The organism is Campylobacter sp. RM16188 (genome assembly GCF_012978795.1).
Lineage (GTDB): Bacteria > Campylobacterota > Campylobacteria > Campylobacterales > Campylobacteraceae > Campylobacter_A > Campylobacter_A canis.
In genome coordinates this window covers 57,672-115,342 of record NZ_LIWQ01000008.1, presented here as the reverse complement: position 1 = coordinate 115,342, position 57,671 = coordinate 57,672, and the positions used below count along the sequence as shown (strand labels likewise).

The following is a 57,671-nucleotide window of genomic DNA, read 5'->3' as shown; positions in this document are numbered from 1 at the left end:
GGATTTAAGCAGCTTGGCATAGTCGGCGACTGGGATGATCCTTATCTTACGATGAAATTTAAATTTGAGGCTGAAATTTACAAAACGCTTTGTAAAGTAGCTAAGCGCGGACTTTTGATAGAGCGAAGCAAACCTGTTTATTGGAGTTGGGCGGCGAAATCAGCCCTTGCGGAGGCTGAGGTAGAGTATGAAGACAAAGAGGACTATAGCATCTACGTAGCCTTTAAACTAGGCGAAGAGGCGCTTAAAAAACTCGGCGTAAAAGAAGCGCGAGCGGTTATCTGGACTACGACTCCTTGGACGCTTCCTGCAAACCAAGCCATCAGCTTAAACCCAAATGAAATTTACGTAATCACAAGCGAAAATTTGATATTTGCCAAAGAGATGATTGAAGAGCTTGTTAAAGAAGGGCTTACTAAAGGCGAGATCGTTAAGGAATTTAAAGCCACAGAGCTTGAAAAACTACATGCGATAAATCCTCTAAACGACCGCGAGTCTAAATTTATCCTCGGAGAGCACGTTACTATGGACGGAGGAACGGGTCTTGTGCATACGGCTCCCGGACACGGCGAAGATGACTATCACATAAGCTTAAAATACGGCATCGAGGTTATCATGCCGGTAGATGAGGGCGGACTTTACGACTCTACACTTAGAACTAAGAAGCTTTTCCGCGCGGACGTAGTGGATGAGCTTGTCGGTATACATATATTTAAGGCTAACGAAAGAATTTTAGAAATTTTGGGCAAAGATCTGCTAAAGGTTAGCAAATTTACCCACTCTTATCCGTTTTGCTGGAGAACTCATAAGCCTGTTATTTATCGCGCTACAAAGCAGTGGTTTATCGCTATGGACGAGCCAAAGATAGATGGAAAAACTCTAAGAGAGGTTGCTTTAAGCGAGATAGAAAAGGTGAAATTTTATCCTGTAAGTGGCGCAAGAAGGATAGGGCTCATGGTTGCCAATCGCCCTGACTGGTGTATCTCTCGCCAAAGGGATTGGGGTGTGCCAATCGCGTTTTTTAGGGATAAAGAGACGAAAGAACCGATATTTGACGATGAGGTTTTGGAATTTGTAGCCAAAATTTTTGAAGAAAAGGGAGCTGACGCTTGGTGGGATATGGAAATCAGAGAGCTTCTAGCCCCAAATTCCAAATATGACCCGCAAAAATTAGAAAAAGTAACCGACATCCTTGATGTTTGGTTTGATAGCGGCAGCACTTGGTCTGCGGTTTTAAAAAGCGGCGATTATGATGCAGGCGGTTATCAGGCGGATATGTATTTAGAGGGTAGCGACCAGCATAGAGGGTGGTTTCAAAGCTCGCTTCTTTTAAGCTGTGCAGCCGAAGGCAAAGCTCCTTATAGAAGTGTTTTAACTCACGGCTTTACCGTTGATGAAAACGGACAAAAGATGAGTAAGAGCAAGGGTAACGTCGTAGCGCCTCAAGATGTGATCAAAACTTACGGCGTTGAAATTTTACGCCTTTGGGTTGCTCTGAGCGATTATTCAAGCGATTTAAAAATCAGCGACAATATCCTAAAACAAGTTAGCGAGCAGTACCGCAAGATAAGAAATACGATAAGATTTTTGCTTGCAAACGTAAACGACTTGCAGGATTTGCAAACCTCAAATTTCAATATCCTTGATAAATGGATACTAAGCCGTGCCAGAAGAGCTTTTAGCGAAGCTGAAGCGGCATTTAGAAATTATGATTTCTCAAAGGGCTTTAGCCTGCTTATGAATTTTTTAAGTGCGGATTTGAGCGGAATTTATCTTGATATCAGCAAAGACAGGCTGTATTGCGACGGCAGTGACGATGATCGCAGAAGATCGGCTCAAAGCGTTATGGCTATCATCACAAGAGTTCTTTTGCCGCTCATTGCGCCGACACTTACGTATACGGTCGATGAGGTTATGGACTATGCACCTGAGATTATCAAGAATGGAGCCAAAGACGCATTTGATCTTGAGTATGCGCCGATTGAGTTTGAATTTGAAGTGGATGACGAGCTTTTGGTTCAAAGCAGAGAGAAATTCTTTGAGCTTATAGACGTGCTTAAAAAAGATAAAAAGATAAAATCAACCCTTGAGCTAGTGCTTCAAACCAGCTCGAATTCTATCTTAAGCGAAGATTTGGATGAGATAACGGATTGGTATATGGTAAGCGAGATAGAGAGTCTTGACGGCAAAGACAGTCTGGCTGAATTTGAAGTCGGGCATGATAAATTTAAGCTTGTAATGTCAAGCAAATTTAAGTGTCCGAGGTGTTGGAAATTTACCGCTAAACATGACGGCGAAACTTGCCCAAGATGTGAAAGGGTGCTAAAAAATGCTCTCTGAGCCGATCAGCTTTAGCATCATCGTAATCACCATCGCTACTATTTTATGCATAGTCGGCATCGGGATAGTTTTAGTAAATAAATTTAAGGAAAACAGATGATAACTTTAAAAGAGGCTTTAAAGCTCTCAAAAGAGGAGATAAGATCACTAAGAAGCGAGCTTGAAGCAAAGATTGCGTCCGAGAAAAAGCTTGGAGCTTATGTGGAGCAGCTTGCGAATTTACCGATATCAAAGCTTGGAGAAGGCATTCCTATAGCGATCAAGGACAATATCCAAGTAAAAGACTGGAGCATAACATCATGCTCTAAAATTTTAGAAGGCTACGTAGCGCCTTACAACGCAACCGTCATAGAAAAGCTTTTAGAAGGGAATTTAGCGCCTTTTGGCAGGACCAATATGGACGAATTCGCGATGGGAAACACTACTGAGAGCTCGATATACGGCAAAACCTTAAATCCGCTAAATCACGCTTGCGTTGCAGGCGGAAGTAGCGGCGGCTCTGCGGCTGCGGTAGGCGGCGGTATAGCCATAGCCGCACTTGGTAGCGATACCGGCGGTAGCGTGCGTCAGCCTGCGGCATTTTGTGGATGTGTCGGCTTCAAACCGACTTATGGACGCGTAAGCAGATACGGTCTTGGCGCTTATTCAAGTAGTTTAGATCAAATTGGTCCCATAACTCAAAACGTAGAAGACGCCGCAATACTTTATGATATCATCGCAGGGCATGACGAAAAAGACAGCACAAGCGCAAATATCGAATATAAAAAAGTAAGCCAAAATTTAAACGGCGAGCGAAAGCTAACTATTTGCGTTATAGAAAACTACGTAAATGAAGCAAGCGAAGAGACAAAAAGAGAGCTTTTAAGAGCGATTGATATCTTAAAAACGGCAGGACACAAGATAGTTTATAAAAATTTGGAAAACTCAAAATGCGATATAGCGACATATTATATCATCGGAACCGCCGAAGCGAGCGCAAATTTAAGCAGATTTGACGGTATAAGATACGGCAGACGCGCAGAGGCTAAAAATTTAAAAGAACTTTACATTAATTCTCGCTCCGAGGGCTTTGGCGATGAGGTAAAAAGACGAATTTTGCTAGGAACCTTTGTGCTTAGTAGCGGATATTACGACGCTTACTACATCAAGGCTCAAAAGGCGCGCGCATACACGAAAGCAAGATATGAAAAAATTTTAAGCGAATGCGATCTCATGTTAATGCCCGTATCGCCTACCGTGGCTCCAAAATTTGGAGAGCTTGCAGACCCGCTTAAAGCATACCTTGCAGACATTTATACCATTAGCGTAAATCTAGCAGGCCTTCCTGCGATATCAGTGCCTGTTGCAAAGACAAGTGACGGACTAAATGTCTCGGCTCAGCTTATAGGCAGGGCTTGGGACGAGCAGACACTACTTGACGGAGCGTATAGTTTAGAGAATTTGATAAAAGGATAAAAATGAAGATAGTTAAAAGAGCTTTAACCTTTGAAGATGTGCTTTTAGTCCCGCAATACTCTGAAATTTTGCCTAAAGAGGTGAGCGTAAAGACCGTTTTTAGCAAGAATATAAGCTTAAATATCCCGCTTATCTCAGCAGCTATGGATACGGTTACTGAACACAGGACGGCTATCATGATGGCACGTCTTGGAGGTATCGGCGTCATACATAAAAACATGGACATAGCCTCGCAAGTGCGCGAAGTAAGACGGGTGAAAAAGAGCGAAAGCGGTGTTATCATCGATCCTATATCCATACGTCCTGACGCAACGGTCGGCGAAGCTTGGGCACTGATGGCGGATCTTCATATCTCGGGCGTGCCAGTGGTTGATGAGGCAAATAAGCTTATAGGAATTTTAACCAACCGTGATCTTCGCTTTGAAACCGATCCGAAAGTGCTTGTAAAAGAGCGAATGACAAAGGCTCCTTTGATAACCGCTCCAAAGGGTTGCACGCTTGATGAAGCAGAGAAAATTTTTCACTCAAATCGCGTAGAAAAGCTTCCGATAATAGACGAAAACGGACATTTAGAAGGACTTATAACCATAAAAGACCTTAAAAAACGTAAAGAGTATCCAAACGCCAACAAAGACGGCTACGGCAGACTCAGAGTGGCAGCAGCTATCGGAGTAGGGCAGATAGACCGTGCAAGAGCGCTTGTGGAAGCGGGAGTTGATGCGATAGTTATGGATTCTGCTCACGGACACACGAAAGGTATCATCGATACACTGAAAGAGATAAAGGCAAATTTTAACGTAGATGTAGTCGTGGGAAATATCGCAAATCCTGCCGCCGTTAAGGACTTAGCGCAAGCAGGAGCTGACGGCATAAAAGTAGGTATCGGACCAGGATCGATTTGTACTACAAGGATCGTAGCAGGCGTGGGCGTGCCTCAAATTTCAGCCATTGACGACTGCGCAAACGAAGCTAAAAAATATGGCATTCCCGTTATCGCAGACGGCGGTATCAAGTATTCAGGCGATTTAGCCAAAGCGCTTGCCGCAGGTGCAAGCAGTATCATGGTGGGAAGCTTGCTTGCGGGTTGTGACGAGAGTCCGGGCGAGCTTATAACCTTCCAAGGACGCCAGTACAAAACCTACCGCGGCATGGGTTCAATAGGCGCGATGAGCAAGGGAAGCTCGGATAGATATTTTCAAGAAGGTACCGCTCAAGATAAACTTGTGCCCGAAGGTATCGAAGGTCGCGTTCCTTATGTGGGCAGCATCAAAGATGTAGTGCATCAGCTGCTTGGCGGATTAAGAAGCGCGATGGGATATTGCGGCTCAAAAGATATCTTAACGCTTCAAGAAAAGGCGGAATTTGTAGAAATTACGAGTGCGGGGCTTAAAGAAAGCCACGTTCATGACGTAGTTATCACGCATGAAGCGCCGAATTACAAAGTCAATTAGTGCTAAATTTAAAAACAGGCAAAGAGAAATTCGACGAGCCGCTCTACCTTGAGAGCGGTCGAATTCTCTCAAATTTTGAGCTTGTTTATGAAACCTACGGAAATTTAAATCAAAATAAAAGCAACGTCATTGTCATCTGCCACGCGCTTACGGGCTCGCACCATGCGGCGGGATTTTATGAAAACGAGCAAAAGCCCGGCTGGTGGGATAGCTTCATAGGCGAGGGTAAAGCGGTTGATACGAATAAATTTTTTGTCATCTGCGTAAATATCTTGGGCTCAAATTTCGGCTCGACAAATCCGCTTAGCATAGAAAAAAGCACAGGCAAGCAGTATCGTTTGCGATTTCCCGTTTTAACGATAAGCGATGTGGTAAAAGCTCAAATGAAGCTCTTTGAAAGGCTTGGCATCAAGCAGGCTCACGCAGTTATCGGCGGAAGTCTTGGCGGTATGCAAGCGCTTTGCTTTGCGATAGAATTTCCAAAATTTGCAAAAAACGTAATAATCATGGCAAGCACCTACCAGACCAAGCCTTGGGCGATCGCGTTTAATAAAATCGCAATTGAGGGAATTTTACGCGATAGGGAGTTTAAAGACGGCGAATACGATCCTGTTGATATCGCCGAGAGCGGACTTGTCGGCATGGCGCTTGGCAGGATGGCAGGTCACATAAGCTTTTTAAGCCCTGAGTCCATGGACGTGAAATTTGGCAGAAACTATGTAGAAACCGACGGACTTTACGAGCTTACGGGACGCTTTCAAGTGGATAGATATATGGAGTATAACGGGCATAATTTCCCGAAGCGCTTTGATCCGCTAAGCTATCTTTATATCGTTAAGATGATGAATATCTTTGACTGCACGAGGCACTATGATAGCCTTGGCGATGCGCTTTCACAAATTCGCGCGAGACTTACGCTTATATCATTTAGCGGCGATATATTATTTCCGCCAAGTTGCATGAAGGAGATGGCTGATGAGATTGCCAAGCTTGAAAAACCTTGCGAATGCGAGTATATACAGATAGATAGCAACTACGGACATGATGCGTTTTTGGTTGAAGTTGATAAATTTGAAAAATATGTAAAAAGGGTTTTGGATGCAAAATGATGAAAATTTAAAAGAAGATAGTTTTGAATCAAAGCTGATAAAGGCGAATGAAATTTTAGAGAAGTTAAACAAGGATGATTTAAGCTTAGAGCAGAGTGTAAAGCTTCACAAAGAGGGCAAGAGGCTGCTTGATGAGGCTGGGGAAATTTTACAAAATGCAAAACTTCAGATAAAAGAGATATCCAATGAGTAAAATTTGCGCCCTACAACTTCCCACTCAGCCTATCAGCGACTTAAGGCTTGATTATTATTTTAAGATGTGTGCAGATAGCGGCGCGAAGCTTGTCGTGCTCGGAGAATACGTGCTAAACAGCTTCTTTAAAGAGCTTGAAAGTATGCCAAAAAGCATCATAAAAGAACAAAGCGAGATCAAGCGCGAGACATTGGCGAAATTCGCAAAGAGATACGATATCACGATCATCGCTCCTATCGTATTAAGCAGAGGCAAAGAGCTTATAAAGGCGGTCGGTAAATTTAGCCCGAATCAGACTAAATTTTTTAAACAGCAAATTTTGATGCCGTATTCTCATTGGAACGAAGCGAAATTTTTTACAAATTCTCAAAACGACTCTGATGATAAATTTGAGTTTTTGACATTTACTCACGAGAAGATAAAATTTGGCGTGATGTTTGGTTATGAAGCTCACTTTGATGCGTGTTGGGCGTATATGATGAAAAAGCGAGTTGATGTGGTGCTTATGCCGTCAGCTTGCACGTTTTTTAGTCGGGCTAGATGGGAGGAGCTCTTAAAAACTCGCGCGTTTACGAATAATCTTTATATCCTGCGAGTTAATCGTGTCGGAAATCACAAATCAAACGACGAGCAGTGGAAATTCTACGGAGACAGCATGCTTATAAATCCGCTTGGCGATATCGAGGCGAGGCTTGGCAAAAACGAAGAGATGTTGCTTGTAGATGTAAGCAAAAAGGAAGTTACTAAAGCAAGAAGTATGTGGGAATTTGGATGCATTATAAATAAAAGGAAATTTATATGAACTATTTTCATAGACAAATTCAGCTTTGGGGCGAGGAGACGCAAGCGAATTTGGCAAGCAAAAGCATAGCTATCATCGGCTCGGGCGGACTTGGAAGTTCGCTTGGATATGCTCTTAGTTCAAGCGGGATAGGCGAAATTCACATTGTCGATTTTGACGAAGTGAGCGTGCATAATATCCACCGCCAAATTCTTTTTGATATGGGAGATGAGGGCAAATTTAAGGCTGAAATTTTTAAAAGTCGCCTTGAGCGAAGATATGACGGCGTAAAGATAACGGTTCATGCTTGTAAATTTGATGAATTTGCGACTAAAGGGCTTAAATTTGATCTTATCGTTGATGCTACCGATAATCTAAAAACAAGAGCTCAGATAAACGAATACGCAAAGAGCTTGGGCGTGCCTTGGCTTTACGGGTCTGTTGAGAGCTTTCACGGACAGGTTTGTCTGTTTGATAAAGCTTCGCTAACTTCTGCTTTTGCGGTTTCAGATATCAAACCCGCAGGCATCGCCGCTCCTATAGTTATGTTTATAGCTAGCTTTCAGGCAAATTTGGCTCTTAGATATCTTGCGGGTTTAAGCGTACAAAAAGACCTGCTTTATTATCTTGATATGAGTAGCGGCGAGCTAAATTTGCGTAAATTTAAGCTTCCAAAATAAGGCTTAAGACAAGAGGCTAAAATGCAAAGCGAATTTGAGTGTAAATTTAGCGTCGGTGACGAGCTTTTAAAGCGGTATGTGCGCGTTATCACAAGAGGTCAAATCAGGCAAATTTTCTTTGTTACCATATTTGCGATATGCTCTATGCTCTTACTTTTTTCGGTAAAAGATGAATTTGACAGGTTTGAAGTGGGAATTTTAAGCGCTGCGGTAACGATGATATTCCTTAGGATATTCATCATTTATCTAACGCCAAAGATGACGTTAAATGCGATAAAACAGGGTAGTGATGCGATTCATGATAAAAACAGATATGAAACGCGGCTTAAATTTAGCGATAAAATTTATATGAGTGAGGGCGACTTTGCTCTTGCGCTTAAATACTCTCAAATTTTTAAAATTTATAGGCTAAAAGATGGCTTTGCACTTATGTTTGGCTCTAAACAGGCGATTTTAATCGATGTCAGTAAATTTAGAGAGCATGAGATGAGCGAGATAGAAAGTTTTCTCTTTAGCAAATTTGATAAATCTATCTTTGAATGAAAGCCTTAAAAAAGAGCGATGAAACCAAATGCAACTAAAAGCCGTTTTTAAATATATAAGCGAAAAATTCGGAGTTAAAAACGAAAAAGTTTTTGAAAACTATCCTGAGCATGCTATTTTTCGCCATAAGAAAAATCAAAAATGGTTTTGCCTGCTCTTAAAAGTTGATTATAAAAAACTTAGTCTTAAAAAAGATGGCGAAACTTTCATCTTAAATTTAAAGTGCAGGCCTGATCTGGCAAGCCTATTAAGAGATGATGAGAGAATTTTCCCTGCTTATCATATGAACAAAAAGCACTGGATAAGCGTGAATTTAAGCAGCGATATCTTGGATGAGGCGGTCTTTGATCTGATTGATGAGAGTTATGAGCTAACCAAATCAAAAAACTAAACCAATATCTCTAAGCTCCTTTTGGATATAATCAAATTTAAAATTTAATTTAAGGTCAAATTTGAGAAAAGTTCATTTTATCGGTATCGGCGGTATCGGCATATCGGCTATCGCGAGGTTTTTAAACGAAAAGGGCTACATCATAAGCGGTAGCGACATCAAAGAGAGCGTTACGACAAAAGAGCTCGTAAAGCAAGGCATAAATGTCATAACGCCTCACTGCAAAGAGGCGATAACGGATCAGGATTTTGTTATTTATTCAGCTGCGATCAAAGAGGATAACATAGAGCTGATCGAAGCCAAAAGACGCGGCATAAAGTGTCTTTCGCGCAAAGAAGCCTTGCCCATAGTGCTTGAGGGCAAGCGTGTATTTGCGGTTGCGGGAGCGCATGGTAAGAGCACCACTTCGGCGATGCTTGCAAGCCTTGTCGAGGGCTCTGTCATCATAGGCGCCATCTCAAAGCAATTTAATTCAAACATGAAATACAACACTCATGAAAACGTCATCTTTGAAGCCGATGAGAGCGACTCAAGCTTCCTTAACTCAAACCCGTATTTGGCCATCGTAACCAATGCGGAGCCCGAGCATATGGAGCACTACGAATACGATATGCAGAAATTTCATGCAGCTTACAGGGGATTTTTGGAGCGAGCTAAAATTCGGGTGATAAACGCCGAAGATGAGTTTTTAAGCACGCTTAAGTTTGACGCTATCAGACTAAATCCAAGCGTTGATATTACCGATATGACCATGGTAGTAAGGGATTTTGTGCCGTACACTACCTTTAATCTTAAAAATTTGGGCAAATTTGAAGTGCTTGGCATGGGCGAGCATATCGCAATAGACGCCAGTCTTGCGATATTGGCTGCGATTAATGAGGTCTCTTTAAGCTCAATTCGTGAAAATTTGATGAATTTTAAAGGTATAAAAAAACGCTTTGATATACTTACGGCAACTAAGAAATTTGTGCTTATAGATGACTACGCTCATCATCCCACCGAGATAAAAGCGACTCTCAAATCGGTCTTTGAATACGCAAAGCTGCTTGGAATTTCAAAGATAACGGCGATATTTCAGCCTCACCGATATACTCGCTTGAGTGCAAATTTACAAGGGTTTAAAGAGTGCTTTAAAGGCATTGACGAGCTTGTGATACTGCCCGTTTATGCGGCGGGCGAAGAGCCTATAGAGATAGATATGAAAGAGGAATTTAAAGAGTATAATCCGATAATGACCACTCACGTTAGCAGAGAAGATGACAGTATTGTGTTTTTTGATGAATTCGGAGTTAAGAATTTGCTTGATGACGGACTTGTGATAGGATTTGGCGCAGGCGACATCACATATCAATTAAGGGGAAAATAATGAGGTTTATACTTGTTTTAGTAGTTATTTTAGTGGCTATTTTGCTCTTTAGTATAAGCGATGAGAAGATTAGCAAAAAGGCTAAAATTTTAATAACCTCTTTTATCGTGGTTGTAGGAGGTTTGGCTTATGTTTATGAGAGTACTTTTGAAGATAGTCAGGCTAAAACCCGCGAGCTTTTAAGCGCGTTTAATCAAGGTAAAATATTAAAATGCGGGGAGATAGAAGTAAGTAATAAAAAATTTAACTACGAATTTGGCACCGCGTCTTTTGTCGCAAAGCGCGAATTTAAAGAGCTTAGCAGCGTCATAATAGAGATAAAAAGTTGCGAGGCTAAGTAGGTGGATAGACTGCTTCATACTCTTGATCTAACCGAGTATATCGCTAAATTCGGCTCGTTTTTGGCTCGCGAAAAACCGCTTTTTATGCAAGGAGATAGCAGGCTTCACTATGAAAAAATTTTAGAGCTTTCAAATGTGGAATTTAAAGAGCCTGGCGAGGTTGCGAATTTAGACGACGCTCTCATTAGGCTAAACAAACAAGCCGTGCTTCATATCAGCGAAATTTATGAATTTGCTAAGATTATAAACTATTTTTCGTATCTTAAATCGCTTAAATTTGAAAGACGTCTTGGCGAGTGGCTAGATAAGATAGAAATTCCTTCGGCTATTTTAAAAATCGCAAATTCCTTTGATAAAGACGGCGAGCTAAAAGATGAGGTCGATGAGAGGCTTGCAGACATAAAATCGGCTTTTGCTATGAAAAAGTCTCAGATTGACGCTGATTTAAAGCGACTTATCTACTCAAAATCAATAATGCCTTATCTTGTGGATACTCAGGTTCATTATATCAATGCTCAAGAAGCTTTGCTGGTGCGCGGAGGGTTTAATCACGTGCTAAAAGGCACGGTTGTCGCAAGAAGTTCGGGCGGATACTTTTACGTAATGCCTGCAAACATAGAAAAGCTTAAAAAAGAGCAAAGCGAGCTTTTGGATAAAAAAGAGCTGATAGTATATGAGCACTGCAAGCTTATGAGTGGCGTTATGCACAAAAATTTGCTATTTTTGAAATTTATAAATTCGGCTTTTGATATCTTTGACGCTTATAGCGCGCGGGTGCTTATGGCTAAGAGTATGGATTATGAATTTGTGCTAAGCGATAGCTCGTCAAATATAGTTATTAAAAATTTCGCCCATCCTGCACTTAAAAATCCAAAAAGCGTGAGCGTGGATTTTCGTAAAAAAGTGCTTTTGATAACGGGTGTAAATGCGGGCGGCAAGTCAATGCTTTTAAAATCAATAATTTCCGCGGCGTTTTTAGCGAAGTATCTTTTGCCTATGAGGATAGATGCTGAAAATTCGCACATCGGAAGCTTTAAGGAGTTTGATACCATCATCGAAGATCCGCAAAATGTAAAAAACGACATCTCTACTTTTGCAGGGCGCATGCTTCACTTCTCAAGGCTTTTTAACAAGAAAAATTTGCTCATCGGAATTGATGAGATAGAGCTTGGAACGGACTTTGAAGAGGCTGCTAGTCTATATAGCGTGATGATTGAAAGGCTTATAGCGAGCGATATCAAGATGATCATCACTACTCACCATAAGCGTCTTGCTATGCTGCTTGCTAAAAATAGCGAGGTTGAGCTCATAGCAGCCCTTTATGACGAGGAGAATTCTCGTCCGAAATTTGAGTTTTTAAAAGGAACTATCGGCAAATCTTATGCTTTTGAAACTGCCGTAAGATACGGCATATCTCAAAATTTAGTTAGCGAAGCGAAGAAAATTTACGGTGAAGATAAAGAAAATCTAAACGAGATGATAAGCAAGACTTTAAATTTGGAAGTTGAGCTAAAAGAACGTCTTGAAAGCACGGTAAAGAAAGAGCAAAAGCTTGACTTGCTCATTGAGAGTTTAAAAGAGCAAAAAGAACAAAACGAAATAAGAGAGCAAGAGACTATAAATAGGCTTGAAAGAGAGTATTTTAAGGCTATAAACGAGGCTAAAAGAGCTATAAATTTAGACGATACCAGAGAAAAACAGCGTGCCTTAAATAGTGCCAATGAGGCTAAAAAAGCTATCATAAAGCCTGAAATTTCAACTCAAATAGAGCTAAAAATCGGCGATAACGTAAAATATAATAAGATAAAAGGCGTTGTGGTAGGACTTAGTAAAAATGACGCTACTATACAAACCGACGGCGTTAAGCTTAGAGTGCCTATCAAGATGCTTAAAAAAAGCGGCAATCCGCCTCCAAGCGCACCAAAGTCAGGCGTAAATTTAAAGGTTCAAAAACCAAAAACGGCTAGCGTTACTCTTGATCTGCACGGACTTAGAGCCGATGAGGCGATAGAAAGGCTTGATAAATTTATCTCCGATAGCTTGATAATGGGCTTTGATGAGGTTAGCGTCTTTCACGGGATAGGCACCGGTAAGCTTGCCTTTGCGGTCAGGAATTTTTTAAAGACTCATCCTAGCGTAAAGGAATTCTTTGATGCGCCGCCAAATCAAGGTGGATTTGGAGCTAAGATAATAAGACTTTAGACTCGCTTTATGTGATTTGTTTTGTTGTGCTGAGGATAGAACCAGCTTGTCAAATTTGCTTTTATGTATGAGTTAAAGTCTTTTTGAGTAAATTTTAATGAAGAGTGCTGTAGCGATGATGAGATTTTTGACTATCGGTTATTTTTTATGACTATCTGTAAAAACGGCAACAGCAAATATATTTGTGAAAAATATATGATCGGCATAGCTATATGAGTATCTTTTTGCAAGGGCTTTTGCTTGGATTTTCAGCAGCCATACCGCTTGGACCTATTAATATAATGATAATGACCGCCGCGCTCAGTTCGTTTTTAAGAGCGTTTGCTATCGGTCTTGGAGCGATGAGTGCGGACGTGCTTTATCTGCTTTTGCTTAGTTTTGGAGTGTTGGAGTATCTGCAAAACGAACTTATCTTAAAGGCGATCGGAATTTTTGGAATTTGCTATCTGCTTTTTATCTCTTGGCTTATCTTTAAAGGAGCAAATAACCAAATCAAGCTTGAAAAAACGCTAGATAAAGATAAAGTACAATTTGCTAAAAATTATTTTAAAGGATTGTTTGCAACTCTTAGCAACCCTTATACGATAGGATTTTGGCTAAGTGTGGCTACTCTTGCAAGTAGCTTTGCAGGATACGCATGGGTTATGGTTGCAGGATTAATTACTGCTATCGGGCTTTGGATAACTCTTATGCCTTTTGCTATTTTTAAGAGCTCCAAGCTAATTTCACCTAGAGTTATAAAGTATATGTCTTATAGTTGTGCAGTTATTTTAATAGGCTTTGCAATAACTCTTTTTTATAATATATTTTTTAATTTAAATATTTAATATTTTATTAATAGCTTTTTTAATCAAATTGTGATATTATAAAAGATTAATATAACTTGGTGTTAATAAAAGGTTAATAGGTCGGATGCAAAATATTGATTTTAAAAAATCTACAACGCAATTTATAATTTTGCCTGTAGTCATACTTATCATATGCTCTTTGATGCTTGTATCCTATATATTTTATACCAAATACAAAACCTCCGTAAGCAGTATGTCAAACATAACTATCGACGCTAAAGTAAAATCTCACATGAATGCCGTCGAGCTTTTGTATAATACTATTGCCGAACAAGATATAGCCACGTTTCAAAACTATGCAGAGCAGACAAAAGCTCTATCTTCTTGGGTTCTTAAAGAGATGGAAGATGAAAGAGAGCTTGTGGTTTTGGCAAGTTCTAGGTACCCTGAGCTTATAGGAGAGCCTTTGCCTGTTGAAATTTGCGGTATAGACAAAGTTAAATATCAAGAATTTATAAGCGAAGGTTACTATAAAGAGATAAAATTACTTCCCGATAATAAAGCTAAAATTTGCTATTTTAAGAAATACGATGATGTTATAATCGGATACAACATGATGGACAACATCAGAATTTCAGGTATTCACGACAGCTATTTTAGCGAATGGTTTTTTGCAAATATGAAAAACACCATCATAGTAACTACTTTTATGATGGTTATCGGGCTTTTTCAGTATTTTTTATTTTACAAGCGACTTAAAACAAATCAGATTGTATTAACTACCGTAAATGCCGAGCTGGTTTCTAAAAATAACGAGATAGAAAAGCGACTTTATTTTGACCCGCTTACAGGGCTTCCCAATCGAACGTCTTTACAAAAAGATATAGATGATATGAGAAAGCCAAAAATAGTCATTATGGACATCGATGATTTTAGAAAGATGAATAACTATTTCGGCATGAGAATTTGTAATCAAATTTTGCTATATCTTACCGATTTGGTTAAAAAAATCGCCCAAAAAGAGAGTATGAAGGTTTATAGAATCGGTGCAGATCAATTCGCTTTCGTTGAAGACGGAGATTTTTTTATAGATCGCTACGAAGATTTTGCGATCGATCTTTTAGAAAGCCTCAAAGGTCTTATAATAGACGTCGAGCGCGGAGTTGATGACAAGCAAGATCTCATAGAGGTTCATTGCACTATCGGCTTTTGTCTGGATGATACGCATACTCTTAGAAAAGCTATGGTTGCGCTTGAATTCGCAAAAAGAAGCGGCAAGGATTATTTTTGTTATTTTAAGAGTATCGATGATACGGTTCAGTATGTAGAGCAGATTAAACGCTCGAATTTGATTAGAGACGCTATTGTAAACGATAAGATAATTCCTTATTATCAGCCGATATTTAATGCGCAAAAAAAAGTTATGAAATATGAAACTCTAATGCGTATTCAAAATAGTCGCGAAGTGGTTTCTCCTCATATATTTTTGGAGGTTTCAAAGCGTATAAAAAGATATGTTGATATCGAAAAAATGCTTATGGAGAAGAGCTTTAAGCTTCTTCATGAAACTCCTGACGCGATCATTTCTATAAATTTATCCGGTAGAGATATGACTGACGGCGATATGAGCGTATTTATCATAGATAGGATAAACAGATATAAAGTCGCAAATCGTGTGGTGTTTGAGATTTTAGAAGATGAAAATGTCGAAAACGTTGAGCGGGTTAGTAAATTTATAGAGCGCGTTAAGCGAATGGGTGCAAAGATTGCGATTGATGACTTTGGTTCGGGATATAGCAACTTCTCTTATATTTTAAAACTTAAACCGGACTATATTAAAATAGATGGTTCAATCATTAAAAATATCGATACGGACGATGATTCGCGCTCGGTTGCAAGTGCGATAATCGCTTTTGCCAAGAGATTAAATATTACGGTAATTGCCGAATTTGTCCATTCAAAAAGCGTATTTGAAACCTGCGTGGCTCTTGGTATAGATGAATTTCAAGGCTTTTATCTGGGTGAGCCTTCTCATACCCTACTTTAAATTTATATTTAGACGGAAATACTATGCAAGTTATTGAGTTTTTTAAAGAAATTTTGAAATTCAGATCCATCACTCCTGATGATGACGGACTGCTTGAATTTATCAAGGATTATTGCGATGAATTTAAACCCACATTCGTTAATAAAAACGGAGTTAAAAATTTAATACTTACTAAGAAATTTGGCAGTGGAGCACATCTTGCATTTGCGGGTCATGTCGATGTTGTGCCTGCTGGGGAGAATTGGAATAGCGAACCTTTTGATCCTGTGCAAAAAGATGGATTTATATACGCTCGCGGAGCTCAAGATATGAAAAGCGGAGTCGCGGCGTTTGTTTGTGCTTGCAAGCAAATTTGTGCTGAAATAAGTTTGGGTAAGGCTAAATTTGATGGCACCTTATCTATGATACTGACAAGCGATGAAGAGGGTGATGCTATATACGGCACGCTTGAAGCTTTAAAATTTATGAAAGAAAATGAAAATTTGCCTGAATTTGCAGTAGTAGCCGAACCTACTTGCGATAAAATTTTTGGAGATACGATCAAAGTCGGCAGGCGCGGTTCTATAAACGCAACTCTTACCATAAACGGAATTCAAGGACACGCGGCATATCCAGACAAATGCGTAAATCCAACCCATCAGCTTGCAAGCGTTTTTCATAAATTTGCAGGATTTGACCTTGATGAAGGAGGAGAGTTTTTTGACGCTAGCAAGATCGTAATAACGGACATTAGAGGCGGAATGCAGGTATGTAACGTAACTCCAAGTAGCGTAAAAGTGATGTTTAATATAAGAAATTCGACCAAAACGGATGTTGCGCGCGTGCAAGATTATGTTAAAGGGCTTTTTGGAGAGTTTGACTACAGTCTTGATATCAAGCAGAGCTCAAAACCGTTTTTAACAGATAGCAATAGCGCTATCGTCAAAGCTCTACAAAATTCCGTAACTAATATCACTGGTGTCGTGCCTGATCTTAATACAAAAGGCGGCACGAGCGACGCTAGATACTTAGCCGAATTTGGAGTTAAAGTAGTTGAATTTGGAGTTATAAACGATAGAATTCACGCTGTAGACGAGAGGGTTCGCGTGGATGAAGTAGAAAAGCTCTATGAAATTTTTTGTGATTTTATAAGAAGTTTTAACGCTAAAATTTAAATCTACACTCTTAAATTTATAATAAAACTTTCGATTTTTACAACACTTAAATTCGAGTTTTTATCTTCTCGTAAAGCGATATTATCTCGTCTTTTTTGATAATAAAGCTATTTTTATTGGCTATCAGATGTGCAGATGAGTGCATGATAGTTTCTGCCACTTTTAACCCGTTTTTCTTCATTGTGGCGCCTGTTTCAACCACATCGACGATAACGTCGCTAAGCCCAACAAGCGGAGCTAGCTCTATAGAGCCGTATAGTTTGATGATTTTTAGAGGTGTCGCTTTAGCCGAAAAGTAGTTGCGAGAGATATTTGCCATCTTGGTTGCGACCTTAAGTTCAGAGACGTTATAATCAAGTTCTTCGCCCTCTTTAACTCCTACGCAAACGCGACATTTGCCGATTTTTAAATCAAGCAGTCTTAATACATCAGGCTTGTGCTCTTCAAGCACGTCAAGTCCTACTACGCCGATATCGGCGGCTCCGTTCATGACATAAACGGGGATATCTTGGTTGCGAACCATTAAAAATTTAAAATCTCCCTCTTGCATGATGAGCTTTCTATCCTCAAACAAAAACGGAGTTTTGAAAATTTTTCTAAAAATTTCAAGAGTCTCTTCGGCGATTCTACCTTTTGGCAGTGCGACTGTCAGCATAAAATTTCCTTTTTTTCTTCGATTAACGCCTGCATACCCCGAAAAATCAATCTCTTATCATAAATACTATTTTTAAAAAATCTAGATAAAAATTCTCCGTCTCCACCCGTAAAATAAATTTTAGAGTTATTTGAGATATTTTCTATAAGAAGGACGATAGGCTTGATTACTCCGTAGCTTACAGCGTCCGATGTCTTTTGAGGTAAAGCCTCAAGATCTATCTGTGAATTTAGAGATACCTTAAGTCGTTCGGATATGTTTTCATAGGTTTTTAGGCTTTGAGATATTCCGGGCAGGATACACCCTCCAAGATGCATTTTGTTTTGCATTATATCTATCGTTATAGCGCTTCCCGCATCAATAACCACTCCGTTATCGATACTGTAACAATTTACTATGCGATCGATCCCAAGTCCGTTATATATAGTGTCAATCTCAAAAAACGGCTCTAAATTTACGAAATTTTCATCATTTTCAAGCTTGGATTTAAGAGAGTCGTTCACGCTTATGTAGTATATTTTTTCACTACTTTTAAAATTTTTAAAGCTTTGGATATCGATCTTTGAAATTTTACCTTCTTTAGAAAAGGTGGCGTTTGTATTGCCGATATCACACAGCGTCATATTTCCATCCTGATTCTTTTATTAAATTTTGTGTTTTCGAGCAAATTTGCGAGCCGTAAAAGATAACTCTTTTTTTAATTTTCAAGCCAAGTTTTTCTTCTACTTTTCGGCAAATTTCAACAATATCTTCAAATTCTTTTTTTAAAAACCTGCTTTTGGCTTCTCTTATGAAAACTATAGTATAAAATCCCTTTGTGTCAATACCTATAGCCGATTTGAGAGTTTTTTTCTTGCTAAATTCGCTTAAATCAATCTGTTTTAGATCTTTTAAAACAAGATTATGAGCCTCAAAAATTTTATAAATTTCAGAGCTCATTTTAATTTAGCTTCAGGTAGTAGTTATCGTAATAAAAATCCTTAAATCCGACAAAACTCTTATCTTTTATCTCATCACTTAGCTCAAAAATTTGCGCATCGCTTAAATCCAGTCTAGTTTTTATAAGGTAGCCTTTTTTCTCGATAATATAAAGATGATCGCTAAATGCTACTGCATTTGAAAAGATGGCGAATTTGAAATTTACTGAATTTAGCTTTTGTAGATTAAGATCGGTTAGCGTTACCGTGCCGTCTTTTTCAAAGATATAAATTTTATCTTTATTTGAAATGACATTTTTTATTTCGCCGTTATAATAAAGCGTTTTTTCCGGACTTATCGACACGATTCTTTTGCCTGTTGATGCAAGCATAGTGTCATTTACCACATCTAAAAATATTATGTTATTAAAAAATTGCTCGCTACTTACGACAACATCTCTTAAAATTCTTCCGTTACTTTTATCAACTATCATAATCTTTCCATCAAGTGTCGGAAATATCACAAGAGAGCTTAAAAAATAAGGTGATGCCGTGCGAGAATCTTGTGCATATACGTCTGATGATTCAAATTCAAGCATGATTGAGTCAGTCGCAATATTTACAAGATATATCGTATTTGAAGCGCTTAGTAATGCAAGCCTATTGTCTTCAAGCGACGCAGATACGATGGCTTCTTTAAATTTTCTTTCGTATAATGCCTGTCCGTATTGGTCTGTGATTATTAAATTTCCATCAAGCGTTGAGGTTATAAATTTGTCTTTTTGGACATTTAAGAGCGTCGTGCCTTTTGGAAATTTTACATTTTCCAGTAAGCCGTGTTTTGTGATGACCATTCCGTTTTCAAGAACTGCCGCATTTAGGCTTGTTGAAGCGATATTATCAGGTAGTTTATACTCAAAATCAGCTTTTGAATTTACGTTTTCAGGCTCAAAATACTGCCTTTTGGTTCCGCATCCGCTAAGCAAAATCGATACAAAAATAACGGCTAAAAATATATGAAATTTTTTCATTTGACGCTTCCTTGGTAATGTTCAAGATTTTTTACTATCGGTTGAAGCTGTGAATTGAGAGGAATTTTCTTAAATTCTATCTTTGCTTCTTCTATTTTATTGTCTTTTATAAGCTCGTAACCCTTTAAAACCGTTTTGTAGTTGCTTAAAATTTGTCCGCTTTGTTCGTTTGTTTGGGATTTGATTATCTCTTTTAAGATAGGATCGATAGGTTCGTTTATAAGCGAATTTAAAGTGGTGGTATCGTTATTTTCAAGCGATCTTTTAAACTCGTAAAGAGCATAAAGAGATATATCCTTTTCTTTTAAGGTAGCTTTTGCTTTAGAGTCGCCGGGATTTGTTATAAGCGCAGCGTAAGCTTCGTTTGCTGCTTTAAAATTCTTATCTTTTATAAAGTTATTGACGTAATAAGCGCCAACCATTAATACTGCCAACACCAAAGTAACTATGAGAGGTTTTTTGTATTTCTTAATAAATCTTTCGCTTTTTATTATGTTTTCTAAAAATTGTTCCTGTGTATTTAACTCTTCTTTTATGGATTTTAAATCTTCTTTTATAGCCAATGTTTTTCCTTAAATTGTTGTAGTTAAAAGATTGTAATTGTAGCATAATAAATCTGAAACATCACAAAGGTTAAAGCTAAAATGTGATATAATGCACTAAAATTTGAATCAAATGAGGCATTATGCAGATAGATGATGAGTTACTTGCTAAGCTGGAAAAGCTTAGTTCGCTTGAAATAAGCGAGGATAAACGGGGGGAGATTAAGAGGCAACTTACTGAAATTTTGACCTTTGTCGATGTTTTAAATGAGCTTGATTTAAGCAATGTCGAAGCTGTGGTAAGCTCCATAGACGGCGGTACTTTGCTTAGAGAAGATGTTGAGATCAAATCAGACGTAATAGATTCGATCTTAAAGCATGCTCCGGCAAGAAACGAACACTTTTTTGTTGTTCCTAAAATCATAGAGTGATTGCCATGACAGAGACCGGAAAATTTAGCACGAATTTAGAAACGTTCTTAAAGACTGTTGTTTATAACAAAGCGAGTGATTTACACCTTGTCGCAAGAAGTGCGCCTCAAATAAGAATAGACGGCACTTTAAGACCTCTTGAAATGGGAGTTTTGACGGGTCATGACATACAAGATATATGTTATGCTCTCATAACCGACGCCCAAAAGAGTGAGCTTGAAGAAAAAAAAGAGCTTGACTTTGCTATAGAGTTGCCCAATATCGGACGTTTTAGAGGTAACTACTACTACACTATGAACGGTGATTTAGCGGCGGCATTTCGTATAATTCCTACCGAGATTCCTTCGCTTGACGATCTTAGAGCACCTTCGATCTTTAAGGAGATAGTAAAGCGCGAAAAGGGGATGATACTTGTTACAGGACCTACGGGAAGCGGTAAATCAACCACTCTTGCGGCGATGCTCAATGAGATAAATTTAAACGAAAGAAAACATATAATAACCATCGAGGATCCGGTAGAATTTGTCCATGAAAATAAAAAATCCCTATTTTCTCATAGAAATATAGGCACGGATACGCATTCTTACGCACAAGCGCTTAAGTATTCACTTCGTGAAGATCCCGATATAATACTTGTAGGCGAGATGCGTGATAGAGAAACCATATCTATCGCTATAACAGCTGCTGAAACGGGACACCTTGTCTTTGCCACTCTTCACACCAACTCGGCAATACAGACTATAAACCGTATTATAGACAGCTTTGAAGGCGGAGAGCAAATTCAGGTAAGAAACATGCTATCCGTTTCGCTAACGGCGGTTATCTCTCAAAGCCTTATGCCTAAAAACGGCGGAGGTCGTATAGCGGTTCATGAAATTTTGATAAACAACCCTGCGATTGCCAACCTCATAAGAGAGAACAAAGTTCATCAAATTTATTCTCAAATGCAACTAAATCAGCAAATGACAGGCATGACTACTCAAACGCAAGCTCTAACTAAAGCCGTAAGATCAGGTCAGATCACAAAAGATATGGCGATGAGATATTCAACAAGCCAGCAAGAATTAGCCGGCGTGATAGGAATGTAGATGGATTTTGCTAATATAAGTATTTTTGATATCTGTGTGGGTGTTCTTGTTTTGATGCTTGGCATAAAGGGCATTATGCACGGTCTTATAAGAGAAATTTTTGGCCTCATAGGACTTATAGGCGGTATTGTAGTTGCAAGCAGATTTGTAAATGAAGCGGGTAAATTTATAAACGATAAAATTTACAAGCTTGATAACGACTCCATAATACACTTTGTAGGGTTTTTATCCATACTTATAGTTTTTTGGGTGGTTTGCTTGGCTATAGGTATGTTTTTATCAAAGCTTTTAGATCTAAGCGGTCTTGGGATTTTAAACAAGATCGGCGGATTTATAATGGGGAGTGCGAAAATTTTCTTGATATTTGCAGTTTTGGTAGTAACGGTGGCTAATATCGGAGTGCTAGACAGCAAGCTAAAACCGTATCTGAAAGACAGTATCCTTTATCCCGTGCTTTTACAAACCGGCAAATGGATAATGAATATAGACGTAAATGAAGTAAAGCAAAATATACAAAATACTATACAACCACCTATAAATACGACATTAAAAGATGAAATTTCGATTGATTCAAACAATACCGTAGATAGCAACACAACACAAAAGGAGTAAAAGATGATTGAAAATTTAGAATATGACGCACTGCTTGAAAAATTCAAAAAAGTTTTAAAAGAAAATGGGCTTAAATATACTCAGCAACGTGAAGTTTTGCTAAAAACTCTTTATAATAACGACGAGCATTTTACGCCTGAGAAATTATATCTGTTTATCAAAGAGGCTCACCCTGAGCTAAACATAGGCATTGCAACAGTTTATAGAACTTTAAATTTGCTTGAAGAATCAGAGATGGTTACTTCAATCAGCTTTGGCTCTCAAGGCAAAAAATTTGAACTTGCCACAAAGCCTCACCACGATCATATGATATGCAGACGTTGCGGCGTCATAATAGAATTTGAAGATCATACCATAGAAAAAAGACAGATGAATATAGCAAAAGAGCACGGATTTAAACTAACCGGCCACATGATGCAACTTTACGGAATTTGTAAAGATTGCAGCAAAAAAATTTAAAAGGTAAAGTAGTGATATTTGAAAATCAGCTAGAAATTCAAAGATTAAAAACTATCGAGGAGTTAAGACAAATGGGTATAAACCCATATCCTCACTTCTTAAGACGAGATATGAATATCTCAAAATTCAGACTTAAATTTAATCATATCAAAGATACCGAGTCAAAGAGTGCCGAAGGGCAGTTCGTAAGCCTTGCAGGTCGCGTTAAGCTAATACGCGATGCTGGCAAAGCGATATTTGCCAATATCGAAGATGAAGATGGAAATTTACAAATTTATTTTAGCAACAAGACTCTTGATCCTGATTGGTTTAAAGTCGTAAAGAAAAATATCGAAGTAGGCGACCTCATATTTGTTAGAGGCTATGCCTTTGTAACCAGAACGGGCGAATTTTCTATGCATGTTAGCGAACTTACTCTAGCTACTAAGGCTATCTGTCCGCTTCCTGAAAAGTATCACGGGCTTGTGGATATCGAGACTAGATATCGCCAAAGATACCTTGATATGATCATGAATCCCGAGGTGAGGACGGATTTTAAAAAGCGCTCTATCATAGTTAGTACTATAAGAAGATTTTTTGAAGATAAGGGCTTTTTGGAAGTTGAAACTCCGATGATGCACCCGATAGCAGGCGGGGCTAACGCTAAGCCGTTTGTTACTTTTCATAACGCTCTTGGTATAAATCGCTATATGAGAATTGCGCCTGAGCTTTACCTCAAGCGTCTTATAGTAGGAGGATTTGAAGCCGTTTATGAGATGAATAGAAATTTCAGAAACGAGGGAATGGATCTAACTCACAATCCTGAATTTACAAGTATCGAATTTTACTGGGCGTATCACACATATCACGATCTTATGGGGCTTACAGAAGAGCTGTTTGGAGTGTTGTTTGATAAGCTTGATATGGAAAAAGTTATAGAATTTGACGGAATGCAGATTGATTTCTCAAAGCCTTTTAAGAGGATGAGTTATAAAAAGGCTCTTGTTGAAGTAGGCGAAATTCCGGCAGATGTAATTGAAGACAAGGATAAAATTTTAGCTAAACTGAAATCAGACGGCTTTGAGGCAAACGCCAAGCTTGATTTGGGTCATTTGCAAGCCGAGCTTTTTGATAATTACGTAGAAAGCAAGCTTATAAATCCGACTTTCATTATAGATTTTCCTATTTCTATTAGCCCGCTTTCAAGAAGAAGCGACTCTAATCCTGAAATAGCCGAAAGATTTGAGCTTTTTATCGCAGGACGAGAGATAGCAAACGGATTTAACGAGCTTAATGATCCGATTGATCAGTATAATCGCTTCTCTGAGCAAATTAAAGCTAAAGATGCCGGCAATGACGAAGCACACGCCATGGATGAGGATTACGTAAAGGCTCTTGGATATGCTATGCCACCGACTGCGGGACAAGGTATAGGCATAGATAGACTTGTTATGCTACTAACTAATAAAAAATCCATTCGGGATGTGGTGCTGTTTCCTGCAATGAGACCTCTTAAAAACGAAATCAAGGAGAATGAAAAATGAGTTTACAAAACTATGATAAAGAAATTTTTGACTTAACACAAGCCGAACTAAAGCGCCAATGCGATCATTTAGAGATGATAGCTAGCGAGAATTTTACCTATCCTGAAGTGATGGAAGTGATGGGCTCAATCCTTACAAACAAATACGCCGAGGGTTATCCTGGCAAACGCTACTACGGCGGATGCGAATTCGTAGATCAGATTGAGCAGATCGCTATAGATAGATGCAAAGAGCTTTTTGGCTGCGAATTTGCAAACGTTCAGCCAAATTCGGGCTCTCAAGCAAACCAAGGCGTATATGGAGCGCTTTTAAATCCGGGAGATAAAATTTTAGGTATGGATTTAAGCCACGGCGGACACCTTACGCACGGTGCAAAGGTAAGTAGCTCGGGTAAAATTTACGAGAGCTTTTTTTACGGAGTTGAGCTTGACGGCAGGATAAACTACGAAAGAGTGCTTGATATCGCTAAAATCGTAAAGCCAAAAATGATAGTTTGCGGAGCGAGTGCTTACACAAGAGAGATTGAATTTAAGAAATTTCGCGAGATAGCCGATGAGGTTGGCGCGATATTATTTGCGGATGTCGCTCATATCGCGGGACTTGTTGTTGCAGGCGAGCATCAAAATCCGTTTCCGTATTGTGACGTGGTAAGCTCAACCACTCACAAGACGCTAAGAGGACCTCGCGGCGGTATCATCATGACAAACAACGAAGAGTATGCTAAAAAGATAAATTCGGCGATTTTCCCAGGAATTCAAGGCGGGCCGCTTGTGCATGTTATCGCAGGTAAGGCGGTAGGATTTAAGCACAACTTGTCTCCTGAGTGGAAAATTTATGCAAAGCAAGTTAAGGCAAACGCTAAAAAACTGGGCGAAGTGCTAATGGCTAGAGGATACGATCTGGTAAGCGGAGGTACTGATAATCACCTAATCTTAATGAGCTTTTTAAATAAAGAATTTAGCGGCAAAGAGGCTGATATAGCTCTTGGAAACGCAGGAATTACAGTTAATAAAAACACGGTTCCGGGCGAGACAAGAAGCCCGTTTGTAACAAGCGGAATTCGTGTAGGAAGCCCTGCACTTACGGCTAGAGGAATGAAAGAGAGCGAATTTGAGCTTATCGCAAATAAGATAGCTGATGTGCTTGATGATATAAATAATACAGAGCTTCAAAACAAGATAAAAGCCGAACTAAAAGAGCTTGCGAGCAAATTTATCATCTATGATAGAGCAATGTATTAATGCAAAATATAGATATAACGTTAATTAAGATGATCACGACCCATTATTGGGTTAAGCGCGATAATATCGTAAATAAGATTGATCACAAAGGAAGGATATTTTTTAATAAATTTGAAAAAATTGACGAACCGTTAAATTTTCAAGTGATAAAAGATCATAACGAAGGCAAGATTATCGCAGCGCACTCTTTGATAAGTGCAAGCGATAAGGTTGAAAATATCGTATTTGATTATAACGGACGCACGCCTGAGCGATTTTGGCACAGGACACAGTTGTTGCTTAGAGAAGAGGGGTATATAAATTTTACGGCGTATGAGACCAAGACACCTGGGCATTTGCACCTGTATATACACAAAGGTCACACAACGCTAAATGAAGGCTATCAGCTGGCAAGCAAGCTATCCATGCTTTTGTCTCAGCGGCTAGCAAAGGAGTGGAGAGTGTTTCCGACACTTGAAGTTCCAAGAGATTTTAACATACTTACTTTGCCCTATAAAGTCTATCAAAAAGAACGTGGGGCATCGTGGTCTAAGCATATGTAAGGAGATAAGATGGAATATAATGAATTACGAGATATCATGCTCGAAAAAAATGATGAAAAAAAAGGTAAAAACACAAAGAAAATTTTAATGCTAATCGCGCTTGCGCTTATAGTATTTTTAGGTGTTTTGGTTGCGATGAAAATTTTAAACTCAAGCGGGCAAGATAGCACTGTAGCGCAACCTGATTCAAGACTTGTGCTTCCTCCTGAACCGCAGGCACCTAAACCTACGCCTCCTGCTACAACCAAGACTCAAGATGGTGCTTTAGCTCAAAACGAAGCTAAGCCGGTGCCTACTCCTGTGCAGCCAAAGCCTGAAGAACCTGCTAAAAATGACGAGTTGTTCCAGCAAGTTCCTATCATACCGGAAGGAAAGACGCAAGATAGTTTTGAGGATATGGTTAAGGCTTTAAAAGATAAAGATTCTAAGCATAAGCAAGAGCAAAATTTAACCGTTGAACAAGAGCCTAAGACTATACAAAAAGTTATAGAACCTGAGAAAAAAGCTAGCGAAACTACTAAAAAAGCAGACGCTAAAGTAGAAAAATCTGCAAAGCAAGAGCCTAAAATAACAGTAGTTAAGCCAAAAGAAGAAGTTAAAAAGCCTGAGAAAAAAGCAGAGCAGCCTAAAAAAGATACGCCTATTTCTAAAACCGACTTAAAAGATCCTGGTGTAACTCCGCCTAGCGGGACTTATATCCAAGTATTTGCCGTTAGTAAATTTGATGAAAATTCAGCAGAGATAAGAAAGCTTAAGGCAAACGGTTATACTTATAATCTCTACGGAACTACGGTTAAAGGAAACAAAGTAATTAAAATTCTAGTAGGTCCTTATAGCAGCAAAGAGCTTGCGAGCGAGCTAGCTAAAATTAAGAAAAATATTGCAAGCGGTGCATTTATAGTAAATATTAAGTGATGAAATTCTTTACCGTTTTTGGAAATCCTATATCACACTCCATTTCGCCAAGGCTTCATAACTTGGCTCTTAGCGAAATGGGGCTTGATGGGATTTATTCAAGATATCTACTTGAAGACGGATCAAATTTAGTCAATAAATTTAAAGAGCTAAAACTTAACGGAGCCAACATAACCGTCCCTCATAAGGAGATAGCTCTAAATCAATGCGACGTAGTTGAAGAAAACGCCTTAAAAATCGGCTCTGTAAATACAATCGTTTTAAAAAATGATGAAATTTACGGATATAACACGGATGCGCTCGGGTTTTTAAAAGCAATAGAAAATTTTGGCGAGATAAAATCAGCTCTCATCTTAGGAGCGGGCGGCACCGCTAAAGCGGTTGCTTATGCTCTTAGTAGCGCAAATGTCGATGTTTGCGTATTAAATAGAGGCTTGGCTAGGCTAGAAAATTTTGGCGAATTTAATAAATTTACTTGGGATAAATTTAAAATTCGTGATTTTGATTTGGTAGTAAATACTACTTCAGCAGGATTAAATGGCGATAGCTTGCCAGCGCCAAAAGAAATTTTACAAGACGTCTTACGCCGAAGCAAATTTGCCTTTGATGTTATCTACAATAAACCTACTCCGTTTTTAACCTTAGCCGTTTCGCTTGGAGCTACCGCTAAAAACGGAAGCGATATGCTTCTTTATCAAGCGGTTTTAGCTCTAAATTTATTCTATTCAAACGAACTTGATGAAAGCAGGATAGAAGTCTCTATGAGGAAAGCTTTCTTACTTTAATTGCGCCTGCTGATTTATTAATTTTTACAGACAAATTTATCTACTGAGATTTCTCTAAATTTAGCCTTTTAAGCTCGGTTAAAATTTGCTTTTGAAGCTCATTTTGCTCCTTTAAAAGCATTAATATATCATCTTGCTGTTTTGAGAGCTTTTCGGTAACTTTTGTTTGGCTATCGGTTAGGATAAATCTTTGAATTCGATCCACGTTTAAAAACGGCACGATTAGAAAACCTATGATAATAGCAAGCACAACCGCGATAATCGCACCTATTTTAAGCCATTTTTTTATACTCTGCATTTTTACCTCACTTCTCTAAGCTGTTTGCCACATCGATGTAATAATCAATCTGATCTTGCTTTAATATACGTATAAGGTTAGTGCTACCCTCAACTCCTGCAGGATATCCCGCAGTCATTATGTAAGTCTTATCTTTTTGGATAAATCCAAGATCGCACGCCTTTTTGGTTGTTTTGGCGATGATTAAATTTAGCATATCCTGCTCAACCGTAAACGCAGGTATCACGCCCCAAGCCAGAGTTAGCGAATGAGCCGTCTCTTCATCGTGAGTAACTGCGATGATATCGATATCCGTGCGGTATCTTGCCATTTTTATAGCCGATTTTCCCGAGCCCGTTACTGAAAGTATTCCGTCAACCTTAAGCTGAGTAGCAAGGCGTGTGGTACTGGAGGCTACCATGTCGGTCTCATCGTAGTAGCTAAAAGCGTCAAATTTATTAAAAGGATAAATTTGCTGCACTTGCACGATAGTATTTTTCATCGCTTTTACGACGGCTACAGGGTTTTTGCCTATAGCGCTTTCTTCGCTTAGCATGACCGCGTCGGTACCGTCAAGGATGGCGTTAGCCACATCGCTTATCTCGGCTCTTGTTGCGGTTTCATGCTCTGTCATGCTTAGCATCATTTGAGTTGCCGTGATGACGGGTTTGGCCGCTTCGTTTGCTTTTTTGATGATTAGCTTTTGTATGGTCGGCACCTTGTAGTAAGGCACCTCTATGCCAAGATCTCCACGCGCAACCATGATACCGTCGCTTACTGCTATGATTTCGTCTATATTTTCTACGGCGTCAAATTTCTCTATCTTGGCGTAAATTTTAGCTTTTGAGCCAAAAGTTTTTAAAATTTCTCTTGCTTTTATGATGTCGTTTGCGTTTTGTACGAAGGATATCGCTACGAAATTTACTCCGTTTTGAGCACCAAATTTAAGATCTTCCTTGTCTTTTGGCGTAATAACTTCAATATTTATCTTTGTATTTGGGAAATTTACTCCCTTGTTTGAGCTTAAAATCCCGTTATTTTCTATCATCGCCTCTACAACTTTTCCGCTTTTTATGACTCTTGCACGGATTGAGCCGTCATACAAGTAGATGTATTCCCCCTCTTTTAATATAGGTAAAATTTGAGGCTGGTTGATGCTTAGTTTGTAGCGATTTTGTGCAGTTTGCTCGCCTAGTATTTCAGTGCCGTAAACCTCTATGATATCGCCCGCTTTGAGTGCAAAAGGCTCTTTGAGCTTACCTATCCTTATTTTTGGTCCGCAGATATCTTGAAAGATGCCGATGCGATAGTTTAGCTTTTTTTCTATTCTTCTTATCTTTTCTATATTTGCTTTGTGATATTCGTGCGTGCCGTGGCTGAAATTTAGTCTAAATGCATTTACTCCGGCTTCTACAAGCTCTTCAAGTATCTCTTCGCTTTCGCTGGCGGGTCCGATAGTCGCTAGAATTTTTGTCTTTTTTATCATAGTTGCCCTTGATTTAATTTTGGTAATTCTATCTAAATTTTAGAAACAAAATGGTTACAATTCGTAGCTTTTAACGAAAAACGAAACTTTTATCTACACATTTTTATAAAGCCTCTTGCAAAATTTTATATAATTCCTAGATATTTTTAACCTAAAGGAGAGATAATGTTTTTAAACGCGATGAAGCCAAAAGCGGTTTTAGCTGTTTTATTAACGATGGCTGCCGTAACTTTTGGCTTTGCGGACAGCAAGACATATAAACTTAAAGTAGCCAGTACTTGGGAGAGCACTACACCGGTGCTTGGAGATGCGATTAAGGAATTTAAGCGCCTTGCCGAAGAGATGTCGGGAGGAAGACTTGAGATAAGAGTTGATCATCCGTCAAAGCACAAGTCGCCATTTGGCATACTTGATTTTGTAAAGAGCGGACAATACGATATCGGACACACGGCTTCTTATTATTATAAAGGAAAAGACGCAAGAACGATGTTTTTTACCGCACTTCCTTTTGGTATGACGGCAAGCGAGCTTCGCGCTTGGTATGAATTTGGCGGCGGTAAAGAGCTTGAGGCTAAAGTTTATGATAGATACAACATCAAAGTATTTAACGCAGGCGACACAGGCACTCAAATGGGCGGTTGGTTTAAAAAAGAGGTTAAGAGCTTAGATGATCTCAAAGGCCTAAAAGTGCGAATTCCGGGCTTTGGTGGTGAGGTTATGGCTAAACTCGGCGTAGTGATAAACACAATTCCTATCGGCGAGCTTTATATGGCGCTTGAGATGGGGACGATTGACTCTGTAGAGTGGGTAAGTCCTGCTTTTGATATGGGGCTTGGCTTTCATAAGGTTGCTAAATTTTACTACACCGGTTGGCAAGAACCAAGCGGTCAGACTCAGTTTTTCGTAAATAAAAAGAGCTTTGAAAAGCTACCCGCGGATCTAAGAGCGATTTTAGAAGGAGCTATGAATAAAGTCGCAAGCGATCTTTTCACAAAAGCGTATTATGAAAATAGCGAATTTTGGAACAAGATGAAAAGCGAATTTCCTGATATTCAGGTTAAGTCATTTCCTGAGGATGTGATGAGTGCACTTAAGAAGGCGACTGATGAAATTTTAGACGAAGAGGCGAGCAAGGACGCGCTATTTAAAGAAATTCTTGATTCTCAAAGAGCGTTTTTGAAAAAAGCTAGAGAATGGACTAAAATTTCTGAGTTTTCTTATATAGAAAAATCTTCAAAATAATCAACTTAAATTTACGGCTTAATGCCGTAAATTTTAAATCATACAAAGAGATAATCATCAAATTTTAAGTTTGAACTATCGGTTTTTAAAATTTGACTACGAATTTTAGAAATTTGAATTTGTGCCAAAGCAAGGCCTGTGGCTTAGCATACGGTTTGTTTGATTTTATAATTTCAAAGCTTTTATGAGCTTTCTTTGCAGATTAAGCGTAAATTTATACCTGCGTTCTACTTTCAATCGCTTTCATAAGCGAGAGCAGATCGATATTTTCAAGGCTAACTCCGGTCGGAACTCCTTGGGCTATCTTGCTAAATTTTATATTCAGATCTTTTAGCTGATCTTCGATAAAGAGCATAAGCGCGTCGCTGTTTATGTTTGGCGTGAATGCGAAGATTATCTCTTGGGCGCCGTTTTTAACTATCATGTTTTCAAGCTTGCCGATATTTTCAGGAGTTATCTCATCAAGCACGAAATATAGCCCGCTATAAATTCCATTTTGCTCAAGCACTAAGATATCTTTTGCGTTTTCTACTACGGCTACAAGGGTACTGTCGCGCTTTTCATCGCTGCAGATATCGCATATCTCGTTTTCGCTAAGCCCGCCGCAAATTTGGCACTTTCTTGTAAATCTAACAGCATCTTCTATGCTTTGAGCCAGCTTAAGCCCGCCAAAAGTATCTTGTAAGCAGACGTGATAAGCAAAGCGTTGGGCTGATTTTTTGCCGACTCCGGGAAGCTTTTCAAACGCGGACACAAGCTCGTTAAATTTCTCAAGCCCTTTTTTCAACTGCTTCCTTTGGTTTTGTATTTATGCAAAAGATGTGATATCCGTCTTTGTAGGAGTACGTGAGGCTAAATTTGTGCATATTGCAAATTTGTTCGATGATGTATAGTCCAAGCCCCATTCCTGCGCTTTTGCTATTTTTTTCTCTGATAAAAGCTTGCATATAATAATCAATCGGTTTTTCAAGTGGTTTGCCCAAATTTTTAACGTAAATTTCGTTTTTATCACAGATTATATGCGCTTTTTTGTCATCAGCGTACTTTATGGCGTTATCTATCAAATTTTTAAGTGCTAGAGTAAAGAGCTGAAAATCCACGCGAAGCAGCATGTCGTCGTTGATCTCGCAGGATACTTTTTCTTCGAATTTATCAAGCATGAGCATATCTTTAACCTGATCCATGATGATAGAAAAGAAGCACTCTTGGTAGTTTAGCGCATAACTTTTAGATAATAGCTGCTCGATTTTAGCAAATTCGTTTATAAGCATATCAAGCTTTTCAAATATGGTTATTAGCCTGTTTTTTTGCGTTTCGTTTTGCACCATTTCAGATACTATCCGCCCCTTGCCGATAGGGGTTTTTAGCTCGTGCATAATAGTTCTTAAAAACAGTTGGCGCGAGCGGATAAGCTCTCTAATCTTGCTTGCAGCGTTATCAAATTCGATCGCGACTTGCGAAATTTCGTCATCCGTTTTTACTGTTTTTGGAGAGATTATCTCTACATCCATGTTGCCGGCGGCAAATTTTCGCATATCGTTACCAAGTTTTTTAAGCGGAGCAAGCGAGTTGATAACCGATATATATAACGATATAAGTAGGGTTGTCGTGATAAAAAATCCTATCCAAAGCGGATCGTTTATGTTTTTAGCGTCATTGCTCTCAAGCAGAATTTGAAAAGCTGAATTTTTGATATGCAAAAAAACGTTGTCTTTGTAGTGGATTGATTGCATCATGCCTATTGGGGTTTGCTTGGCTTGGACCACATGCCCGTTTGCGATGATGTCTGCGGCTAAATTTTTATTATCCACGTAGGTTAAACCGAAGTTTTTAAAATACTGCGAGAGGTCGCTTGGTGGATTTGAGCGCTCGTAAAGATCGACAAGATAAGTTATAGCACTCATCTGCTTGTCTTTAGTCTTTTCGAGCATATCGTTTAGTTGTATGTTGCCAAAAGTTAAAAGCAACATACAAACAAGTGAGAAAGCGATAGCAAATACTACCGTTATTTTCGTGGTTATAGAGTAGCGTATCATCCTACGAGTTTATAGCCTATTCCTCTTACCGAAAAGATATGCTTAGGGCTTTTTGAGTTATCGCCTATCTTTGCCCTTAATCTTCCTATGATGACATCTAAGCTCTTTGAGTCTTTATCTTTTAAGCTTTTACAGTTATACACCAGCTGCTCGCGAGATACCGAAAAGCTGTGCTGCTTGATAAGATAAGTAAGTATCTCGTATTCTGCAGGAGTTAGGGTTAAGGCTTCGTTGTTATAGTAAATTTCATGTCTTTTTTCATCTATTCTAAAGAGTGAATCAATAGTTTCTTCAACGCTTTCGCTAGTCTTTTTGTATCTGCGAATTAAGCTCATGATGCGAGCGTGCATCTCTTTTGGATCGTATGGTTTTGGCAGGTAATCATCAGCACCTATTTGAAGACCTACGACCTTATCGCTTATATCGCTTCTAGCTGAAGAGATAATGATAGGTATATCGTATTTTTCGCGAATTTCTTTGCAAACTTCAAGTCCATCCATTCCCGGTAACGTAAGATCAAGAATGATCAAATCATAATTTTTTATCCCCGCACTTAGTCCGAGGTAAGGATCTTCGAAATTTGTAACTTTGATATTAAAACTATCTAGGTATTCAGATAAAATTTGAGCAAATTCCGGATCGTCTTCAATCATTAAAACATTAATCATTTTGTTTCCTTTCTTACTATGATAGCGCAATTATAACTAAAAATTTTAAAATTATAGAAAACACAAAACCAACTCGTACCGCTCGTATATTTTGATTAAAAAATGATAAATAAAATTTAATTTAGTTTAAATAGGATAAAATCGCCTTTTAAAATAGATGAATTTAGGAGATTTTTTTGGAGATTGATTACTACGAAATTTTAGAAATCAGTAAAACAAGCGATCAAGAAACTATAAAAAAGGCGTTTAGAAAACTTGCTCTTAAGTATCACCCGGATAGAAACCAAGGAAATAAAGAGGCTGAAGATAAATTTAAGCTTATAAACGAAGCTTATCAGGTGCTAATCGATGATGAGAAAAGGAGCATTTACGATAGATACGGCAAATCAGGCCTTCAAGGCGGCATGGGCGGCTTTAGCGGATTTGGAGCGGATTTTGATTTGGGAGATATATTTAGCTCGTTTTTTGGCGGAGATTTTGGCGGCACAAGTAGGAAGAAAAGAAGCCTGGATAAATATCCGCTTGACTTTGAGATATCAATAGGGATAGAATTTAACGAAGCGATTTTCGGTATAGAAAAAGAGCTTGAGTATAAAGTTAAAAAGCCGTGCGCAAGCTGTAAGGGTACAGGCTCAAAAGACGGCTTGCATCAGACTTGTCCGCATTGTCACGGAAGAGGTCGCATAAGCCAGCAGCGCGGATTTATGAGCTTCGTGCAGGAGTGTCCGTATTGTCATGGCACGGGCGAAGTTGTCAAAGAGCGATGCGGTAAGTGTAGCGGCGTAGGATACGAAGAAGAAAAGCATAGCGTCAAGATAAATGTCCCTGCAGGCGTTGATGATGGTATGAGGATGAGAGTTAGCGGTAAAGGTAATGTCTCGGTTGACGGAAGCAGAGGGGATCTTTACGTAAATATCTCTGTTGACCCGGATGAGCACTTCGTAAGAAACGGTAATGACGTTTATATCGAAATTCCCGTATTTTTTACTCAGGCGATGCTTGGCGAGACGATAACTATACCGACGCTTAAGGGCACGACTGAGCTAAAATTGCCGATAGGGGCTAAAGATAAGCAGCAATTTGTCTTTGAGAACGAAGGCGTAAAAAGTATAAATAGCAAAAAAGTGGGTCGCTTGATAGCTCAAATTTCGGTTCAAACTCCAAGTAAGCTAAATGACGAGCAAAGAGAGCTTTTAAACAAGCTTCAGGCGAGTTTTGGTATAGAAGGCGGCAAAAGTAGTGCCGATGAAAGCGTCTTTGATAAGGTTATAAACTGGTTTAAAGGCGATAGTTCGCAAGAAAAAAAGAGTGATAAATAAAATTTCTATAAAAAGGAGAATTAAGATGAGGAAGATTATCCTTGCTTTAACTATCGGGGCTGTAGCTCTGTGGGCAAACATGAACAACGCTGAGGCGATGTGCGAAGGCGGAAATTTTGTAAGTTGCAATGATTTAGGTACGGCTTATATGAAAGAGGGTGACAAGCAAGACTTTAAGAAAGCTTCAGAATTATTTACGAAAGCTTGTGACGGCGGACACGCGCTAGCTTGCAGTAACCTTGGAGTGCTCTATGCAAACGGACAAGGTGTAAAACAAGATAACAAAAAGGCTATCATGCTATATGGTACCGCATGCGATGCCGGCGAATACAGAGCGTGCAATAATCTTGCCGAGCTTTACGATAAAGCTTTTGGCGTAGAGAGAAACTTAAGAACGGCTAAAAAGCACTACGGTAGAGCTTGCGAGCTAGGATATCAGCCTGCGTGCGATAACTACAAAACGCTAAAAGCAAAGGGTTATTAAGCCTAAAATTTAGCAAATTTGACTTGAAATTTTAGACTTTCAAGTCAAATTTATCTTCTATTTATAAATTCATAAAATTTCTAACAAATTTAAGCAAATATCTAGTAGTTAAATTATAGAATTTGATTTTTGATATCAATAAAAGTCCAAAATCAATGATAAAAATTTTATACGTTTTGCTGTTTTTTACTCTCGTTTTAAACGCCAGAATTGATAATTTAAGTGACGAAGAGGCGCTTTGCAATGCAGGAGATGCAAGAAGCTGTCTTGTCGCAGGAGCTTCTTTGCTTGAAGGAGACGAGAGAGGCTATGAAAAAGGAGTTAAATTCCATAAAAAAGCTTGCGATATGGGGCTTGGGTTTGCTTGCTACTGCATTGGAAGCTTTTATTTGAATGGAACATTTGGATTAACTATGAATCACTATAAGGCGAGTGAGTTTTTTCATGCTGCTTGTAATCTTAATGAACCTTTAGGGTGTCGCTATCTTGCATTTGTTTATTTTGAAGAAGATACCAAAGAGCAGGATATAAAAGCAAATAATCTTTTAAAAAAAGCTTGTTTGCTTAACGATATCATCTCTTGCAAAGAGCTTGGAATTTCTTATGCTCTAGCAGCCAAGCTTGAGCTTAAATATCCAAAAATTAGCGCCTCTTTTCAAATGGCTTGCGAGATAAACGACTCTTTAGAGTGTTATCTTGCCGCGACACGTTACGCAACATCGTTTGAACCTAGCCAAAACCAAAAGATTATCGATGAGTCTTTTTACAAGTATTGCAAATTCGGATATGCAAAGGCTTGCTTAGAAATCGCTTATTTATACTATGACGGGGCTGATCTTAAGCTTAGTTATGAAAGAGCGGACGAACTTTTTAAAACGGCTTGCGACGGCAAACTAATGCAGGCTTGCTATGAGCTGGGATCTTTGTATGAGGGCGGATATGGTGTCGATATGGACATAAATAGAGCTAAAGAGCTTTATAAAAACGCTTGCGAAAATGAATTTTTAGATAGCTGCATTGCGCTTGGAAATCTATACAACAACTCTTTATACGGCGCTATTGAGTATGAAAAAGCCGCAAATTTATTTACCGTGGCTTGTGAGGGAGGATATCCGGGCGCTTGTATGAATTTAGGATTTTTGTATTATGAAGGAAAGGGAGTAAATAAAGACAAAACAAGAGCGAATAAGTTATTAAAAATGGGTTGCGATATGGGATATGAGGATAGTTGCGAATTTTATAAAAGATATGAGGAGTTAGAAAAGAAAATCCGCTAAACTCTTGGCAAATTTGCTCTTTAAAATTTAGTCTTAAATTTCACTATCCTTAAGAGCTTTTATTTTACTTGCTACGCTTTTGTTTGTAACTTTTGCTATTTCGCTAAGTTGGGCGTTTAATATACTTTCAAAATTTCCATAAAATTTAATGAGCTTGGCGATACTTCCTGCTGAAATTCCCGTATTTGCAAGCTTGCTTGCGTGCAAATCTTTTTTCTTTTTGCTTTTTTGATGGAAGGTTATGGCAAAGCGGTGCGCCTCGTCGCGCAACCTCTGAAAAAACTGAAGCCTTTTATCGTCCGTAGCGAGCGAAAATATTCCTTTTGCGGTGTAAATTTTATCCTTTGCGGACCCTTTTGCTCGGTGTGCCTTAGCGTCTATTTTTTCTTTTGATATCGCGATCACATCGATATTTGCACCGCTGCTTTTTAAAATTTCGTTAGCTAAATTCAAAAGAGCCTCGCCCCCGTCTATCACCCACAGATCGGGCGGAGCCAGCTTGTCAAAGCGTAAAGCCCTGTTTATAAGCATTTCTTTCATCTGATCATAGTCGTTTCTAGCTTCTAAATGCACATGACGATATCGCTCTTTTACAAATTCGCCGTTATCAAAGCATATCATCGCTCCCACGCAAGCTTCGCCAAACATATGAGAGTTGTCAAATGCTTCGACCTTATAAGGCATATGAGTAAGTTCAAAATACTCTTTAAGTGAGCGTAAAAAGTCATTATCGTGGCTTTTTATATAGTTTTTGATAGAAATTTCGGCATTTGTTTTAGCCATCTCGCAAATTCGCTTTTTTTCGCCTATTTTTGGAGTTTTGACGCTAAAATTTTTGCCGTGCCTTTTGCTTAAAATTTCTTCTATCAAGCTTGCATCTTCAAATTCGTCATTAGTATAAATTTTAGTCGTTATTACTGGGCTATCTATGCTAAAGCTTTCTAAGATGATCTGCTTGTAAGCCTCGTTTATCTCTTCGCTTGATGCGGTTTTAGACGGGGTTATGTTTTGATTTACACCGATTATTTTGCCGTTTTGCACGCTAAATCTAACCGCGCAGATAAAATTTTCATGCAGATTTATGGCAAATACTTCAAAATTTTCAAGTTTGGCAAGATCAACTTCTATCTTTACTTCCAAATCTTTTATTGTTTCTATCTTATCGCGAATTTTAGCCGCTTGTTCGTAGTTTTGGTTTTTTGCGTATTGCATCATCAAATTTGACAAATTCGCCTGCAGGCTGTGCGGGTTTTGAAGGGCTAATATGGCTGAATTTACTATTTTACCGTAGTCTTCTTTGGTTATTTTGCCTTCACACGGCGCTTCGCAACGCTTGATCTGATAAAATAAACAAGATTTTTTGCCCTTGACGCAACTTCTTTTTTGAACGAGCTTAAAATTTAGATAAAGCGCTTCAAGCATCTCTCTTCCTCCCTTAAAATAGGGCCCGAAGTATTTGATATTTTTGCCTTTTATGATCCTGCGAGTAATGTCAAATCGTGGAAATTCATCGTCAAAATCGACATATATGTAAGGATAAGTCTTGTCATCTCGCAAAAGAATATTGTATTTTGGTTTTAGCTGCTTGATAAAAGAGTTTTCAAGTATCAGCGCGTCGGCTTCGCTTGGAGTTACTATGTATTCAAGACGAACCGTTTGGCTTATCATTTGAAAAATTCTAGCTCCTACTTTAGGTGAAGGCGCAAGAGAAGGTGTGAAGCTAAAGTAGCTCTTAACGCGGTTTTTTAAATTTTTAGCCTTGCCTACGTAAAGAAGCTTATCGAATTTGTCAAAATACTGATAAATTCCCGGGCTGTTTGGCAGAGAGCGAATCTCGTCAATTAGCATCTAAATTTGACCTTATAGCCTCTCGAATGTTCTCAAATTTAGCGTGAATTTGAGGGTTTTTGGCTAGATTTATAAATTTGCCTTTGGATTTTTCTATGTAAATTTGTTTTTTTGGGATTTTAGGTGTAACGCTAAAGCGCAAATTTTTAGTAACGAAAAATTTTATATCTGAAATTTGACCTAAAATAGAGCCTTCGTTTGCGCTAGCATAAATTTTTAATAAGCCTTTTAACATATTTATATTACTATCTCGTTTAAACTCTTGAAGCCCCAAAGGGTGCTTAAGAGCAAAAAACAAAATGCTGTTTTTAACGTAGCAAAAGGCTATGAGGCGCTGGTGGTTTAAGCTTAGTAGCTTAACGAATTTAGCGCACTCGCTTTGGTTTTTTAGCTTATAGAAAAAGGGATTATTTACGATATGATTTATGATAAATTTAGCGTCTTTCATAAGGCGATTTTAGCATTTTTTTTGTTAATTTTTCTTAGCGGGTGCGGGTATAAAGCCGATCCGTTTTATGACGACTCAGACAGAACAAACACTACTAAAACCGAAAAAATAAATAAACTTTAAGGAGAAAAAATGAGGATTTTTGGACTTTTAAGCCTTTTGTTCGGGCTTGCTTTCGCTGCAGGAGGCGGCAGTAGCGAGCCTGTAGACCTTACTACGACTTGGATAGGCATAGCTTGTCTTGTCATCTTTGTCGTGGGGTATTTTTTTATCGCCGCTGAAGAAAATTTCCATATAAATAAAGCAAAGCCTGCTATGTTTATCGGAACGTTTATGTTTATACTTATCGGCTTTTATATGGTTTTAAACGGCATGGAGATAAACTCTCTTAAAAACGAGGTCGATCACCTGATCCTTGAAATTTCGCAAATCGTATTTTTCTTAATGGTTGCGATGACCTATATCGAGGCGCTCATCGAAAGAGACGTGTTTAACACGCTTAAATATAACCTCGTTTCAAAAGGCTACACTTACAAAAAACTCTTTTGGCTAACGGGTGTGCTAGCATTTTTCTTAAGCCCAGTAGCTGATAACCTAACTACCGCACTTATCCTTTCTACGGTTTTAATAACCATAGATAGACACAATACGAATTTCTTAGTCGCAGGAGCTATAAACATCGTCGTAGCGGCAAACGCAGGCGGTGCATGGAGTCCGTTTGGCGACATCACTACGCTTATGGCTTGGGCTGCAGGCAAGGCTCCGTTTATTGATTTCTTGGCTCTTTTTCCTGCTTCTCTTATCGGCTGGATCGTTACTGCGGTACTGCTTGTGCGCGTAGTTCCTGAAGGAAGTCCTCACTTTGATCCCGCTACAGAGCCTAAAGTAACTATCAAAAAAGGCGGCAAAGTAGTAATCGGGCTTGGAATTTTCACAATTTTTTCTGCCGTAATGTCGCACCAACTTTTCCATTTGCCTGCTATGTGGGGTATGATATTTGGTCTTTCTTTGCTTAGTCTTTATGCTTACTACTATAAAAGAATGTATAAAAATGAAGAGCCTATGCATGTATTTCACTACATGTCAAAGATAGAAAACGACACTCTTTACTTCTTTTTCGGTATTTTGGCGGCAGTCGGCGCGCTTCACTATTTAGGATTTTTAAATCATGCTGTTGCGCTTTATGATAAATTCGGACCTACGACTATGAATATCGCGGTAGGATTTTTATCGGCAATCGTTGATAACGTCCCTGTAATGTCTGCGGTGCTTAAGTCAAGCCCTGAAATGGGACTTGATCAGTGGTTACTAGTAACGCTAACAGCGGGAATCGGCGGCTCTATGATCAGCTTTGGTTCTGCTGCGGGTGTTGGAGTAATGGGCAAGCTAAAAGGAATTTATACGTTTGGCGCTCACATGAAGCATGCTTGGACGATAGTGGTAGGCTATATCGTATCGCTTGTCGTTTGGTATGTGCAATTTGAAATTTTAGGATTATACTAATGACGCAATCAGATATTATAGTTTTGGATTTTGGCTCGCAATATACCCAGCTTATAGCTCGTCGCCTTCGCGAACAGGGCGTTTATACCGAAATTTTGCCGTTTAACGCTAAGCTTGAGGATATAAAAGCCAAAAAGCCAAAAGGGATAATTTTAAGCGGCGGACCTGCAAGCGTTTATGCAAATGATGCGTATTTTTGCGATCAGGGCGTATTTAAAATGAAGCTTCCTATCTTGGGAATTTGCTACGGCATGCAGCTTATCGCTCACGTAAATAAAGCCGAAGTTGTGGCTGCAAATCAAAAAGAGTACGGAAAGGCCGAATTAAACGTAATCAAGCCTCATGACTTATTTAAGGATACGCCTGAAAAACAGATCGTATGGATGAGCCATTCGGATATGGTCTTAAATTTACCAAACGGCTTTGAATCTCTTGCCGTAAGCGAAAATTCTCCTTATTGCGTATTTGGCGATGATAAGCGTAAAATTTATGCGCTTCAGTTTCATCCAGAGGTGCAGCATAGCGAATTTGGAACGCAAATTTTAAAGAATTTCGCCAAATATATCTGCGGCTGCGAAAGCACTTGGAATATGGGAAGCTTTGCTAAAACGCAAATTGCGAAGATAAAAGAGCAAGTGGGCAATAAAAAAGTCCTATGCGCAGTAAGCGGAGGCGTGGATAGCTCCGTGGTTGCAGCACTTTTAGCTAACGCAATCCCTGAAAACGTCATACTTGTATTTGTCGATAACGGACTTTTAAGAACAGGCGAAAGAGAGCAGGTCGAAGCGACTTTTAGAACCAAACTAGGCGTGGAGCTTGTAAGTATTGACGCTAGCAAGATTTTTCTTGAGAGGCTTGCAGGAGTAACGGATCCTGAGAAAAAACGCAAGATAATCGGCGAAACATTCATAGAAATTTTTGAAAAAGAAGCCAAAAAGCACGATAACGTAAAATTCCTAGCTCAAGGCACGCTATATACAGACATCATAGAAAGCTCGGTAGTAGGATCAAGCAAGACGATAAAAAGCCATCATAACGTAGGCGGGCTGCCTGACTGGATGAGCTTTGAACTGATAGAGCCTTTAAAAGATATTTTTAAAGATGAGGTTCGCCAGCTTGGGCTTGAGCTTGGTTTGTCTCGTGATCTTGTTTTCCGTCATCCGTTCCCTGGTCCTGGACTTGCGATACGTATCATGGGTGAGGTAAATTCTCCTAGCCTAGAGCTGCTTCGCAAAGCTGACGTGATACTTCGTGACGAGCTTAAATCAACCGGCTGGTATAACAAAACTTGGCAAGCGTTCTGCGTACTGCTAAACGTAAATTCAGTTGGTGTAATGGGCGATAACCGCACTTACGAAAATGCCGTTTGTATCCGCGTAGTGGATGCAAGCGACGGCATGACGGCTAGCTTCTCAAGACTTCCTTATGATCTGCTTGAAAACGTTTCACGCCGTATCATCAATGAAGTTAGTGGTATAAACCGCGTGGTTTATGATATCAGTTCCAAACCGCCCGCAACGATTGAGTGGGAGTAGTAAAATAAGCTTTTGATTCTTTCAAATCAATATTTTTATATTGATTAATTTCAATAAATCGCTTAGATATCATCTAGGCGATTTATTTAAGGAAATTTATTAAGAGTTTTTACTATTTTATCCACTTTTTTGATTATATCTTTGTTTTGTGTTTTGTAGTCATTATTTAAAACTTTTATTTCTATATAAATTACATCATAGCTTTTAAAGAAATTTATCTTTTCTTTATTGCCTGTTAAATCTCCATAAAAATATATTTTATTATCAATACAGTTTTTTATTTTTTTTATAATTCTAGATCTTATGATTAATAACCACCATAAATGAATTTCGCTGTAATCAAACCCAAAACCTACAATATGTATATTGGAATTAAAAAAAGTTCAACCCATGAAATACCATCATATTTATGATGCTTTTCTGTTGTTAATTTTTCTTCTATGCTTTTTGTTTTGATATCTTTTTTGTGCTTTTTAAAAGAATAATTTCCTTCAGTATATTGATTAATATTTCCTATATAGCTACAGTAGTGATCATGCCCTAACATGATAGTATCCGTCTTTTTAATACTTCCATGAATATTCCAAACGGTTTTATTTTTTTCTTGATGTATGTTATGACTATACTTGATTTTTCTCCTAAGGCTATACTTTGTTTCTGTATCGTCTATATTCTCTACTGTATATTCTTTATTTAAGAGAGCTTTTTCTATACAATTATCATAATTTGTTGTTAAAATGTTTTGTATGTTATCTACTTTTAATAACTCATAATATAGAGGGCTTATTTTAAGGCTTGAAAGTTCATCAGCTATTGTTTGTTTAACTTCTCTTTCTTTCTTTTTAAAGTTATCTATTGATTTATTCAAAGATAATAATGATTCATATATTAAGGTGTATTTTGAGCTTGTAATCAGTGAATTATCTATGTCAATATTGTTTTTGTCTCTTATGATCTTTAAGATTTCTTTCCAAGATTTATCTTTATTTTCGCATTGATTAAAACTGTTTCCCAATAAAACCGTATTTTTCATCTTATAAGCCTTTTACGCAATTTAATATTTTAATATTAAGTATAATATCTAAAATTGCAAATAGTAGTAATGTAAGGTTATATTATTGATTGTATTTTACACAACAAGCTAGTATTATCACCATAATTTATGCAATAAGTCTTTAAAGATAATCCATATCAAGATTATTTATCGTTCAGCCTGCTAAAATTCCTTTGTTAATTTGATAATTGATATAAGTTGACAAAGGAAAACAATGAGTAAAATTTACAATATCAAAGACGAAATTTGCTTTGAAAACGGCGGTATAGTAAGCCAAAGACTGTTTTCAAATAAAAATTTAGACCTTGATCTTTACGCGCTTGACACTACCGAAGAGCTTGACAAAGAGAAGCGATTTGGTGACTCGTTATTGTGGATATTAGAGGGTGAAATTTCGCTATTTTGCGAAGATGAGAAATTTAGCCTTAAACAAAACGAAGCTTTTATTATAGAAAAAGAGACGTGGCGCAAGATCGTGAGCGAAGAAAAAACAAAGATGATTTTAATAGACTTCAAGGAGAATACAATGATAAACCACCTGTCAAAGGCTGAAATTTTCGCTCTTGCGGATGCGATCGAGTATCAAGATAGCAAAGTTGTAAGTAAAACCCTTGTAAAAAACGAAAACGGCACGATGACGCTTATGAGTTTTCACGGCGAGCAGGAGCTTTCCACTCACGCCGCACCTGGAGACGCGCTACTAGTTGCGCTTGAAGGAGAGCTTGCGCTTACGATAGGCGATGAGAATTTTAATATCAAAGCGGGCGATAGTATCGTGATGCCGGGCAAGATCCCGCACGGGTTAAAGATAAAAGATAAATTTAAAATGCTTTTAATAGTAACGAGAGATAAATAAAATTTTTATATCAAGCCGGTTGCCACTCTTGTAAAATTTTGCTTTAAAGCTTTTATGATAAACTACTATTAAAAATTAAAGCAAATTTAAAGGAACATGGTGATCGGCTTTGAGCGAGTTAGCAAGCTTTACGGCGATACTGAAGTAATTAAAAATTTCACTCTAAACATAAAAAAGGGCGAATTTTTTGTTCTTGCAGGATCAAGCGGTAGCGGCAAGACGACTACGCTAAAGATGATAAATCGCCTCATAGAGCCGACATCTGGAAAGATTAGCATAGACGGCGCAGATATCACAAGCTACGATCTGCGTGAGCTTAGATTGAATATCGGCTATGTTTTGCAGCAAATAGCGCTCTTTCCGAATTTAAACGTTTGCGAAAATATCACTCTTATAGCCGAAATGAAAAAATACGGCAAAAAGCGTCGTGTATCACTGGCTAAAGATTTGCTTCAAAGAGTAGGGCTTGAGCCGGGTACCTATCTGCACCGCTATCCCGCCGAGCTTTCTGGCGGAGAGCAGCAGCGAGTAGGTATCCTTAGAGCCATCATAGCCGAGCCTAAAATTTTGCTTATGGACGAGCCTTTTAGCGCGCTTGATCCTATCTCAAGAGCTGAACTTCAGGAGCTTATTAAGGAGCTTCATAAAGATCTTGGCATGACTGTCGTGTTTGTTACTCATGATATGAACGAAGCGCAAAATGTCGGAGAGAGAATTTGTGTGATGAATAGCGGGCAGATCGTGCAAGTGGGAACCGCAGGAGAGATTAAAGATATGCCCGCTAATGAGTTTGTGGCTAAATTTTTCCAGGCGACGCAAGCATGAGTGAGCTTTTTTCTACGCTTTATGGGAGGCAAGATGAGCTTGTGCGAGCTGCTCTTGAGCATTTGCAAATTTCGCTTTCTTCGCTTCTTTTGGCTATCTTTATAGCAATTCCTCTTGCGATTTTCATCTCAAATCACAAGCGTATAAGCGAGTTTGTTTTGCAGGTTGCGGGCATCTTTCAGACTATACCTTCGCTTGCTCTTTTGGGGCTTTTTATACCGATTTTTGGTATCGGTGCTATACCTGCCATAATAGCTCTTGTTATTTACGCACTCTTTCCTATCGTGCAAAATACTCTTACGGGTCTTCGTGAGATAGATCCTGCGCTAAAAGAAGCCGCAAGGGCGTTTGGTATGAGTAAATTTGAGCGCCTAAAGAAATTTGAACTGGCTCTTGCTATGCCTGTTATCATCTCAGGCATTAGAACGGCTGCGGTTATGATCATAGGAACCGCTACTTTAGCAGCACTCATAGGAGCGGGCGGGCTTGGGACGTTTGTGCTTCTTGGTATCGATAGGAACGATACTTCGCTAATTCTGATAGGAGCGATCTCATCTGCGCTTTTGGCGATAGTTTTTAGTGCGGGCATTAAATTTTTAGAGCGACAAAAGCTTAAGCTCGTTATAACCGCTCTTGCAACGCTTCTACTCGCTCTTGCGCTTTCGTTTGTGCCGAATATGAGTATGCAAGAGGATCGTATCGTGATAGCGGGCAAGCTTGGTGCCGAACCTGAAATTTTAATCAATTTATTTAAAGAACTCATAGAAAATGAGACTGATTTAAAGATTGAGCTTAAAGCGAATTTTGGCAAGACAAGCTTTTTATACGAGGCGTTAAAGGCGGGAGATATTGACATCTATCCCGAATTTACGGGTACTATTTTATCAAGCCTTCTTAAAAATCCGCCAGCAAATTTGTCAAATGACGCAAGAGAGGTTTATGCGGTTGCAAAAGAGGGTTTAGCAAAACAGGATAACCTTGTTTTACTTGAGCCGCTTGGGTTTGAAAACACTTATGCGCTTGCGGTCTTGCGTAAATTTGCTCATGAAAACAATATCAAAAGCATATCTGATTTAAAGTCGGTTCAAGGCGGTCTAGCTGCCGGATTTACTCTTGAATTTAACGACAGGGAAGATGGAAATTTGGGTCTTAAATCCCTTTACGGTTTAAATTTAAATGTTAAAACCGTTGAGCCTGCATTAAGGTACAAAGCTATATTAAGCGGAGAAGTTCAGGTGATAGATGCCTACTCGACCGATAGCGAGATAAGAGAATTTGATCTTGTAACGCTTAAGGATGATAAGAGACTTTTCCCGCCTTATGAAGCGGCCGCTTTGATGAGACAAGATACGCTTGATAAATATCCGCAGATAGGGCGTGCGTTAGGTAAATTAAACGGCAAGATAAGTAGTGAGCAGATGAGCGATATGAACTATGCCGTGCGGGTTTTAAAGCGTAGCGCCAATGATGTCGCGCGAGAATATCTAGTTAAAAACGGACTTTTAAAATAAAAAGTATCTTTTAAATTTTAGTTTTAGTATAAAAATAATGGTATAATATCTACATACCAAACAATATAAGGTGCTCTATGAAAAATCCGTTTCCATTTGAAACCTTAGCTGACGGCTCGACATTTTACGGCAGGCAAAACGAACTTGATAAAATTTATAAATTTGCCAAAAACTCTTCAAATTTGCTTATCTATTCAAAAAGACGCATGGGTAAAACCACGCTCATTAAGGAGTTTATGCGCCGTCATCAAGAGGAATTTGTCTGTATATATAGCGACATCTTCGATATGACTTGCGGAGAGGATTTTGTAAAAGAGCTACTTAAAAATGTCGCCAAATCACAAAAAGCTAATTTTCAAAGTACATTTAAGTTTATCCTTGCCAAACTCAAAAGAATAAGCTTTGAGATCACGCTTGATCCGCTTACTTACGAACTTTCGGCAAGCCCGATGATAAAAAACGCAAGCTTTGACGAGGCGATGGATGATCTGTTTAATATGCTTGATGAAATTTCAAAAGAGAAAAAAGTAGTTTTTATCATCGATGAATTTCAGCAAATAGCCGAGTTTAGCGAGCTTAGGATAGATGCGAAGTTGCGTAAATTTATGCAGACCAGTAAAAATATCTCGTTTATATTTCTTGGCTCAAAGCGCCATATACTAACCTTGCTTTTTAGCCATAAAATGCCTCTTTTTGAGATGGCTACTCATTTTGAACTTGGCGCCTTAAAGCAAAATGAAATTTATAAATACGCTAAAAATTTCTTAAAAACAACTCAAGCCCAGATAAACGAGCTTGCGGGTATATGCAAATTTGATACGAAGCTCATACAAAATGTTTTGTATTTTATCTATGAAAATGAAAAAATAATTGATAAAAAAGCGGTTTTAAGCGCACTTGATACAGTGCTGCAAAGTAAAGACGGCGCTTACAGACTTGTTTTTGATACATTTACGGGTAATCAAAAAAAAGCGCTTGAGATCATTGTTAAAGGTCAAAAAGAGTATTTTTCACTCGGTGTTTTGTCGCAATTTAACATAAGCAAAACGTCCTTGCAAGCGGCACTTAAACAGCTTTTTGCTAAAGAGATAATAGATAAGCAAGATGGGGAATTTTTTATCCCCGATACGACATTTGGCTTTTGGCTTGAGAGAGTTTTTATGAGAAGGTAAAAATAAATTAATATGCTTGATAATTAAATCATATTATAATTAACTATTTTTTATGAGGTTATGTAAAAATGAGGCATTTTATAATAGACGATGAAAACATAGGTGTAGATAACATCTTAAGTATTATAAATCTTAGCAGAAATGATAAGATTTATATAGTAACTAATAAGAAAAATAAAATTAAGGCATCAACTATTAGTCAATTTAAAAAAAAAGAAATTGAGTATAGTGTTTATTGCATTAATTCTTCAAGCAAGGATTTTGCAGATAAAATAATTGTTTTTTTAATGGGCAGATTGTGTAATGAAAACGGCAAAATTTATATTGTTAGTAATGATAAATTCTACGATGATGTAATCAATTATTTTAACAATAGTGAACACATCAATAATAAAATAAAATTTGAGAAAATTAATTCAAATTCAGAAATTATAAATGTTTATAACTCACAAGATAGCTCGATAGTTAGTAATAACGACATAAAAAAAGCAAAGACATTAATAAAAAATAATGATAATTTACAAGATTTACACGGTGCTTGCGTTCAGAAATTTGGTCAGATAAAAGGCTCCGAAGTGTATCGACAAATAATTGAAGATGCTAGGAAAGATTATGGAAAAGACTATCATACTGATTTAGTTGATTATCAAGTACGAAAGTATGTTTGGCAAATTTATCGAGATACAGAAGGAGTGCTAAGAGATTTTCATAATAGACTTGTTCAAGAATACGGAAAACCTGATGGTGTACAAATATATAGAGAATTTAAAGAAAAATGTATTTAGAGGGTAAAAAGATCTATCTAGTCGGTTCAAATTTGGATTATGAGGGCGCAAAGACGCTTAGGTTAAATGAGATTAAATTTAGCGAATTTGAAGTTGATTTAAGCGAATTTGAAGCGCTTATCATAACCTCTAAAAACTCTATAAAAGCGTTAGAATTTAATAAAATCAAAATCGATAAAAATTTGCAAATTTACGCCATAGGTGACGCAAGTGCAAATGCGGCAAAACAGATAGGATTTGATAGAATTTATATCGGACAAAACTCGCACGGCAAAGAGTTTGCAAGCGAAATTTTACCGCTTTTAAAAGATAAAAAAACACTTTATCTAAGAGCTAAAAAAACGGTTTCAAATTTAGGCGGGATTTTAGAAACCGCAGGCGTTAATATAACTCAGATAGTAGCTTACGAAAATGTCTGCTTGAAGGCGGAAATAGGGCTAAAGCCTAAACCAAAAAGCGTGATCATATTTACCGCTCCTTCGGCTGTTAAGAATTTTATCTCAAATTTTGGCTGGGATGATAGCTATAAGGCCGTTAGCATAGGACAAACGACAAGCAAAGAGCTTGATAAATTTACAACTGCTACCACAAGTGAAATTCAAAGCGTAGAGTCTTGTATAAGGCTTGCTAAAACATTACTTTAAGCAAAATCACTATATAATTTACTTGCCTGAGTGATTTGGCAGCGTACTTTTTTGGGTCCAACACATTAGTATGGGCGAAGATGTGCGATATCTGTGTGATGTGGCTTTGCCTGAACGCCTAAAAGCGCGAGAAGTTGCAACCTAAGGGATGTCGCCTATTTGCAAGGTTGGCTTTAATTTAGGGCCGCTTACTTACGCACCGCTCGCTCGGGTGTTTTAAATTTACGGAGACGGCATGGATATACTAATAGTCGGCAGCGGCGGGCGCGAATACGCCATAGGCTTAAAGCTTAAAAGCGAAAAAAACGTCGGTAAAATCTACTTTGCTCCGGGCAATGGAGCTACTTCAAAACTTGGCGAAAATATCAAATATAAAAATTACGAAGAGCTTGCAAAATTTGCTAAAGACAAAGGTATAAATTTAACTATCGTAGGTCCTGAAGCGCCTCTTAGCGAAGGGATAGTGGATATCTTTAGGGCAAACGGCTTAACTGTCTTTGGACCAAGTAAGAGTGCTGCTAGGCTTGAGGGCTCAAAGGCTTTTATGAAAGATTTTCTTGCAAGACACGCTATAAAAACGGCTAAATATCTAAATACTGATGACGTAAATAGAGCAAATGAATTTATAAAATCCTTAAAAACACCGATCGTGGTAAAGGCGGACGGACTATGTGCAGGCAAGGGCGTAATAATAGCAAAAACTCATGAAGAGGCTTTTGAAGCCGCTAAAGAGATGCTAAGCGGCGAAAGCTTTGGCGAGGCCGGAAAAAGAGTAGTTGTAGAGGAGTTTTTGGACGGATTTGAGCTTAGTTTTTTTGCTCTATGTGACGGCGAAAATTTCGTAAGCTTGCCGGTAGCTCAAGATCACAAAAGACTGCTTGATAATGACGAGGGTCCAAACACGGGCGGTATGGGAGCGTATGCACCAAGTCCGTTAGCTACAAAAGAGCTTATAAAGAAAGTTGAAGAAGAAGTAGTAAAGCCTACTTTAAAGGGTATGAAAGCTGAGGGAAATGAGTTTTGCGGAGTGCTTTTTGTGGGGCTCATGGTAGTTGAAAACGAGCCTTATGTGCTTGAATTTAACGTTCGTTTCGGTGATCCCGAGTGTGAGGTTTTAATGCCTTTGATTGAGTCTAATCTGAGTGAAATTTTATATAAAGCAGCAAGCGGAAGGCTTAGCGAAATAGATGTTAAGATAAAGGATGAATTTGCTGTCGGAGTCGTAGTTGCTAGCAAAAACTATCCCTACAAAAACAGCCCTAAAGCCAAAATAGGCGTAGAAAATGTTCCCCAAGGCTCTCATATAGCCTATGCGGGAGTTAGCGAAGAAGGCGGTGAAATTTACGCTGACGGAGGTAGAGTGCTAGTATGCGTAGCAAGCGCAAAAAATGTAAAAGAGGCTAGAGATAGGGCTTATAAACTCTGCGAAAATGTAAAATTTGACGGTATGCAATACCGCAAAGATATCGCATGGCAGGCTCTTAGATGAGCGAAAATATCCTAGATAAGCTTGACAGAGAAGGTATTCGCCTAGCTTCTACCAAAAAGCGCGCCATGTCTTATCTGATAGACGAGCTTTTGATATCTATTTTGTTTACCGTGATTTACTGGGGCAAATTTGCAGAGACGAGCAGCTATGAAGAGGTAATGAATATCACTTACTCTTTGATTCCTCAAGTTGTGATGCTAAAGGTTTTATATCAAGCGTTTTTTGTCTGGTATTACGGCGCAACTCTTGGTAAAATCGCCATGAAGATAGTTTGTGTAGATTTAGCGCTTTTAGATAAGCCGAATTTAGGCGCTTCCATTATAAGAAGTATCGTTAGGATTATTAGTGAAAACTGCTTTTTCCTTGGCTTTGCTTGGGCGCTTGGAAACCAAACTCTTCAAACGTGGCATGATTTGACCGCAAAGACAGTGGTGATCGATGTTTATTAGAATATTTTTTATATTTATTTTTTCCGTTTCAGCCCTTTTAAGCGCTCAGGATTTTGAGCTTTTAGCCGATGACGTAAATCGTCAAGGAGATATCGTAACGGCTGAAAAAAACGTACTTGTTTATTCTTCAGAGTATCTGATAAGCGCGGACAAGGCTGTTTATGATCAGCAAAAACGTATCTTAGAGCTGTTTGGCAACGTAAACGTAATGCGTGGAGAGGATGAAGTATCTCGCTGCGGGTATGCTAAAATCGATCTAAACAGCAAGGATAGTAGCTACGAAGCGCTATTTATGATGAATCGCGATATGGAAGTTTGGATGCAAAGCGATGAGAGCGAGAGTAATGAGAAATACTACAAAACAAGCGGCTCTATCGTATCAAGTTGTAATGTCCAGGATCCTGATTGGAGTATCAAATTTAGTAGCGGAAAGCTAAATAAACAGAGTAAATTTTTACACCTTTATAATCCGGTTTTTTATCTAGGTAAAGTTCCTGTTTTTTATCTGCCTTATTTTGGATTTTCAACCGATACTAGACGCAGAACGGGACTGCTTCCTCCTGAATTTGGCTACGGTAAAAGCGATGGATTTTTTTACAGGCAGCCGATTTATATAGCCGAATATAACTCATGGGACATAGAGCTAAATCCGCAGATTAGAACGATGCGCGGTAATGGAATTTATTCTAAATTTAGATTTGTTGATTCGCCTTATTCTAAAGGCTTTATTGCTATGGGTAAATTCTGGGATAAAGCAAGCTATAAAGAAAGGCAGATTGCCAAAAACTCAAACAGACTTCCTTTAAAAAATAAGACTCACGAAGGCATAGAGGTAAGGTATGAGCGAGATCGTTTGGTAAAGCATCTTATAGACGAGAATTTGCAAGAGGGATTGTGGCTTGACGCTACTAAATTAAACGATATAGATTATATAAATTTAAAGAGTAGAAGCGGGGGTAATAATGATGAAAATTCACTTGTTACTTCTAAATTTAACTACTTTATAAGTAGTGATGAACACTATTTTGGAGCTTATGCAAGGTATTATATAGATACTGCAAAAGTAGGCAGCCCAAACGAAAATAAAGACACATTGCAGGAGTATCCTAGTTTTCAGTATCATAAATACGTAGATTCTATCTTTTTACCGAATTTGCTATATTCTGTTGATTTGCATTCGCACAATTACACTAGAAAAATAGGCGTTAAGGCCACTCAATACGAGTTTAAGCTTCCTTTGTCTTTGCACATTCCTCTTGTGGACGAGTATCTGAATTTCTCTTACTATCATGATTTTTATGCTACTTTGGTTAATTATTCAAACAAAATTTATAGACCGACAGGCGATGAGGATAAGAGTGCAAGTTATATGGAAAATGCGCATAAATTCTCGCTTCATACGGATTTGGCTAAAGCTTATGAGAGTTTTTATCATAGCTTAAATTTGGGGATTGATTATGTATTTAGAGGATATCATGACGGTAGTTTGCCTGATGATTATGAAACTACTCAAAACGATGAAGATATCTATGTCTATGATGCGCTTGGTCGCAAATATCAAAATTTCATAGGTTCTCAATACACCGAAGATGAGGTTGCCGGTAGATTAACACAGTATTTTTTCACCGGTGAGGGCAGAAAGTATCTAAGACACACAATTTCTCAAGGATACTATACGCAAAAGAGCGAGTATTCGAATTTAAAAAATATAATAGCCGTTTTTCCTTTTACGAATTTATCTCTTTATAATAAGCTTGAGTATTCTCACAAATATAAAAAATTAGAAAAAATACAATCGGGCATTAACTATTCAAACGAGTATTTCGGCTCAAATTTATGGCATACATTTGAGCGCAAAAACTTACAAGATAAACAAAATTTTATTTACGGCTCTGGTTTTATAAATTTGCCTCATCAGTATAGATTGCTTGGCGGACTTCAGTATGATATACAAAGAGAGTATACTAAACACTGGCACTTAGGAATAGGACATAAAAGAAAGTGCTGGAATTATTCTATAGTTTACGAAGAAGACATTGAGCCTATAACTACTACAAGCGGTTCGGCATCCAAGAAGTCAAAAGGCGTTTATTTTACGATAAATTTCTATCCTATGGGCGGTATTAATTACGATTTTTCGTTAGACAGCATTACCGGTGATAGCTCAAAGGAGCAAAATAGATGAGTTATATAGACGAGCTTATGTTTGAAAACCAGCTTGAAGCGGCAGCCAAGTTGCTTGAAATTTTGCCCAAAAAAGAGCTTGTGGAGAACAACTATCTTGTTATCTGCTCTTCTATCGACTCCGTTATATTAGCTGACGTAGTATCAAGAGGGCTAAATTTAAGCTACGAAATGCTCTTTACGGAAAGAGTTTTTGCTCCGAACAATCCCGAGTGCGAGATTGCTATGGTAAGCGAAACCGATGAGATACTTGTGCATGACGAGCTTGTTAAGTCGTTTGGGATAAGCTATGACTTCATATACGGCGAAGCTCAAAGAAAGTATGAGGAGAAAATTTTAAAAAACGTATATAAGTACAGAAAAGGAAATTTAATAGGAAATTTAAAAGATAGAAACATCTTGTTAATCGACGAGGGTTGCGAAACGGGCATAACCGCTCTCATTTGCATCAAAACTCTTATGAAAGAGGGCGTTAAATCCGTTAGATATGCTACTCCACTTATAGCTACGAATGTAGCAAGTCAATTAACCCAACTTGTAGATGAAATTTATGCCGTGCATAAGATCGCAAATTTTATCGATGTGGATTTTTACTACAAGAACAAGATCGAACCAAAGCCGTCAGTTATACTCTCTATATTGGAAGAGAGTCCATTTTATATACCACTACAAAAACAAGGAGATATTAAAGCATGCAATATTCAATAGAAGTTAATAACCAAATTGAAATTTATGATATAAACAAAGTCGCAAAACAAGCAAGCGGAGCCGTTTTATTGCGAGTGAAAAATACGGTCGTTTTAGCAACCGTCGCAAGAGAGGATACTCAAGTAAGTGAGGATTTTTTACCGCTAACGGTGCAATATATAGAAAAAGCTTATGGCGCAGGCAGAATTCCCGGCGGATATGTTAAGCGCGAAACTAAACCGGGTGACTTTGAGACTCTAACAGCTCGCATCATAGATCGCTCCTTACGGCCTCTTTTTCCAAAGGGCTATGCTTATCCTACGCAAATCGTAGTTATGGTACTTTCTGCCGATCCTGAAGTTGATTTACAAGTAGTCTCTTTAAATGCAGCTTCCGTCGCTCTTTATCTAAGCGATATTCCCGTGAATTCTCCTGTGTGTGGTGTGAGAGTCGGGTATATAGACGATAAATTTGTCATAAACCCGAGCAATTCTGAGCTAAAAAGTAGCGCTCTTGATTTGTATGTAGCGGGTGTTAAGGATGAGCTTTTGATGATAGAGATGAGAAGTATCGCTCAAGCAAGAGGCGAAGTTATGCCTATGATAGCCGTTGATGCGATTATGGACCCAAATTTAAACGACGGCATTATTTTACAGCAAGACATGAATGAATTTAGCGAAGATCTTATCGTAGAGGCTATAGCCGAAGCCGGCAAAGCGATACTTAGAGCATCAAATGCTTATGAAGAGGCGTTTGAATCGCATAAAAAGGCTTACGCCGAGCTTGAGCTAAAGCCTGAGATAGAAAACGAAAGTATCGCGATATATCTTGATGAATTTTATAAAGACGATGTGAAATTTGCTATAAATCAGATGGCAAAGAGCGAGCGTGCAAGCGAGCTAAACAAGATAGCCAAGCAGGTTTTAACCGATGAAGTCGCGCAAAAAGAGGGCTGGGAAGAGGACGTGATAATGAACGTTCTTGGCAAGTATAAGAAAAAAATCGTTAGAAACCAGATCATAAACGAAGGCTTAAGAGCCGACGGCAGAGGACTTAAGGATGTGCGCCCTATAAGTATCGAGACAAATATACTGCCAAATGCTCATGGCTCTTGTCTCTTTACGCGCGGACAGACTCAAGCGCTTGTGGTAGCTACGCTTGGAACGGATACGGATGCACAGATGTATGATATGCTTACCGAAAAATCTGCAATCGTGGATAAATTTATGTTTAACTACAACTTCCCGGGCTTTAGCGTAGGCGAAGCTAGCCCTCTAAAGGCTCCTGGCAGACGAGAGCTTGGGCACGGAAACTTGGCTAAGCGCGCTCTTGCTCCAAGTGTGGATGTAAATTCTCCTTATACTATTCGTTTGGTTTCTGAAATTTTAGAATCAAACGGCTCAAGTTCTATGGCAAGCGTGTGTGGAGGCTCTCTTGCTCTGCGTGCTGCAGGAGTAGATACCGTAAAACTTGTAGCAGGTGTTGCTATGGGGCTTGTGTTTGAAGGTGACAAGCATGCGGTTTTAACTGATATAATGGGACTTGAAGATCATGACGGCGATATGGACTTTAAAGTTGCCGGAAGTAGCGAGGGTATAACTGCGCTTCAAATGGATATAAAGCTTGGAGGAATTAGCCTTGATGTTTTAAAAGAGGCTCTTTATCAAGCTCGCGAAGGAAGGCTGCATATCTTAAATTTGATGGAAAAAGCAAACGAAGAGATAGCTGTAAATGATGAAATTTTACCTAAACTTGAGCTGTTTAGCGTTGATCCTAGCAAGATAGTAGATATCATCGGACAAGCCGGTAAGACCATAAAAGAGATCATAGAGAAATTTGAAGTTTCCATTGATCTTGATAGGGAAAAAGGCGAAGTAAAAATCGCAGGCGCTCAAAAGACAAAGGTTGATGCAGCCAAAGATTATATCATCCAAATAGTATCAAAAGATGGCTCTAAAAACGGATTTGGCGGAAAAAGAAGAGACGGCAGAGATAAAGATAGAGCAAAGCCCACCTTTAATATAGGCGATGAATTTGAAGGTGAAGTTAAAAAAGTAGTCGAATTTGGAGCTTTTGTAGGACTTAAGGGTGGAGTTGACGGCTTGCTTCATATCTCAAAAATTTCAACACCGCTAAAAGAGGGCGATAGAGTAAAGGTCAAAGTAAGCGAGCAAAAAGGGCATAAAATTTCCCTTGTTTTAGCAGAATAATTCAAAAGGATAGTATCATGCAGTATAAGAAGTTGCTTTTCCCAATCGGTGCAGGGGATGATGTAAAAGAACGAATTTACGGGGCTTTGCTCGTGGCTAAGCATTTTGATACACATATTGAAATTTTAGCTAGTCAGCTTGATCCAAGCGCGGTTTATAATATGAAAATGACTCTTCGCGGCGGAGTTTTGTATGAGGAGTTTTTAAAAGCTGCAAAGGCGGAGCTTGGCGTAGAGCATGAGCAAAACGAGGCTTTGTTTAAGAAAATTTGTGCCGAACTTGGCGTGGAGATAAGTGATACTCCTACTGGTAAGGCAAGTGCAAAATTTGTTACCAAAAGTGGCAAAAGAAGCGTTGTGGTGGAGCATGAATCAAAATTTTGCGATATGGTTGTAGCTGCAGCTCCGCTTGACGGTAGGGTGACTGGCACATTTGAAGCTGCGGTGCTAAAAAGCGGCAAGACGGCAATAGCCATACCAAGAAAACTAACGAAATTTAGCACGGACAATATCCTTGTCAGTTGGAACGGCTCTACTCAAAATTCGCGCGCGCTTTCAAGCTCGATAGAACTGCTTAAAAAAGCAAAAAAGGTTCATTGTATCACTTGTAAAGCCCATCCTGACGAATCTGCCGAAGAGAGCTTAAAAAAGCTTGAAGAGTATCTAAAGATACACGATATAAACGCGACTTTTGAAATCGTAAAGACTACTTCCGTTCCGGGAGAAGCGCTTTTAAAATCGGCAAAAGAAGGGAACTTTGATCTGATAGTTGCAGGTAGATACGGCGAAAACGGCTTTAGAGAAATTTTCCTTGGCGGAACTACGAGATACTTTTTAAAACACACGCAAATTCCGGTATTTATGTAATAAAAAGGGCGCATATGCCCTTTTTAGCTAAATTCCAATGATTTAAAATTGATTTTACATTTTTAAATGTTTTATTAAATAGGCAAAATTTAAGTTGTTTAAATCTTAAAAATTAGCAGCGGTTGGTTTGAACGATAAAATTTAAATAGAAAATTTTATTAAGTATAAATAATGAGATCAAAAGAGGGGAATCGCCCCTCTTTAATGTTAATTTTTAAGAGTATTTTTTAAAGGAATTCTCTTTCTTGTCGTGTAGTCGTTAGGGTAATTTTTAGCCAAGTAAGTAAGGATCAAATTCTCACTTTCAGGATCAAATTCCCAAAGCCCTTGCGTTTCTTGCATCCATCTTATCAAGTCTTTCCATGTTTGCCTATCGCCTTTTTGTTTGGTTACGAGCGTTAAACTGTGGCACGCCATGCAGTTTCCCACGATAAGCTCCCAGCCTTCATCTATCTTAAGCCCTGTTTCAGGGTCGATCTTAGGCTCGCTTGCTAGCGCAAAGCTAAGCCCAAGCAGCAGTGCGAGTAATTTTTTCATAGCCTACCCCACATATACGGCTACTCTATGGCAACTGTTGTTTAGGTAGCCTTTTGGATTCCATGCAGGAAGAACCATCGGCTGCTTTTTGCCATTTGTATCCGTAGCTCTTGCCCAGACTTCATAGTATCCTTTTTGAGGGAATTTGACCGAAGCTTTCCATGACTGCCACGCAAGCCTATTTAGAGGTTTTTCTACAGTTGCCTTTTGCCATGTTTCGCCAAAATCGATGCTTATCTCCATCTCTTTTACTTCTAGGTCGCCTGCCCATGCTTTGCCGCGAACTTCAAGCGTTTTGTCAAGCTCCATTTTAAAATTTGTAATAGGATGAGATATGACTGATTTTACAGGCATTGACTCAATTATCTTCATCTCGGTATCTTTGCTTACTTTTGTTCCTGGAGCCACCGGATTAACAGGCACTTTATACGATTCTGACATTTTTGGTCCATCATGAACTATATTTCTAACGGAAAGTTTAGTTAGCCATTTACCTGAAACGGAACCCGGAAAACCTCCCGCAACAAGCCTCAACGGATAGCCGTTCATAAATGGAATATCAGCTCCTTCGTAAGCCCATGCTATAAGAGTTTCTTCTTCAAGAGCTTTCTTGATAGGAATTCCTCTGCTAATCGGCTTTTTGCTAGCATCTCCGTCAAGCGGGATATCGATACCCTCGTAGCCTACATAAACCGCA

The 57,671-nt window shown here is 38.6% G+C and carries 57 protein-coding genes (2 of these 57 cut by a window edge); 42 read left to right on the top strand and 15 right to left on the bottom strand.

The window, feature by feature from the left end; translation table 11 throughout:
* The 15 genes from ileS to dapE all read left to right on the top strand — a co-directional run.
* On the top strand, positions 1-2,340 hold the 3' portion of the coding sequence (gene ileS / locus CDOM16188_RS06210; RefSeq protein ID WP_172200363.1) for an isoleucine--tRNA ligase. Its footprint begins 420 nt before the window's first position; 2,340 of the gene's 2,760 nt are visible here — the last part of the coding sequence; the start codon falls outside the window, past its left edge; it ends in the stop codon at positions 2,338-2,340.
* Positions 2,341-2,436: 96 nt separating this feature from the next.
* The gene (gene gatA, locus CDOM16188_RS06205; RefSeq protein ID WP_172200361.1) at positions 2,437-3,795 is read left to right on the top strand and encodes an Asp-tRNA(Asn)/Glu-tRNA(Gln) amidotransferase subunit GatA; all 1,359 of its coding nucleotides are present in this window, start codon (positions 2,437-2,439) and stop codon (positions 3,793-3,795) included.
* Between the two features lie 2 nt (positions 3,796-3,797).
* Positions 3,798-5,246 carry an IMP dehydrogenase gene (gene guaB / locus CDOM16188_RS06200; RefSeq protein WP_172200359.1) on the top strand — a complete coding sequence of 483 codons (1,449 nt, stop codon included), beginning with the start codon at positions 3,798-3,800 and terminating at the stop codon, positions 5,244-5,246.
* Positions 5,246-6,355: a homoserine O-acetyltransferase gene (locus tag CDOM16188_RS06195; protein ID WP_172200357.1), complete on the top strand. Its 1,110-nt coding sequence runs from the start codon at positions 5,246-5,248 to the stop codon at positions 6,353-6,355. Before guaB ends, CDOM16188_RS06195 begins: the two co-directional genes overlap by 1 nt.
* Entirely contained in the window at positions 6,345-6,548 is a 204-nt protein-coding gene (xseB, locus tag CDOM16188_RS06190; RefSeq protein WP_172200355.1) for an exodeoxyribonuclease VII small subunit, read from the top strand. The genes CDOM16188_RS06195 and xseB overlap by 11 nt, the downstream gene beginning before the upstream one ends.
* On the top strand, positions 6,541-7,350 hold the full coding sequence (locus CDOM16188_RS06185; RefSeq protein ID WP_172200353.1) for a carbon-nitrogen hydrolase family protein: 810 nt from the start codon (positions 6,541-6,543) through the stop codon (positions 7,348-7,350). The genes xseB and CDOM16188_RS06185 overlap by 8 nt, the downstream gene beginning before the upstream one ends.
* Positions 7,347-8,009 (top strand): ThiF family adenylyltransferase, encoded by a 663-nt coding sequence (locus CDOM16188_RS06180; RefSeq protein WP_172200351.1) that lies wholly within the window; start codon positions 7,347-7,349, stop codon positions 8,007-8,009. The genes CDOM16188_RS06185 and CDOM16188_RS06180 overlap by 4 nt, the downstream gene beginning before the upstream one ends.
* A 21-nt stretch (positions 8,010-8,030) precedes the next feature.
* Positions 8,031-8,552, top strand: coding sequence for a YcxB family protein (locus CDOM16188_RS06175; RefSeq protein ID WP_172200348.1), 522 nt, complete (start codon positions 8,031-8,033; stop codon positions 8,550-8,552).
* Positions 8,553-8,580: 28 nt separating this feature from the next.
* Positions 8,581-8,943 carry an MmcQ/YjbR family DNA-binding protein gene (locus CDOM16188_RS06170; RefSeq protein ID WP_172200345.1) on the top strand — a complete coding sequence of 121 codons (363 nt, stop codon included), beginning with the start codon at positions 8,581-8,583 and terminating at the stop codon, positions 8,941-8,943.
* A gap of 61 nt (positions 8,944-9,004) precedes the next feature.
* A complete protein-coding gene (gene murC / locus CDOM16188_RS06165; protein ID WP_172200342.1) occupies positions 9,005-10,309 on the top strand; it encodes a UDP-N-acetylmuramate--L-alanine ligase in 1,305 nt (434 codons plus the stop codon).
* Entirely contained in the window at positions 10,309-10,650 is a 342-nt protein-coding gene (locus tag CDOM16188_RS06160) for a hypothetical protein (protein ID WP_172200339.1), read from the top strand. Before murC ends, CDOM16188_RS06160 begins: the two co-directional genes overlap by 1 nt.
* Positions 10,651-12,852 carry an endonuclease MutS2 gene (locus tag CDOM16188_RS06155; RefSeq protein ID WP_172200336.1) on the top strand — a complete coding sequence of 734 codons (2,202 nt, stop codon included), beginning with the start codon at positions 10,651-10,653 and terminating at the stop codon, positions 12,850-12,852.
* A gap of 212 nt (positions 12,853-13,064) precedes the next feature.
* A complete protein-coding gene (locus CDOM16188_RS06150) occupies positions 13,065-13,679 on the top strand; it encodes a LysE family translocator (protein ID WP_172200333.1) in 615 nt (204 codons plus the stop codon).
* 85 nt (positions 13,680-13,764) lie between these two features.
* Positions 13,765-15,687: an EAL domain-containing protein gene (locus CDOM16188_RS06145; RefSeq protein WP_172200330.1), complete on the top strand. Its 1,923-nt coding sequence runs from the start codon at positions 13,765-13,767 to the stop codon at positions 15,685-15,687.
* A gap of 23 nt (positions 15,688-15,710) precedes the next feature.
* The gene (dapE, locus tag CDOM16188_RS06140; protein WP_172200327.1) at positions 15,711-16,841 is read left to right on the top strand and encodes a succinyl-diaminopimelate desuccinylase; all 1,131 of its coding nucleotides are present in this window, start codon (positions 15,711-15,713) and stop codon (positions 16,839-16,841) included.
* A gap of 46 nt (positions 16,842-16,887) precedes the next feature.
* Here the strand turns inward: dapE and hisG are convergent, their stop codons facing one another.
* The 5 genes from hisG to CDOM16188_RS06115 are packed head-to-tail and all read right to left on the bottom strand — an operon-like array spanning position 16,888 to position 20,007.
* Positions 16,888-17,496 carry an ATP phosphoribosyltransferase gene (gene hisG, locus CDOM16188_RS06135; protein WP_172200324.1) on the bottom strand — a complete coding sequence of 203 codons (609 nt, stop codon included), beginning with the start codon at positions 17,494-17,496 and terminating at the stop codon, positions 16,888-16,890.
* Positions 17,490-18,119, bottom strand: a complete 630-nt coding sequence (locus CDOM16188_RS06130; RefSeq protein WP_172200322.1) for a type III pantothenate kinase — start codon at positions 18,117-18,119, stop codon at positions 17,490-17,492. The genes hisG and CDOM16188_RS06130 overlap by 7 nt, the downstream gene beginning before the upstream one ends.
* Positions 18,106-18,435, bottom strand: a complete 330-nt coding sequence (locus CDOM16188_RS06125) for a hypothetical protein (RefSeq protein ID WP_172200320.1) — start codon at positions 18,433-18,435, stop codon at positions 18,106-18,108. The genes CDOM16188_RS06130 and CDOM16188_RS06125 overlap by 14 nt, the downstream gene beginning before the upstream one ends.
* A 1-nt stretch (position 18,436) precedes the next feature.
* Positions 18,437-19,444 (bottom strand): L-seryl-tRNA selenium transferase, encoded by a 1,008-nt coding sequence (locus tag CDOM16188_RS06120; protein ID WP_172200318.1) that lies wholly within the window; start codon positions 19,442-19,444, stop codon positions 18,437-18,439.
* Positions 19,441-20,007 (bottom strand): hypothetical protein, encoded by a 567-nt coding sequence (locus CDOM16188_RS06115; protein ID WP_172200316.1) that lies wholly within the window; start codon positions 20,005-20,007, stop codon positions 19,441-19,443. The genes CDOM16188_RS06120 and CDOM16188_RS06115 overlap by 4 nt, the downstream gene beginning before the upstream one ends.
* A gap of 122 nt (positions 20,008-20,129) precedes the next feature.
* Between CDOM16188_RS06115 and gatC the strand changes: the two genes are divergently transcribed.
* The 9 genes from gatC to CDOM16188_RS06070 are packed head-to-tail and all read left to right on the top strand — an operon-like array spanning position 20,130 to position 27,582.
* Complete coding sequence (gatC, locus tag CDOM16188_RS06110) at positions 20,130-20,417, top strand: Asp-tRNA(Asn)/Glu-tRNA(Gln) amidotransferase subunit GatC (protein WP_172200314.1); 288 nt, start codon at positions 20,130-20,132, stop codon at positions 20,415-20,417.
* 5 nt (positions 20,418-20,422) lie between these two features.
* Positions 20,423-21,505 (top strand): type IV pilus twitching motility protein PilT, encoded by a 1,083-nt coding sequence (locus CDOM16188_RS06105; RefSeq protein WP_169940536.1) that lies wholly within the window; start codon positions 20,423-20,425, stop codon positions 21,503-21,505.
* Positions 21,506-22,117, top strand: a complete 612-nt coding sequence (locus CDOM16188_RS06100; protein WP_169940534.1) for a CvpA family protein — start codon at positions 21,506-21,508, stop codon at positions 22,115-22,117.
* A gap of 3 nt (positions 22,118-22,120) precedes the next feature.
* Complete coding sequence (locus tag CDOM16188_RS06095; protein WP_169940532.1) at positions 22,121-22,576, top strand: Fur family transcriptional regulator; 456 nt, start codon at positions 22,121-22,123, stop codon at positions 22,574-22,576.
* Between the two features lie 14 nt (positions 22,577-22,590).
* The gene (gene lysS, locus CDOM16188_RS06090; RefSeq protein WP_367649338.1) at positions 22,591-24,099 is read left to right on the top strand and encodes a lysine--tRNA ligase; all 1,509 of its coding nucleotides are present in this window, start codon (positions 22,591-22,593) and stop codon (positions 24,097-24,099) included.
* On the top strand, positions 24,096-25,340 hold the full coding sequence (locus tag CDOM16188_RS06085; RefSeq protein WP_172200310.1) for a serine hydroxymethyltransferase: 1,245 nt from the start codon (positions 24,096-24,098) through the stop codon (positions 25,338-25,340). The genes lysS and CDOM16188_RS06085 overlap by 4 nt, the downstream gene beginning before the upstream one ends.
* A complete protein-coding gene (locus CDOM16188_RS06080; protein ID WP_172200308.1) occupies positions 25,340-25,882 on the top strand; it encodes a DUF1882 domain-containing protein in 543 nt (180 codons plus the stop codon). Before CDOM16188_RS06085 ends, CDOM16188_RS06080 begins: the two co-directional genes overlap by 1 nt.
* A 9-nt stretch (positions 25,883-25,891) precedes the next feature.
* Positions 25,892-26,797 carry an SPOR domain-containing protein gene (locus CDOM16188_RS06075; RefSeq protein WP_172200306.1) on the top strand — a complete coding sequence of 302 codons (906 nt, stop codon included), beginning with the start codon at positions 25,892-25,894 and terminating at the stop codon, positions 26,795-26,797.
* Complete coding sequence (locus CDOM16188_RS06070; RefSeq protein ID WP_172200303.1) at positions 26,797-27,582, top strand: shikimate dehydrogenase; 786 nt, start codon at positions 26,797-26,799, stop codon at positions 27,580-27,582. Before CDOM16188_RS06075 ends, CDOM16188_RS06070 begins: the two co-directional genes overlap by 1 nt.
* 40 nt (positions 27,583-27,622) lie before the next feature.
* Here the strand turns inward: CDOM16188_RS06070 and CDOM16188_RS06065 are convergent, their stop codons facing one another.
* Entirely contained in the window at positions 27,623-27,880 is a 258-nt protein-coding gene (locus tag CDOM16188_RS06065; RefSeq protein ID WP_172200300.1) for a hypothetical protein, read from the bottom strand.
* Positions 27,881-27,887: 7 nt separating this feature from the next.
* Positions 27,888-29,345 (bottom strand): pyruvate kinase, encoded by a 1,458-nt coding sequence (gene pyk / locus CDOM16188_RS06060; protein ID WP_172200297.1) that lies wholly within the window; start codon positions 29,343-29,345, stop codon positions 27,888-27,890.
* A gap of 216 nt (positions 29,346-29,561) precedes the next feature.
* Here pyk and CDOM16188_RS06055 point away from each other — a divergent pair, with 216 nt between their 5' ends.
* Positions 29,562-30,587, top strand: coding sequence for a TRAP transporter substrate-binding protein (locus tag CDOM16188_RS06055; RefSeq protein WP_253908143.1), 1,026 nt, complete (start codon positions 29,562-29,564; stop codon positions 30,585-30,587).
* A 214-nt stretch (positions 30,588-30,801) separates the two neighbouring features.
* Here the strand turns inward: CDOM16188_RS06055 and recR are convergent, their stop codons facing one another.
* The 3 genes from recR to CDOM16188_RS06040 are packed head-to-tail and all read right to left on the bottom strand — an operon-like array spanning position 30,802 to position 33,291.
* Positions 30,802-31,374, bottom strand: coding sequence for a recombination mediator RecR (gene recR, locus CDOM16188_RS06050; protein WP_172200294.1), 573 nt, complete (start codon positions 31,372-31,374; stop codon positions 30,802-30,804).
* On the bottom strand, positions 31,358-32,620 hold the full coding sequence (locus CDOM16188_RS06045) for an ArsS family sensor histidine kinase (RefSeq protein ID WP_172200399.1): 1,263 nt from the start codon (positions 32,618-32,620) through the stop codon (positions 31,358-31,360). Before CDOM16188_RS06045 ends, recR begins: the two co-directional genes overlap by 17 nt.
* The gene (locus CDOM16188_RS06040) at positions 32,620-33,291 is read right to left on the bottom strand and encodes a response regulator transcription factor (protein WP_169940512.1); all 672 of its coding nucleotides are present in this window, start codon (positions 33,289-33,291) and stop codon (positions 32,620-32,622) included. The genes CDOM16188_RS06045 and CDOM16188_RS06040 overlap by 1 nt, the downstream gene beginning before the upstream one ends.
* A gap of 176 nt (positions 33,292-33,467) precedes the next feature.
* Between CDOM16188_RS06040 and dnaJ the strand changes: the two genes are divergently transcribed.
* The 3 genes from dnaJ (at position 33,468) to CDOM16188_RS06025 (ending at position 36,371) form a co-directional block, all read left to right on the top strand.
* A complete protein-coding gene (gene dnaJ, locus CDOM16188_RS06035; RefSeq protein ID WP_172200291.1) occupies positions 33,468-34,610 on the top strand; it encodes a molecular chaperone DnaJ in 1,143 nt (380 codons plus the stop codon).
* 25 nt (positions 34,611-34,635) lie between these two features.
* Positions 34,636-35,094, top strand: a complete 459-nt coding sequence (locus CDOM16188_RS06030) for a tetratricopeptide repeat protein (protein ID WP_172200288.1) — start codon at positions 34,636-34,638, stop codon at positions 35,092-35,094.
* Between the two features lie 155 nt (positions 35,095-35,249).
* Complete coding sequence (locus tag CDOM16188_RS06025; protein WP_172200285.1) at positions 35,250-36,371, top strand: tetratricopeptide repeat protein; 1,122 nt, start codon at positions 35,250-35,252, stop codon at positions 36,369-36,371.
* A 33-nt stretch (positions 36,372-36,404) separates the two neighbouring features.
* Here CDOM16188_RS06025 and uvrC read toward each other — a convergent pair whose 3' ends face one another.
* Positions 36,405-38,219, bottom strand: coding sequence for an excinuclease ABC subunit UvrC (uvrC, locus tag CDOM16188_RS06020; protein WP_172200282.1), 1,815 nt, complete (start codon positions 38,217-38,219; stop codon positions 36,405-36,407).
* Positions 38,209-38,667 carry a hypothetical protein gene (locus CDOM16188_RS06015; RefSeq protein WP_172200279.1) on the bottom strand — a complete coding sequence of 153 codons (459 nt, stop codon included), beginning with the start codon at positions 38,665-38,667 and terminating at the stop codon, positions 38,209-38,211. Before CDOM16188_RS06015 ends, uvrC begins: the two co-directional genes overlap by 11 nt.
* A 132-nt stretch (positions 38,668-38,799) precedes the next feature.
* Between CDOM16188_RS06015 and nhaD the strand changes: the two genes are divergently transcribed.
* Positions 38,800-40,170 carry a sodium:proton antiporter NhaD gene (nhaD, locus tag CDOM16188_RS06010; RefSeq protein WP_172200276.1) on the top strand — a complete coding sequence of 457 codons (1,371 nt, stop codon included), beginning with the start codon at positions 38,800-38,802 and terminating at the stop codon, positions 40,168-40,170.
* Complete coding sequence (gene guaA, locus CDOM16188_RS06005; protein WP_172200273.1) at positions 40,170-41,705, top strand: glutamine-hydrolyzing GMP synthase; 1,536 nt, start codon at positions 40,170-40,172, stop codon at positions 41,703-41,705. The genes nhaD and guaA overlap by 1 nt, the downstream gene beginning before the upstream one ends.
* A 352-nt stretch (positions 41,706-42,057) precedes the next feature.
* On the opposite strand, the gene CDOM16188_RS06000 is transcribed toward guaA, so the two are convergent.
* Entirely contained in the window at positions 42,058-42,738 is a 681-nt protein-coding gene (locus CDOM16188_RS06000) for an SIR2 family protein (protein WP_172200270.1), read from the bottom strand.
* A gap of 235 nt (positions 42,739-42,973) precedes the next feature.
* Between CDOM16188_RS06000 and CDOM16188_RS05995 the strand changes: the two genes are divergently transcribed.
* The 12 genes from CDOM16188_RS05995 to CDOM16188_RS05940 all read left to right on the top strand — a co-directional run bounded on the left by CDOM16188_RS05995 (position 42,974) and on the right by CDOM16188_RS05940 (position 56,437).
* On the top strand, positions 42,974-43,615 hold the full coding sequence (locus tag CDOM16188_RS05995; RefSeq protein ID WP_172200267.1) for a cupin domain-containing protein: 642 nt from the start codon (positions 42,974-42,976) through the stop codon (positions 43,613-43,615).
* Between the two features lie 99 nt (positions 43,616-43,714).
* Complete coding sequence (locus CDOM16188_RS05990; RefSeq protein ID WP_172200264.1) at positions 43,715-44,440, top strand: ABC transporter ATP-binding protein; 726 nt, start codon at positions 43,715-43,717, stop codon at positions 44,438-44,440.
* Entirely contained in the window at positions 44,437-45,951 is a 1,515-nt protein-coding gene (locus tag CDOM16188_RS05985; protein WP_172200261.1) for an ABC transporter permease/substrate-binding protein, read from the top strand. The genes CDOM16188_RS05990 and CDOM16188_RS05985 overlap by 4 nt, the downstream gene beginning before the upstream one ends.
* A 77-nt stretch (positions 45,952-46,028) precedes the next feature.
* Positions 46,029-47,123 (top strand): ATP-binding protein, encoded by a 1,095-nt coding sequence (locus tag CDOM16188_RS05980; protein ID WP_172200258.1) that lies wholly within the window; start codon positions 46,029-46,031, stop codon positions 47,121-47,123.
* Positions 47,124-47,191: 68 nt separating this feature from the next.
* A complete protein-coding gene (locus CDOM16188_RS05975) occupies positions 47,192-47,908 on the top strand; it encodes a PIN domain-containing protein (protein WP_172200255.1) in 717 nt (238 codons plus the stop codon).
* Positions 47,899-48,552, top strand: a complete 654-nt coding sequence (locus tag CDOM16188_RS05970) for a uroporphyrinogen-III synthase (RefSeq protein ID WP_172200252.1) — start codon at positions 47,899-47,901, stop codon at positions 48,550-48,552. The genes CDOM16188_RS05975 and CDOM16188_RS05970 overlap by 10 nt, the downstream gene beginning before the upstream one ends.
* Before the next feature lie 235 nt (positions 48,553-48,787).
* Complete coding sequence (gene purD / locus CDOM16188_RS05965) at positions 48,788-50,041, top strand: phosphoribosylamine--glycine ligase (RefSeq protein ID WP_172200249.1); 1,254 nt, start codon at positions 48,788-48,790, stop codon at positions 50,039-50,041.
* Positions 50,038-50,490 carry an RDD family protein gene (locus tag CDOM16188_RS05960; RefSeq protein ID WP_172200246.1) on the top strand — a complete coding sequence of 151 codons (453 nt, stop codon included), beginning with the start codon at positions 50,038-50,040 and terminating at the stop codon, positions 50,488-50,490. The genes purD and CDOM16188_RS05960 overlap by 4 nt, the downstream gene beginning before the upstream one ends.
* Complete coding sequence (locus tag CDOM16188_RS05955; RefSeq protein WP_172200243.1) at positions 50,480-52,675, top strand: LPS-assembly protein LptD; 2,196 nt, start codon at positions 50,480-50,482, stop codon at positions 52,673-52,675. The genes CDOM16188_RS05960 and CDOM16188_RS05955 overlap by 11 nt, the downstream gene beginning before the upstream one ends.
* Complete coding sequence (locus CDOM16188_RS05950; RefSeq protein ID WP_172200240.1) at positions 52,672-53,382, top strand: phosphoribosyltransferase family protein; 711 nt, start codon at positions 52,672-52,674, stop codon at positions 53,380-53,382. The genes CDOM16188_RS05955 and CDOM16188_RS05950 overlap by 4 nt, the downstream gene beginning before the upstream one ends.
* Positions 53,367-55,571 (top strand): polyribonucleotide nucleotidyltransferase, encoded by a 2,205-nt coding sequence (locus CDOM16188_RS05945; RefSeq protein ID WP_172200237.1) that lies wholly within the window; start codon positions 53,367-53,369, stop codon positions 55,569-55,571. Before CDOM16188_RS05950 ends, CDOM16188_RS05945 begins: the two co-directional genes overlap by 16 nt.
* Positions 55,572-55,588: 17 nt before the next feature.
* Positions 55,589-56,437, top strand: a complete 849-nt coding sequence (locus CDOM16188_RS05940) for a universal stress protein (protein WP_172200234.1) — start codon at positions 55,589-55,591, stop codon at positions 56,435-56,437.
* Between the two features lie 207 nt (positions 56,438-56,644).
* Here CDOM16188_RS05940 and CDOM16188_RS05935 read toward each other — a convergent pair whose 3' ends face one another.
* Together CDOM16188_RS05935 and CDOM16188_RS05930 are read right to left on the bottom strand one after the other, a co-directional pair.
* The gene (locus tag CDOM16188_RS05935) at positions 56,645-56,974 is read right to left on the bottom strand and encodes a cytochrome C (protein ID WP_172200231.1); all 330 of its coding nucleotides are present in this window, start codon (positions 56,972-56,974) and stop codon (positions 56,645-56,647) included.
* A 3-nt stretch (positions 56,975-56,977) separates the two neighbouring features.
* Positions 56,978-57,671: the 3' portion of a sulfite oxidase gene (locus tag CDOM16188_RS05930; RefSeq protein WP_172200228.1), read on the bottom strand. Its footprint extends 623 nt past the window's final position; only the last 694 of its 1,317 coding nucleotides appear in the window; the start codon falls outside the window, past its right edge; it ends in the stop codon at positions 56,978-56,980.

Bases quoted from the DNA above. Each gene is read 5' to 3' on its own strand.
- CDOM16188_RS06160 (WP_172200339.1), top strand. From the start codon at position 10,309: ATGAGGTTTATACTTGTTTTAGTAGTTATTTTAGTGGCTATTTTGCTC.
- CDOM16188_RS05985 (WP_172200261.1), top strand. From the start codon at position 44,437: ATGAGTGAGCTTTTTTCTACGCTTTATGGGAGGCAAGATGAGCTTGTG.
- dapE (WP_172200327.1), top strand. From the start codon at position 15,711: ATGCAAGTTATTGAGTTTTTTAAAGAAATTTTGAAATTCAGATCCATC.
- CDOM16188_RS06120 (WP_172200318.1), bottom strand. From the start codon at position 19,444: ATGAAAAAATTTCATATATTTTTAGCCGTTATTTTTGTATCGATTTTG.
- hisG (WP_172200324.1), bottom strand. From the start codon at position 17,496: ATGCTGACAGTCGCACTGCCAAAAGGTAGAATCGCCGAAGAGACTCTT.
- CDOM16188_RS05975 (WP_172200255.1), top strand. From the start codon at position 47,192: ATGAGGCATTTTATAATAGACGATGAAAACATAGGTGTAGATAACATC.
- CDOM16188_RS05970 (WP_172200252.1), top strand. From the start codon at position 47,899: ATGTATTTAGAGGGTAAAAAGATCTATCTAGTCGGTTCAAATTTGGAT.
- guaA (WP_172200273.1), top strand. From the start codon at position 40,170: ATGACGCAATCAGATATTATAGTTTTGGATTTTGGCTCGCAATATACC.
- CDOM16188_RS06095 (WP_169940532.1), top strand. From the start codon at position 22,121: ATGATTGAAAATTTAGAATATGACGCACTGCTTGAAAAATTCAAAAAA.
- CDOM16188_RS06000 (WP_172200270.1), bottom strand. From the start codon at position 42,738: ATGAAAAATACGGTTTTATTGGGAAACAGTTTTAATCAATGCGAAAAT.
- purD (WP_172200249.1), top strand. From the start codon at position 48,788: ATGGATATACTAATAGTCGGCAGCGGCGGGCGCGAATACGCCATAGGC.
- CDOM16188_RS05960 (WP_172200246.1), top strand. From the start codon at position 50,038: ATGAGCGAAAATATCCTAGATAAGCTTGACAGAGAAGGTATTCGCCTA.
- CDOM16188_RS06025 (WP_172200285.1), top strand. From the start codon at position 35,250: ATGATAAAAATTTTATACGTTTTGCTGTTTTTTACTCTCGTTTTAAAC.
- xseB (WP_172200355.1), top strand. From the start codon at position 6,345: ATGCAAAATGATGAAAATTTAAAAGAAGATAGTTTTGAATCAAAGCTG.
- CDOM16188_RS06145 (WP_172200330.1), top strand. From the start codon at position 13,765: ATGCAAAATATTGATTTTAAAAAATCTACAACGCAATTTATAATTTTG.
- CDOM16188_RS06180 (WP_172200351.1), top strand. From the start codon at position 7,347: ATGAACTATTTTCATAGACAAATTCAGCTTTGGGGCGAGGAGACGCAA.
- CDOM16188_RS06015 (WP_172200279.1), bottom strand. From the start codon at position 38,667: ATGAAAGACGCTAAATTTATCATAAATCATATCGTAAATAATCCCTTT.
- CDOM16188_RS06175 (WP_172200348.1), top strand. From the start codon at position 8,031: ATGCAAAGCGAATTTGAGTGTAAATTTAGCGTCGGTGACGAGCTTTTA.
- CDOM16188_RS06085 (WP_172200310.1), top strand. From the start codon at position 24,096: ATGAGTTTACAAAACTATGATAAAGAAATTTTTGACTTAACACAAGCC.
- guaB (WP_172200359.1), top strand. From the start codon at position 3,798: ATGAAGATAGTTAAAAGAGCTTTAACCTTTGAAGATGTGCTTTTAGTC.
- CDOM16188_RS05945 (WP_172200237.1), top strand. From the start codon at position 53,367: ATGCAATATTCAATAGAAGTTAATAACCAAATTGAAATTTATGATATA.
- CDOM16188_RS06080 (WP_172200308.1), top strand. From the start codon at position 25,340: ATGCAAAATATAGATATAACGTTAATTAAGATGATCACGACCCATTAT.
- CDOM16188_RS06030 (WP_172200288.1), top strand. From the start codon at position 34,636: ATGAGGAAGATTATCCTTGCTTTAACTATCGGGGCTGTAGCTCTGTGG.
- CDOM16188_RS05935 (WP_172200231.1), bottom strand. From the start codon at position 56,974: ATGAAAAAATTACTCGCACTGCTGCTTGGGCTTAGCTTTGCGCTAGCA.
- CDOM16188_RS05995 (WP_172200267.1), top strand. From the start codon at position 42,974: ATGAGTAAAATTTACAATATCAAAGACGAAATTTGCTTTGAAAACGGC.
- CDOM16188_RS06100 (WP_169940534.1), top strand. From the start codon at position 21,506: ATGGATTTTGCTAATATAAGTATTTTTGATATCTGTGTGGGTGTTCTT.
- CDOM16188_RS06105 (WP_169940536.1), top strand. From the start codon at position 20,423: ATGACAGAGACCGGAAAATTTAGCACGAATTTAGAAACGTTCTTAAAG.
- pyk (WP_172200297.1), bottom strand. From the start codon at position 29,345: ATGATAAAAAAGACAAAAATTCTAGCGACTATCGGACCCGCCAGCGAA.
- CDOM16188_RS06070 (WP_172200303.1), top strand. From the start codon at position 26,797: ATGAAATTCTTTACCGTTTTTGGAAATCCTATATCACACTCCATTTCG.
- CDOM16188_RS05955 (WP_172200243.1), top strand. From the start codon at position 50,480: ATGTTTATTAGAATATTTTTTATATTTATTTTTTCCGTTTCAGCCCTT.
- CDOM16188_RS06075 (WP_172200306.1), top strand. From the start codon at position 25,892: ATGGAATATAATGAATTACGAGATATCATGCTCGAAAAAAATGATGAA.
- CDOM16188_RS06185 (WP_172200353.1), top strand. From the start codon at position 6,541: ATGAGTAAAATTTGCGCCCTACAACTTCCCACTCAGCCTATCAGCGAC.
- CDOM16188_RS05950 (WP_172200240.1), top strand. From the start codon at position 52,672: ATGAGTTATATAGACGAGCTTATGTTTGAAAACCAGCTTGAAGCGGCA.
- nhaD (WP_172200276.1), top strand. From the start codon at position 38,800: ATGAGGATTTTTGGACTTTTAAGCCTTTTGTTCGGGCTTGCTTTCGCT.
- CDOM16188_RS06065 (WP_172200300.1), bottom strand. From the start codon at position 27,880: ATGCAGAGTATAAAAAAATGGCTTAAAATAGGTGCGATTATCGCGGTT.
- CDOM16188_RS06130 (WP_172200322.1), bottom strand. From the start codon at position 18,119: ATGACGCTGTGTGATATCGGCAATACAAACGCCACCTTTTCTAAAGAA.
- CDOM16188_RS06150 (WP_172200333.1), top strand. From the start codon at position 13,065: ATGAGTATCTTTTTGCAAGGGCTTTTGCTTGGATTTTCAGCAGCCATA.
- CDOM16188_RS05940 (WP_172200234.1), top strand. From the start codon at position 55,589: ATGCAGTATAAGAAGTTGCTTTTCCCAATCGGTGCAGGGGATGATGTA.
- CDOM16188_RS06055 (WP_253908143.1), top strand. From the start codon at position 29,562: ATGGCTGCCGTAACTTTTGGCTTTGCGGACAGCAAGACATATAAACTT.
- CDOM16188_RS05980 (WP_172200258.1), top strand. From the start codon at position 46,029: ATGAAAAATCCGTTTCCATTTGAAACCTTAGCTGACGGCTCGACATTT.
- CDOM16188_RS06125 (WP_172200320.1), bottom strand. From the start codon at position 18,435: ATGAGCTCTGAAATTTATAAAATTTTTGAGGCTCATAATCTTGTTTTA.
- CDOM16188_RS06040 (WP_169940512.1), bottom strand. From the start codon at position 33,291: ATGATTAATGTTTTAATGATTGAAGACGATCCGGAATTTGCTCAAATT.
- gatC (WP_172200314.1), top strand. From the start codon at position 20,130: ATGCAGATAGATGATGAGTTACTTGCTAAGCTGGAAAAGCTTAGTTCG.
- gatA (WP_172200361.1), top strand. From the start codon at position 2,437: ATGATAACTTTAAAAGAGGCTTTAAAGCTCTCAAAAGAGGAGATAAGA.
- CDOM16188_RS06170 (WP_172200345.1), top strand. From the start codon at position 8,581: ATGCAACTAAAAGCCGTTTTTAAATATATAAGCGAAAAATTCGGAGTT.
- uvrC (WP_172200282.1), bottom strand. From the start codon at position 38,219: ATGCTAATTGACGAGATTCGCTCTCTGCCAAACAGCCCGGGAATTTAT.